Source organism: Hyphomicrobium sp. (genome assembly GCF_041659645.1).
GTDB lineage: Bacteria > Pseudomonadota > Alphaproteobacteria > Rhizobiales > Hyphomicrobiaceae > Hyphomicrobium_B.
In genome coordinates this window covers 228645-285242 of record NZ_JBAZXX010000005.1, presented here as the reverse complement: position 1 = coordinate 285242, position 56598 = coordinate 228645, and the positions used below count along the sequence as shown (strand labels likewise).

Annotated in this window: 59 protein-coding genes (2 of these 59 running past the window's edge); 32 read left to right on the top strand and 27 right to left on the bottom strand. The window is 60.0% G+C overall.

Annotation, left to right across the window (positions count from 1 at the left end):
* Window positions 1-383, top strand: partial view of a hydantoinase/oxoprolinase family protein gene (locus tag WC811_RS19300; RefSeq protein WP_372647063.1) — the end only. The gene continues 628 nt to the left of window position 1, outside the view; 383 of the gene's 1011 nt are visible here — the last part of the coding sequence; the start codon falls outside the window, past its left edge; the stop codon is at window positions 381-383.
* 58 nt (window positions 384-441) lie between these two features.
* Here the strand turns inward: WC811_RS19300 and WC811_RS19295 are convergent, their stop codons facing one another.
* From WC811_RS19295 to WC811_RS19250, 10 genes are all read right to left on the bottom strand, one after another.
* Window positions 442-726 carry a hypothetical protein gene (locus tag WC811_RS19295; RefSeq protein ID WP_372647062.1) on the bottom strand — a complete coding sequence of 95 codons (285 nt, stop codon included), beginning with the start codon at window positions 724-726 and terminating at the stop codon, window positions 442-444.
* A 139-nt stretch (window positions 727-865) separates the two neighbouring features.
* Window positions 866-2104, bottom strand: a complete 1239-nt coding sequence (locus WC811_RS19290; protein WP_372647061.1) for an SAM-dependent methyltransferase — start codon at window positions 2102-2104, stop codon at window positions 866-868.
* Window positions 2044-2625, bottom strand: a complete 582-nt coding sequence (locus WC811_RS19285) for a DUF447 domain-containing protein (protein ID WP_372647060.1) — start codon at window positions 2623-2625, stop codon at window positions 2044-2046. Before WC811_RS19285 ends, WC811_RS19290 begins: the two co-directional genes overlap by 61 nt.
* On the bottom strand, window positions 2625-3239 hold the full coding sequence (locus WC811_RS19280) for a uridylate kinase (protein WP_372647059.1): 615 nt from the start codon (window positions 3237-3239) through the stop codon (window positions 2625-2627). The genes WC811_RS19285 and WC811_RS19280 overlap by 1 nt, the downstream gene beginning before the upstream one ends.
* Window positions 3232-3699: a dihydroneopterin aldolase gene (locus WC811_RS19275; RefSeq protein ID WP_372647058.1), complete on the bottom strand. Its 468-nt coding sequence runs from the start codon at window positions 3697-3699 to the stop codon at window positions 3232-3234. The genes WC811_RS19280 and WC811_RS19275 overlap by 8 nt, the downstream gene beginning before the upstream one ends.
* Window positions 3696-4430: a (5-formylfuran-3-yl)methyl phosphate synthase gene (locus tag WC811_RS19270; protein ID WP_372647057.1), complete on the bottom strand. Its 735-nt coding sequence runs from the start codon at window positions 4428-4430 to the stop codon at window positions 3696-3698. Before WC811_RS19270 ends, WC811_RS19275 begins: the two co-directional genes overlap by 4 nt.
* 33 nt (window positions 4431-4463) lie before the next feature.
* On the bottom strand, window positions 4464-5204 hold the full coding sequence (locus WC811_RS19265; RefSeq protein ID WP_372647138.1) for an ABC transporter ATP-binding protein: 741 nt from the start codon (window positions 5202-5204) through the stop codon (window positions 4464-4466).
* Entirely contained in the window at window positions 5201-6013 is an 813-nt protein-coding gene (locus tag WC811_RS19260) for an ABC transporter permease (protein WP_372647056.1), read from the bottom strand. The genes WC811_RS19265 and WC811_RS19260 overlap by 4 nt, the downstream gene beginning before the upstream one ends.
* Entirely contained in the window at window positions 5976-6956 is a 981-nt protein-coding gene (locus WC811_RS19255; RefSeq protein ID WP_372647055.1) for an ABC transporter substrate-binding protein, read from the bottom strand. Before WC811_RS19255 ends, WC811_RS19260 begins: the two co-directional genes overlap by 38 nt.
* Window positions 6953-7465 (bottom strand): DUF3280 domain-containing protein, encoded by a 513-nt coding sequence (locus WC811_RS19250; protein WP_372647054.1) that lies wholly within the window; start codon window positions 7463-7465, stop codon window positions 6953-6955. Before WC811_RS19250 ends, WC811_RS19255 begins: the two co-directional genes overlap by 4 nt.
* A gap of 326 nt (window positions 7466-7791) precedes the next feature.
* Here WC811_RS19250 and WC811_RS19245 point away from each other — a divergent pair, with 326 nt between their 5' ends.
* From WC811_RS19245 to WC811_RS19220, 6 genes are all read left to right on the top strand, one after another.
* Complete coding sequence (locus WC811_RS19245) at window positions 7792-9033, top strand: ABC transporter substrate-binding protein (protein WP_372647137.1); 1242 nt, start codon at window positions 7792-7794, stop codon at window positions 9031-9033.
* Between the two features lie 56 nt (window positions 9034-9089).
* A complete protein-coding gene (locus tag WC811_RS19240) occupies window positions 9090-10073 on the top strand; it encodes a YVTN family beta-propeller repeat protein (RefSeq protein WP_372647053.1) in 984 nt (327 codons plus the stop codon).
* Window positions 10074-10114: 41 nt separating this feature from the next.
* Window positions 10115-10894 carry an ABC transporter ATP-binding protein gene (locus WC811_RS19235; RefSeq protein WP_372647052.1) on the top strand — a complete coding sequence of 260 codons (780 nt, stop codon included), beginning with the start codon at window positions 10115-10117 and terminating at the stop codon, window positions 10892-10894.
* Window positions 10894-11913, top strand: a complete 1020-nt coding sequence (locus WC811_RS19230) for an ABC transporter permease (RefSeq protein WP_372647051.1) — start codon at window positions 10894-10896, stop codon at window positions 11911-11913. Before WC811_RS19235 ends, WC811_RS19230 begins: the two co-directional genes overlap by 1 nt.
* A 9-nt stretch (window positions 11914-11922) precedes the next feature.
* Window positions 11923-12594, top strand: a complete 672-nt coding sequence (locus tag WC811_RS19225; protein ID WP_372647050.1) for a hypothetical protein — start codon at window positions 11923-11925, stop codon at window positions 12592-12594.
* A gap of 215 nt (window positions 12595-12809) precedes the next feature.
* Entirely contained in the window at window positions 12810-13046 is a 237-nt protein-coding gene (locus tag WC811_RS19220; RefSeq protein WP_372647049.1) for a hypothetical protein, read from the top strand.
* Window positions 13047-13333: 287 nt separating this feature from the next.
* On the opposite strand, the gene kdsA is transcribed toward WC811_RS19220, so the two are convergent.
* Both kdsA and pqqA read right to left on the bottom strand, forming a co-directional pair.
* A complete protein-coding gene (gene kdsA, locus WC811_RS19215) occupies window positions 13334-14200 on the bottom strand; it encodes a 3-deoxy-8-phosphooctulonate synthase (protein WP_372647048.1) in 867 nt (288 codons plus the stop codon).
* Between the two features lie 111 nt (window positions 14201-14311).
* Entirely contained in the window at window positions 14312-14401 is a 90-nt protein-coding gene (gene pqqA / locus WC811_RS19210) for a pyrroloquinoline quinone precursor peptide PqqA (RefSeq protein WP_015597947.1), read from the bottom strand.
* 414 nt (window positions 14402-14815) lie between these two features.
* Here pqqA and WC811_RS19205 point away from each other — a divergent pair, with 414 nt between their 5' ends.
* Window positions 14816-15064: a hypothetical protein gene (locus tag WC811_RS19205; protein ID WP_372647046.1), complete on the top strand. Its 249-nt coding sequence runs from the start codon at window positions 14816-14818 to the stop codon at window positions 15062-15064.
* Between the two features lie 87 nt (window positions 15065-15151).
* Here WC811_RS19205 and WC811_RS19200 read toward each other — a convergent pair whose 3' ends face one another.
* Window positions 15152-15643 carry a polymer-forming cytoskeletal protein gene (locus tag WC811_RS19200; protein ID WP_372647045.1) on the bottom strand — a complete coding sequence of 164 codons (492 nt, stop codon included), beginning with the start codon at window positions 15641-15643 and terminating at the stop codon, window positions 15152-15154.
* 126 nt (window positions 15644-15769) lie between these two features.
* On the opposite strand from WC811_RS19200, the gene WC811_RS19195 reads away from it, so the two are divergent.
* Window positions 15770-16939: a hypothetical protein gene (locus WC811_RS19195; RefSeq protein WP_372647044.1), complete on the top strand. Its 1170-nt coding sequence runs from the start codon at window positions 15770-15772 to the stop codon at window positions 16937-16939.
* Window positions 16940-17073: 134 nt separating this feature from the next.
* Here WC811_RS19195 and WC811_RS19190 read toward each other — a convergent pair whose 3' ends face one another.
* From WC811_RS19190 to tpiA, 5 genes are all read right to left on the bottom strand, one after another.
* Window positions 17074-18702, bottom strand: a complete 1629-nt coding sequence (locus WC811_RS19190) for a CTP synthase (protein ID WP_372647042.1) — start codon at window positions 18700-18702, stop codon at window positions 17074-17076.
* Between the two features lie 99 nt (window positions 18703-18801).
* A complete protein-coding gene (locus WC811_RS19185; RefSeq protein WP_372647041.1) occupies window positions 18802-19293 on the bottom strand; it encodes a hypothetical protein in 492 nt (163 codons plus the stop codon).
* 191 nt (window positions 19294-19484) lie between these two features.
* Complete coding sequence (gene secG / locus WC811_RS19180) at window positions 19485-19871, bottom strand: preprotein translocase subunit SecG (protein ID WP_372647039.1); 387 nt, start codon at window positions 19869-19871, stop codon at window positions 19485-19487.
* Window positions 19872-20019: 148 nt separating this feature from the next.
* Window positions 20020-20676 (bottom strand): hypothetical protein, encoded by a 657-nt coding sequence (locus WC811_RS19175; RefSeq protein ID WP_372647038.1) that lies wholly within the window; start codon window positions 20674-20676, stop codon window positions 20020-20022.
* Complete coding sequence (gene tpiA / locus WC811_RS19170; protein ID WP_372647037.1) at window positions 20676-21452, bottom strand: triose-phosphate isomerase; 777 nt, start codon at window positions 21450-21452, stop codon at window positions 20676-20678. The genes WC811_RS19175 and tpiA overlap by 1 nt, the downstream gene beginning before the upstream one ends.
* 219 nt (window positions 21453-21671) lie before the next feature.
* Here tpiA and WC811_RS19165 point away from each other — a divergent pair, with 219 nt between their 5' ends.
* Together WC811_RS19165 and trpE are read left to right on the top strand one after the other, a co-directional pair.
* Complete coding sequence (locus WC811_RS19165; RefSeq protein ID WP_372647036.1) at window positions 21672-23561, top strand: SurA N-terminal domain-containing protein; 1890 nt, start codon at window positions 21672-21674, stop codon at window positions 23559-23561.
* Window positions 23562-23568: 7 nt separating this feature from the next.
* On the top strand, window positions 23569-25131 hold the full coding sequence (gene trpE, locus WC811_RS19160; protein WP_372647034.1) for an anthranilate synthase component I: 1563 nt from the start codon (window positions 23569-23571) through the stop codon (window positions 25129-25131).
* 11 nt (window positions 25132-25142) lie between these two features.
* On the opposite strand, the gene WC811_RS19155 is transcribed toward trpE, so the two are convergent.
* Window positions 25143-25532, bottom strand: coding sequence for a hypothetical protein (locus WC811_RS19155; protein WP_372647033.1), 390 nt, complete (start codon window positions 25530-25532; stop codon window positions 25143-25145).
* Window positions 25533-25656: 124 nt separating this feature from the next.
* Here WC811_RS19155 and WC811_RS19150 point away from each other — a divergent pair, with 124 nt between their 5' ends.
* The 7 genes from WC811_RS19150 to WC811_RS19120 all read left to right on the top strand — a co-directional run bounded on the left by WC811_RS19150 (window position 25657) and on the right by WC811_RS19120 (window position 31510).
* Window positions 25657-26169, top strand: coding sequence for a histidine phosphatase family protein (locus tag WC811_RS19150; protein WP_372647032.1), 513 nt, complete (start codon window positions 25657-25659; stop codon window positions 26167-26169).
* A gap of 129 nt (window positions 26170-26298) precedes the next feature.
* Window positions 26299-26895 carry an aminodeoxychorismate/anthranilate synthase component II gene (locus WC811_RS19145; RefSeq protein WP_372647031.1) on the top strand — a complete coding sequence of 199 codons (597 nt, stop codon included), beginning with the start codon at window positions 26299-26301 and terminating at the stop codon, window positions 26893-26895.
* A 54-nt stretch (window positions 26896-26949) separates the two neighbouring features.
* On the top strand, window positions 26950-27948 hold the full coding sequence (gene trpD / locus WC811_RS19140) for an anthranilate phosphoribosyltransferase (protein WP_372647136.1): 999 nt from the start codon (window positions 26950-26952) through the stop codon (window positions 27946-27948).
* 3 nt (window positions 27949-27951) lie between these two features.
* The gene (gene trpC / locus WC811_RS19135; RefSeq protein ID WP_372647030.1) at window positions 27952-28755 is read left to right on the top strand and encodes an indole-3-glycerol phosphate synthase TrpC; all 804 of its coding nucleotides are present in this window, start codon (window positions 27952-27954) and stop codon (window positions 28753-28755) included.
* A complete protein-coding gene (moaC, locus tag WC811_RS19130; protein ID WP_372647029.1) occupies window positions 28752-29246 on the top strand; it encodes a cyclic pyranopterin monophosphate synthase MoaC in 495 nt (164 codons plus the stop codon). Before trpC ends, moaC begins: the two co-directional genes overlap by 4 nt.
* Before the next feature lie 3 nt (window positions 29247-29249).
* The gene (gene glp, locus WC811_RS19125) at window positions 29250-30461 is read left to right on the top strand and encodes a gephyrin-like molybdotransferase Glp (RefSeq protein ID WP_372647028.1); all 1212 of its coding nucleotides are present in this window, start codon (window positions 29250-29252) and stop codon (window positions 30459-30461) included.
* A 209-nt stretch (window positions 30462-30670) separates the two neighbouring features.
* Window positions 30671-31510: a transglutaminase family protein gene (locus WC811_RS19120; RefSeq protein ID WP_372647027.1), complete on the top strand. Its 840-nt coding sequence runs from the start codon at window positions 30671-30673 to the stop codon at window positions 31508-31510.
* Between the two features lie 34 nt (window positions 31511-31544).
* Here WC811_RS19120 and efp read toward each other — a convergent pair whose 3' ends face one another.
* The gene (gene efp, locus WC811_RS19115) at window positions 31545-32114 is read right to left on the bottom strand and encodes an elongation factor P (protein WP_372647026.1); all 570 of its coding nucleotides are present in this window, start codon (window positions 32112-32114) and stop codon (window positions 31545-31547) included.
* 149 nt (window positions 32115-32263) lie between these two features.
* Between efp and epmA the strand changes: the two genes are divergently transcribed.
* From epmA to WC811_RS19100, 3 genes are read left to right on the top strand one after another with little or no spacing between them, the layout of a single operon-like run.
* Window positions 32264-33313 carry an EF-P lysine aminoacylase EpmA gene (gene epmA, locus WC811_RS19110; RefSeq protein ID WP_372647025.1) on the top strand — a complete coding sequence of 350 codons (1050 nt, stop codon included), beginning with the start codon at window positions 32264-32266 and terminating at the stop codon, window positions 33311-33313.
* 6 nt (window positions 33314-33319) lie between these two features.
* Complete coding sequence (locus tag WC811_RS19105; protein ID WP_372647024.1) at window positions 33320-33793, top strand: GFA family protein; 474 nt, start codon at window positions 33320-33322, stop codon at window positions 33791-33793.
* Window positions 33790-34860 carry a lysine-2,3-aminomutase-like protein gene (locus WC811_RS19100; protein ID WP_372647023.1) on the top strand — a complete coding sequence of 357 codons (1071 nt, stop codon included), beginning with the start codon at window positions 33790-33792 and terminating at the stop codon, window positions 34858-34860. The genes WC811_RS19105 and WC811_RS19100 overlap by 4 nt, the downstream gene beginning before the upstream one ends.
* Here the strand turns inward: WC811_RS19100 and WC811_RS19095 are convergent, their stop codons facing one another.
* Window positions 34861-35235, bottom strand: a complete 375-nt coding sequence (locus WC811_RS19095; protein WP_372647022.1) for a hypothetical protein — start codon at window positions 35233-35235, stop codon at window positions 34861-34863.
* Between the two features lie 273 nt (window positions 35236-35508).
* Between WC811_RS19095 and WC811_RS19090 the strand changes: the two genes are divergently transcribed.
* The 4 genes from WC811_RS19090 (at window position 35509) to WC811_RS19075 (ending at window position 39573) form a co-directional block, all read left to right on the top strand.
* Window positions 35509-37641: a molybdopterin-dependent oxidoreductase gene (locus WC811_RS19090; protein WP_372647021.1), complete on the top strand. Its 2133-nt coding sequence runs from the start codon at window positions 35509-35511 to the stop codon at window positions 37639-37641.
* A gap of 189 nt (window positions 37642-37830) precedes the next feature.
* Window positions 37831-38217 (top strand): DUF3307 domain-containing protein, encoded by a 387-nt coding sequence (locus WC811_RS19085; RefSeq protein WP_372647019.1) that lies wholly within the window; start codon window positions 37831-37833, stop codon window positions 38215-38217.
* Between the two features lie 160 nt (window positions 38218-38377).
* Window positions 38378-38935, top strand: coding sequence for a sigma-70 family RNA polymerase sigma factor (locus WC811_RS19080; RefSeq protein WP_372647018.1), 558 nt, complete (start codon window positions 38378-38380; stop codon window positions 38933-38935).
* Window positions 38932-39573 (top strand): NrsF family protein, encoded by a 642-nt coding sequence (locus WC811_RS19075; protein ID WP_372647016.1) that lies wholly within the window; start codon window positions 38932-38934, stop codon window positions 39571-39573. The genes WC811_RS19080 and WC811_RS19075 overlap by 4 nt, the downstream gene beginning before the upstream one ends.
* 11 nt (window positions 39574-39584) lie before the next feature.
* Here the strand turns inward: WC811_RS19075 and WC811_RS19070 are convergent, their stop codons facing one another.
* The 5 genes from WC811_RS19070 to WC811_RS19050 form a co-directional block, all read right to left on the bottom strand.
* Entirely contained in the window at window positions 39585-40862 is a 1278-nt protein-coding gene (locus tag WC811_RS19070; protein WP_372647014.1) for an NAD(P)/FAD-dependent oxidoreductase, read from the bottom strand.
* Between the two features lie 55 nt (window positions 40863-40917).
* Entirely contained in the window at window positions 40918-41742 is an 825-nt protein-coding gene (locus WC811_RS19065; protein ID WP_372647012.1) for an ABC transporter permease, read from the bottom strand.
* Window positions 41739-42641, bottom strand: a complete 903-nt coding sequence (locus tag WC811_RS19060) for an ABC transporter permease (RefSeq protein ID WP_372647010.1) — start codon at window positions 42639-42641, stop codon at window positions 41739-41741. The genes WC811_RS19065 and WC811_RS19060 overlap by 4 nt, the downstream gene beginning before the upstream one ends.
* Window positions 42642-42648: 7 nt before the next feature.
* Window positions 42649-43836 (bottom strand): ABC transporter ATP-binding protein, encoded by a 1188-nt coding sequence (locus tag WC811_RS19055; RefSeq protein WP_372647009.1) that lies wholly within the window; start codon window positions 43834-43836, stop codon window positions 42649-42651.
* A gap of 99 nt (window positions 43837-43935) precedes the next feature.
* Window positions 43936-45057 (bottom strand): polyamine ABC transporter substrate-binding protein, encoded by a 1122-nt coding sequence (locus WC811_RS19050; RefSeq protein WP_372647008.1) that lies wholly within the window; start codon window positions 45055-45057, stop codon window positions 43936-43938.
* A gap of 484 nt (window positions 45058-45541) precedes the next feature.
* On the opposite strand from WC811_RS19050, the gene WC811_RS19045 reads away from it, so the two are divergent.
* The 7 genes from WC811_RS19045 to WC811_RS19015 all read left to right on the top strand — a co-directional run bounded on the left by WC811_RS19045 (window position 45542) and on the right by WC811_RS19015 (window position 56424).
* Complete coding sequence (locus tag WC811_RS19045; protein WP_372647007.1) at window positions 45542-46942, top strand: glutamine synthetase family protein; 1401 nt, start codon at window positions 45542-45544, stop codon at window positions 46940-46942.
* Window positions 46943-47365: 423 nt separating this feature from the next.
* The gene (locus WC811_RS19040) at window positions 47366-48502 is read left to right on the top strand and encodes a response regulator (protein ID WP_372647006.1); all 1137 of its coding nucleotides are present in this window, start codon (window positions 47366-47368) and stop codon (window positions 48500-48502) included.
* 131 nt (window positions 48503-48633) lie between these two features.
* Window positions 48634-50031 carry a class I SAM-dependent methyltransferase gene (locus WC811_RS19035; RefSeq protein ID WP_372647005.1) on the top strand — a complete coding sequence of 466 codons (1398 nt, stop codon included), beginning with the start codon at window positions 48634-48636 and terminating at the stop codon, window positions 50029-50031.
* 4 nt (window positions 50032-50035) lie between these two features.
* On the top strand, window positions 50036-52678 hold the full coding sequence (locus WC811_RS19030) for an ATP-binding protein (protein WP_372647004.1): 2643 nt from the start codon (window positions 50036-50038) through the stop codon (window positions 52676-52678).
* Window positions 52659-53912, top strand: a complete 1254-nt coding sequence (locus tag WC811_RS19025) for a response regulator (protein WP_372647003.1) — start codon at window positions 52659-52661, stop codon at window positions 53910-53912. The genes WC811_RS19030 and WC811_RS19025 overlap by 20 nt, the downstream gene beginning before the upstream one ends.
* A gap of 559 nt (window positions 53913-54471) precedes the next feature.
* Window positions 54472-55890 (top strand): coniferyl aldehyde dehydrogenase, encoded by a 1419-nt coding sequence (locus tag WC811_RS19020; protein ID WP_372647001.1) that lies wholly within the window; start codon window positions 54472-54474, stop codon window positions 55888-55890.
* Between the two features lie 123 nt (window positions 55891-56013).
* Window positions 56014-56424: a diacylglycerol kinase gene (locus tag WC811_RS19015; RefSeq protein WP_372646999.1), complete on the top strand. Its 411-nt coding sequence runs from the start codon at window positions 56014-56016 to the stop codon at window positions 56422-56424.
* Between the two features lie 60 nt (window positions 56425-56484).
* On the opposite strand, the gene WC811_RS19010 is transcribed toward WC811_RS19015, so the two are convergent.
* Window positions 56485-56598, bottom strand: the 3' portion of a protein-coding gene (locus WC811_RS19010; RefSeq protein WP_372646998.1) for a general stress protein. 120 nt of this gene lie beyond the right edge of the window; the window shows 114 of its 234 coding nt (coding positions 121-234); its start codon lies off the right edge, out of view; its stop codon occupies window positions 56485-56487.

Here is a 56598-nt window from a genome sequence, read left to right as displayed (position 1 = left end):
TCCCCGATGACGTCGACCAGCACGCGACGACCGACGGACGCGGCAAGACGCAAAGGGAAAGTCTCGAAAGATTCGCGCGAGGCTTCGGCCGCGATGCCGACATTCGCCATCTATCGACATGGCAAGTCTCCGCCGCGCACGTCGAGGAGCGTCAGCTGCGATCCGTTCACGACGGCGCGCTACAGGTGTTGTCTCGTCCAGGCGCCAAGATCGAAAATGTTGTCTCCGCTGGAATCGGCGCATCTGCCGCCGCAAGAATAGCGGCGCGTCTCGGATTGCCAGCCGTCACGTTCGGCGAACTGATCGAAGCCGATGAAGACCAAAAATTATGGGCGACGCGCTGCGCCCCGGCCGTCGCAGTCGCTCGTCTACTCGGCAAATAAAATCGGCCGCAACGATTCCGCTGCGGCCGATCGAAGGTCTGTAAAAATCCGATCCGACTCAGCCGCGCTCGCGGTTGAGGCGAACAAGGTCGAACGAGCCTGCTTCAAGCGTCAGGTCGTAAACATGACCATTCTGCCGACGAGCATCGTCGATCTTCCAAAAGCCGTGGCGATCCCAGCTCAGCTTGCGCCACTCGACGAAGCCCATGCGATGCAGCCGCTCAGCGACGACTGCCGGATCGTCTTGAACCTCATCATGGCCGGCGCTCGCAGGCACCGCCGTAGCAAGCGCGATAGCGGTCGCGGCACACGCGAGGCGTACGATACGGGAAACCTTAGTCATCGAATTCTGCCTTCTCTTCGGTATTGTTCATTCTGGGGGGTGTCCGGAAACAAACACGAATTATCCGGATCGGTTCCCTTTACATGCATTCCATGTCAGTGAGCAACAAATGAGGCGGGACAAAAAAGTCCGCGAAATACTATTCGGCATCCTTGAGTTGTGAAGCGAGATGATGCGTCGAAAAACCAATCGCATCCTGCAACGCCCGGTATTGCTGACGCGCAGCAAAACGATCGACGCCCGCCGATTTAACCGCCGAAATCAGAATGTTTTTCGACGTATGTTCGGTCGAAACAAATTCAATCAACCTGACCTTGTAGCCCGAAGCTTCGAGGAGAAGAGCACGCGCCGCGTCAGTCACGAGATCGGCTTGTCGCTGTTTCAAAAGCGGATACTTGATTAGCCCCTTCAGCCCCTCATTCGCATCTCTGATCTGCGGCGCAATTTCATGTTGGCAGCACGGTGCCGAAAGAATGAGCCGGGCTCCGGTATTTATTCCAAAAGCCATGGCATCGTCGGTCGCGGTATCGCACGCATGAAGCGCAATCACGACGTCGGCCGGCACCGATGACGCTTGCGACGCCGCCTCCGCGACAAACGTAAGCCCATCGAATTTGAGGTCTCGCGCCAGCCCGTTGCAAAGCGCGACGAGATCTCCGCGAAGCTCGATGCCCGTCATCTGGCACGTCCGCCGAAGCGTCGTTGTCACGTAATCGTAAAATGCAAACGTCAGATAGCCTTTGCCCGAACCGATATCGACGACGGTCAGCGGCGCATCATCCCGAAACGCGCTCTCCGATATCAAATCCGCAGCAATCTCGATGAAGCGGCAGATCTGACGGTATTTGCCCTGCATCGACGGTTTGATGCGCCCCTCGCGATCGGCGACATCCAACGCCTTGAGATACGGCCGGTCGGGTGGAACGAGGTAGGCCTTCTGCCGGTCGTGCGAAACGGGCGCCGATGAGTCCAACGTCGGCTTGCCCGTAGCAAGATGCGGCACGCCCTTGCGGCTATAATCGAGCCGAACATCACGCACGCTCGTGAACAACGTCGCGCTCATGTACTGTTTACCGATCAGCACCTTGATGAAGTTGATGCCATCCTCGACGGCAAACATTTTCGTTTCGTCTTTGCGCGGAAAACTGGTGACGAGCTTCAGCTGCTGCTTGTCCTTGATCGCAACGAGCGTCGCGACGGCCTTTCGGGTTTCGCCGTCGCCGCGAAATTTTCCAAGCGCCAGCTTGGCGAATGAACGCTCATCGAGCGCGGCAGCGAACGCCGCAACGAATTCAGCCCTCGCATCTGTTGGCGGTTTCATGATGTCGTCTGATCGAACCGCGTTTGCCGCCATGCCGAGATTTTTTCCATCAGCCATTCCCACGCTTCTTCTTCACGCGGACCTGCGGTTTTCGAAATCGCGATCTCGAGATACTTCAACTCGCTTTCGACTTTGTCCGGAGAGAGCATGTGGAGGCGCGTCGTCAGCACCGCAAGTTCGAGCACCGCCGCCTGCGCGCGATTGAAGCCCTCCCAGGGCTTGTGCATCTCTTCATCGACGATCGCGCACAGGAAACGCGGTCTCTGCCCGTCCTCGATGATCTTCTCGACCTTGAGCTCCCAATGCGACACGCAATCCGCCAGCCGCTCGCCCTTGATCGTTCGCGTCGGTAGCAGCGGCCAAATCTTGCGACCCGTCACGGCGCCCGCAAAAACGCGAACGTCGTCCGTATGGCTCGCTGCCGCGACGGAATTGGTGCGCAGATTTTCAAGCGTCGTTGATGGTCGGAACGGCGCAATGACCCAATGTTCCCCGTCATCGATAAGACCGAGCGGAGCGATATGCGCCTCTCCCTTGGCGTTGAAGGTCGTCACGATCGTTTCGACGATTCGGGGCATCAGGCCGTTCCTTCACCAATGAGAAGCGCCGATAGCAGGGCGTCGTCTTCCGGCCCGAAGATAACCCACGACAGATCGGCCCGCGCGGCAATCTCCGGAAAAAACCGATCGACGATGCCGTCTCGCGCCAGTTCCTCCGCCGACGACGCTTCTTTTACGCCGACCGACTTCAAGAGCACGAGGCGCGTCTCAAGCCGTTCCGCCAGCCGCGCCGCCAGGCTATCGGACGTCACGTCCCAACTCTCGGCAATCGACGGATCATCGCCGATCATCTCCAAAGGCGCCCAAACGGGAATTTGCCCGTCCATGACCGCATCCGAAATATCGTCGAGCGTCCGCGCCACCTTCATTCCCGATTGCTGGCTGACGATCCATTCCGCCATCTGCTCCATCGCGAGCATGGCCAGTCGATGCGCGACGGCGTCGTCGAATTGCAATTCCGTCTGCAAATTTCGCACGGTGTCGGCAAACGGTCCGCCGCCGGGCACGATCACCACGGGAATGCGTGCGCTCCCGATCAGGGTAAGCACTGACGTGAGACGACCCGTTTCCGCGAGACTGCCGCCAACCTTGACGACGAGCGGCCGTGCGCCCCTCGTATCGCGCTCAGCCACGGCCGAACTCGAGCGCAGCACCGCGCGTCGCCGGCCGAATGATCTCGACGCCGCGCTGTGGTCCGCGCTCAAGCTTTTCAAGTACAATCCGGACCGCAGTGATGCGCTTGTCCGCGAGCACTTGCGCCGCGATCCGTTCCGCGAACGTCTCAACGAGCTTGATGTGCCCGCCGCGCGCCAGCGCTACGATGATGTCAATGATGTCGGCATAGGATGGCACTTCCGCCATCTCGTCCTCGACGCTGAAAACGTCTTTCGCCAGGCGCGCCTCGACCGTGAAGCGAACCTTCTGAGTCACGCCCTGCTCTTCCGCATAAACGCCGACATTGCAATCGACGACGAAATCACGGACGAAAATGCCGTCGCCGATCTCTCTCGTTTTCGCAGCGGCTTTCTTGCGAGTGAGGGAATTCTCGCCGTTGTCGGCCTTGGCCTTAACCGGCTTCTTCTTGTCTTTCATGCGACCGACGTCTCCCGCACCTTAGCGAGCCTTGCTGCGTCGAGCCCGTGCCTGACCGCAACCACACGATTGAATTCGATAGCGCTCACACGTCCCGACGAACACAGCGCGCCGCGAAAACCAAGCATATCCGGTTCAAGAAGTGTCAACACCGCGATGTCGCTCTCTTTCAGGGATCCGGCAAGCCCTGCAAAGAGACCATGCTCGCGCGCCAAATGTAGGAATTCCGTTAACCGAGCAACGGGTAGAACGGTCGTCAATCCGCCCGCCGCTTTATCCGCCGTGTCGAGCATGACTCCAGCGAACCCCGCCGCGGCAAGTTCGGGCACGAGGGCGAAATCCGGATCTTGGTCGGCCATCAAAACCGCGACCAGCCGCGTTGACGCCGCGTGAGCCGCGCCGAGCGCCCAAATCGCGAGTCGCGGATCGTCGCCTCCGAAAAAGCCGATCTTGACGACATCGACGCCCGTCCGGGCCATATCGGCCGTGGCGGTCACGAGCACGTCGGGATCGGACGGCAGATCACCGATGGTCGCGCTGACCGGCAAGCGTCCGCCGACACGCGCGACGATCTCCCGGACCGTATCGATGTCGAGCGCGCCGAGCGCGCCGGATGCCGGGTCCTTGCAGTCGATAATGTCAGCCCCGCCCGTAAGCGCGATTTCCGCCTCGCCCGCGCTGGTCACGCTGGCGAGAAAGGCGGGCTTGCCTCGTCTCAATCCGTCAATCATTCCATCGTTCCGAGATTTGTACGCCGACAGCCTTCAGGCCGCGAAGATACGATTTTGCTCTGCGAGTACGGCCGCGCGGTCGTGGCGCTGCGCCTCGGTCAGGTTGATGGTCACATCCTGCGCCACACTCGCCTTTCCCGGCGCCAAGCGCAAGATGCGCGTTCCGAGCTGAATTGCCTCGGCCCTGTCGTGGGTTACGAAAATCACCGTGGTCGGATGGCTGTGCCAAAGTTCAGTTAAAAGCAGCCTGAGGCTCGTGGCCGTCGGGTCGTCGAGCGAGACGAACGGCTCGTCCATGAGCAGTATTTCAGGCTCCAGGATGAAACCGCGTGCGAGCGCTGCGCGGCGTTGCATTCCGAGCGACAAACGCTCGGGATAGGCTGTTGTGGCTTCGCCGAGGCCAACGCGCTCAAGCATCGCCGGAATCTTCGCGTGGCGCGCATCCCCGTCCGGCAAAACGAGCGCGATGTTCTCGTAGACCGTCCGCCAGGGCAGAAGGCGCGGAGTCTGAAAGATGAAGGTCAGCCGTTCTCTGGCGGCTCCGAGGTCGACGCTGCCTTCATAATCGGTATCGAGACCGGCGATGATATTCAGGAGCGTCGACTTTCCGCATCCCGAAGGCCCGGTGACGACCACGAACGAACGCGGTGCGACCTCGAATGAGACATCCTTAAGCACAAGCTGCGCTTCGCGATCTCCGACCGCCGGAAAGATCTTGCGGCGAACCGAAACGCGGATGGGTGCGGTTCCGTTTATCCCATTCACTCCGTTCATCGCCGCCATGCGTTCACCCGTAACTGCAGCGGCTGAAGTACCGTGAATTCGATGATCTGCACCACCAGGATGAACGCCAGCGCGTAGGCCAAAATCGTACCGACGTCGAATTCCTGGAAAGCAATGCTCAAGCGATAGCCGACGCCGCTCGACCGCCCGAACGCTTCGACGACAAGAACAATCTTCCACACCAGCGCTAGGCCTGACCGCGCGGCCGCTGCAAAAAACGGCGCGAGCTGCGGCAACGTCACGTGCCGTAACGTCTTCCACCACCCGAACTTGTAGATCCGCGCCATCTCGTCGAGATCTTTCGAGAGGCTGCGCGCCCCTTCGCGCATATTGACGGCGACGTTCGGAATCTTATTCAGCGCGACGGCCGTGATCGCCGCCGCGTCCGTCAACCCGAACCAGATGTAGCAAAGCGTGATCGTCACCAACGCTGGCAGATTGAGAAACAGGATCAGCCACGCGTCGAAGAATTTGTCGGCAGTCTTGTGGCGGCCGAGCACGAGGCCGATCACCGTGCCGATGAACATCGAGACGACAAAGGCCACCGCGACCCGCGCCAGCGTCGCCGATGTATCTTTCCACAGATTGCCGTTGGCGCCCTCGCGCCAAAGCACATCGAACACTGCGAGCGGCGTCGGCAGGTATCGGCTCTGTGCATAGAGAGCGATGATTTGCCAAAGCACGGCAAGCGTCAGCAGCGAACCCGTCAGCCACGCGAGCCGCTCAAGCGACGCCGCGAAACTGGAGGGCGAAGCAATCAGCTTAGGTGTGGAAGAGATTCTGGTCGAAATGAGTGCCATCACCAACGAGTTCCGTGTCACCGAGTTCAATGAGAAGATTCGTGAGCTTCTCCGCCGCCGCGGTGTCCGCTGCCCCCCATGAGCCCGTGATGCCCGATCTGTAATAGTCTCTGATCGCAACAAGCTCGCCATCAGATGCGGGCTTGATTAACGGCCGCAAACGCAGCCACGCCGCATCAGACGATGCCAGTACCACATTGGCGTCAGCGACAGCAGCCAGAAGCGTGTCGACGGGCACCGCCTGGTCACGGACCGACTTCTCCGACCAGATGAATCCGACCAGTGCCGGGGTCGGCGAGACGTTCATCCCCTTGATGACATCGGCCATCGTCAACAGTTCGCGCGCGCCCTCCGCTTTGAGACGCGCCGCATAGGTCCAAAAATTCAAAACCGCATCGAGGCGGCCATTCCTGAATTCCTCGGTGACGAGCGGCGCGGCACCAAAGACCGGTTCGGCGAAGCTCGCGATATCCTTGCCGAGCGTCTTGCGCGAATACGCCCGCAACAGGATCCAGCTTTTGTCGATACCCGTCCCCGCGACGCCGATTTTCTTGCCTTCAAGTCCGCCGAGCGACGTGATTGAGCTACCCTTGGGAACCATGACGCTGCCGAGCGCTGAAGAATACGGCGCGAATTTCAAGTCGAGGCCCCGCGCACGCTGCCGAAGCGCCCACGTCCAATCGCTGACGATCACGTCGGCGGCGCCGGAAAGAAGCGCAACCGGGGCCGCCGGATTGTTCGCGACCTCGACGACCTGGAGATCGAGGCCAACCTTCTTGTCGATGCCTTCCGCCCGCATGGTCTCGATGAGCCAGCTCACCGAACCGAATTTCACCGAGGTCAGTCGTACCGGTGTCGCAGCCGCAGCAAGGCGCGGCATCAGACTAGCGACGGTCAAGGCGGATCCGGCCGCCAAAACGCTACGGCGCGTGAGCATCGTCATTTCGGGGGCGCCTCGACGTTGAATCGATTTCGCCAGAGATAACGAACGCCATGCAGCCAAAGCTCGTCGGTGTTGCCGTTGATCGACGCCGACATCGTCTTAGTGAGTTCGCCGGTCTTGGTATCGCGCGCGACGATCGCTAGGTTGATCAACGCGCCCGAGACCTTATCGACGTATCCCGTGACGGCGATATCGGCGCCCGCCTCCTTGGCGATCGCAACTTCGCAGCCATTGCACTGGTTGAATGGCGACGCGGCTTCAACCTCTTTTTCTCGGGAAGAAAGATCGACGACGGCGTATTTGCCGTCTTTCTCCATCAGGCTCCGGAGTTCATCGGCGATGAGCTTCAACCGCCGCAGGTCGTCCGAGTTGTATTGCGGAACGATTTCACCGTCCTGCTGGGCATCGTGAAAATCGAACGGAAAAACGGCGGCCTTCGTGGCCGCTTCGGCTGGCAGCGCAAACATGCACGCCAAAAGCGCGGAAGAAACAGGCTTAAGCAGGGGCATTGGCATTCGTTTCCAAGTTACTGAGCAAGCTCAGACATCAAGGTGAGCGGGTGCGCCCGGCCGAAGCGCTTCAAACTGTAGGTGCCCGCTAACCCCCAAGCATTGCAAGTGGTTCACCCGCGGTTTGCATAGATTGACCGGTCACAAACGCGCGAGGCGGAAGCGTCCGGCTTGACAAGGCACGGGCTGGCCCCCTTTTAGCAACACAGTAACATTATGAGCCGCGAGCCCCACGCGCGGCCGCAAGACCAATTGGAGCCGGATCATTGCCAATCGCAAGCCTCGGACCCCTCGTCCGCTCCACAGTCACAAAAGGTCGGAAAGCCATCTGGGCAGCACTTTTCTCAGGACTCGTGGTTGCCGGAGCGGCCTACGCCAACAATGCTGCAGCGCAAACAGCACCCCAACCGATACCGATCCCGACGCCTTCCGCGCAAGCGCAAGACGTGTCGATCCAGATCCTCTACGTGAAAGAGGACCGGGAAAAGGAACTGCCGCTATCGCTCCTTGATCAGCCCAACGCCGACGACGGTATCGCAGGCGCCAAGCTTGGAATCGCCGACAACAACACGACGGGGCGCTTCCTAAACCAGTCCTTCAAATTGGACGTGCTCGAAGGCAACGTCGACGACCTCATCAAGGGCGCCACCGAGAAAGTCGCAGCCGGCGACGCCTTCATCATCGCCGATATGGGGCCGGATTCTCTTCTGAAATTCGCGGACGCCTTGAAGGACAAACCCACCCAGATCTTCAACGTCGGCAATCCCGACGATCGCCTGCGCGAAGAAGATTGCCGCGCCAATGTCATGCACACCGCGCCGACGAGGTCGATGCTGGCCGATGCCCTCACGCAGTATCTCGTCTGGAAGCGCTGGCCGAACTGGCTCATGGTCGTCGGGCCGAGCCCAAAGGATCAGCTTCTCGCTGACGCCTATCGCCGTGCCGCCAAGAAATTCGGCGCGAAAATCGTCGAGGAACGGCAGTTCAAGGTCGACACCGGCAATCGCCGCGCCGACGGCGGCTTCGAACAAATTCAGCAGCAAATTCCGCAATTCATGCAGGGCGCCAAGGATCACGACGTCGTTCTCGTGATCGACGAAGATCAGGTCTACGCAGACTACTTCCCCTACCGGACCTGGATCCCGCGCCCCATCGTCGGCTCAGCGGGCCTCGTGCCGGGGAGCTGGCACCCCTCGCTCGAACTCTGGGGCGGCACCCAGTTCCAGAACCGCTTCAAGCGCCTGTCGGGTCGCATCATGCGTCCGCTGGATTACGATGCCTGGGTTGCGACCCGTGCTATTGGCGAAACGGCCTCTCGCACTCACTCGGGCGACTTCAAAACTTTGAGAGACTATATGCACTCTCCGAAATTCGATGTCGCAGCATTCAAAGGCGTAGCGCTGAGCTTCCGGTCTTGGAACGGCCAGATCCGTGAGCCGCTCATCGTCAGCAGCCCCAAAATGTTCGTCAGCGTTTCTCCGCAGCAGGGCTTTCTGCACCAGTTCAGCGTGCTCGATACGCTTGGCATCGATAAGCCGGAAACCAAGTGCAAAGCCTACACCCAATGATCAGCCGCCAACCGCGATCTGGCTTTTGGCCGAAATGCTTCCAACTGGAGTTTAGAATGTCGCGACTTTCACAGCTTTTGCCGACGCTGGTCTCCGCCGCGATCGCATCCTTCGCCGTAACACCCGCCAGTGCCTATACGGCCTACGTCACCAATGAGAAAGACAACAGCCTCTCGGTCATCGATACCGACAAGCTCGAAGTCATCAAGACCGTGAAGATCGGCCAGCGCCCGCGCGGCATCGTCATGTCGAATGACGGAAAGTGGCTCATCATCTGCACGAGCGACGACAATGACGTAAAAATCTACGACGCCAAGACGCTCGAATACGTCAAGTCTCTGCCATCGGGACCCGATCCCGAATTGCTGACGCTGCACCCGGACGGCAAGAGACTTTACATCGCCAACGAGGACGACAATCTCGTCACCGTCGTCGATATCGAAACATCGAAGGTGCTCAGCGAAATCCCGGTCGGCGTCGAGCCCGAGGGCATGGGCATGAGCCCGGACGGAAAGGTGCTCGTCAACACGTCGGAAACGACGAACATGGCGCACTTCATCGATACGACGACGCACAAAACGTTCGATAATGTTCTCGTCGATAGCCGCCCGCGCGTCGCAATGTTCAACGCAGCGCAAACCCAATTATGGGTTTCATCCGAGGTCGGAGGCACCGTCGCGGTCATCAACCCGGCAGACCGCAAAATCATCACCAAGATCAACTTCGCGATTCCCGGCGTCGAGCAGGAATCCATCCAGCCCGTCGGCATCCGCATCACGAAGGACGACAAGATCGCATTCGTGGCGCTCGGCCCGGCCAACCGCGTCGCCGTCATCGACACCACGACGTTCAAGGTGCTGAAATACATTCTTGTTGGCCAGCGCGTCTGGCAGATGTACTTCACGCCGGACGGCAAGCTCCTCTTCACGACCAACGGTGCCTCGAACGACGTAACCGCGATCGACGTCGCCAGCCAAAAGGCCATCAAATCGATCAAGGTGGGGCGTTATCCCTGGGGCGTAGTGGTTTCGCCGAAATAATAGCTCGCCGCCAGGTCCGGATATAAAGGCAGAATATAATAATGGCATCGACAGGCCCGATGGAAACCGAGCGAACACCAGCCCTCGTGGTCAGCGGTGTGAGCCACAGCTTCGGCGACCGGAAAGTTCTCGACCGCGTCTCCCTCACCGTCGAGCAAGGCGCGTTCGTCGTGCTGCTGGGATTGAATGGCGCTGGAAAATCGACGCTGTTCTCGCTCATCACCCGCCTCTACGACAACGTCACCGGTGCGATCGCCATCCGCGGCTTTGATGTCCGCAGGCGCCCCTCGCAAGCCCTGCAGCGCCTGGGCGTCGTCTTCCAGAGCCGCACGCTCGACATCGATCTAACGTTGCTGCAGAACCTTAAATATCACGCGGCCCTTCACGGTTTCGCGGGCCGCGCTGCGACCGGACGCGCGCAGCAGGCCCTCGAACTCGTCGGACTTGCCGACCGTGGCAATGAGAAAGTCCGTGCGCTCTCCGGCGGCCAGGTCCGCCGCGTCGAGATTGCGCGCTCGATGATGCACCATCCCGACCTTCTGTTGCTCGACGAAGCGACCGTTGGTCTCGACCTCGGCTCGCGTGAAAGCGTCATAAAAATCGTCCGCGATCTCGTCGCGAGAGAGCGTCTCGGCGTTTTGTGGGCGACGCATCTGATGGACGAAGTGATACCGACCGATCAGGTGGTTATTCTTCACAAGGGCGTCGCTCTTTATAGCGGGCCGGTCCCGCAGCTTCTGACGCTCACCGGAACGTCAAGCGTGCGTGAAGCGTTTCGCTCCGTGACCGGCGCGAAAACCGCAATCGAGGAGGCCGCCTGATGTCATCACAAGCGGTCGGAACATCTCCGGGCGATATCCCGGTGACGTACCATGAAAGCAACGACGACGCCCGCCGCCGCCTCGGCATCGCCGGATACTTCGCCTGCTTCAAGGGCATCGTCTGGCGCGAAATCCTGCGTTATCTCCATCAGCGCGAGCGGTTTTTGTCGGCGCTCGTGCGCCCGCTGATTTGGCTTTTCATTTTCGCGGCGGGCTTCCGCCAGACACTCGGCATTTCGATCATCCCGCCCTACGAAACCTACGTTCTTTACGAGGAGTTCATCGCGCCGGGATTGATCGCGATGATTCTGCTCTTCAACGCCATGCAGTCGTCGCTTTCCATGGTTTACGACCGCGAAACCGGCACGATGCGGACGTTGCTCGTCAGCCCGTTCCCTAGGTCGTTCCTGCTCCTCTCGAAGCTGCTTGGCGGTGTCTCGGTCGCACTGCTTCAGGCTTACGCTTTCATGCTTGTCGCGTGGTTCTGGGGCATCGCGCCGCCGCCGATCACCGAAGTGAAGCTCTTTACCTTCTACGACGTGCCAAGCTGGTCCGGCGGCGTCATTCCGGCGATGTCCGATCCGATCGTTACATCGCTTTTCCCCGTGCCAAGCTTCATCCAACCCTTTGCGGGCTATATCACCGTCATCCCCGCGATCGTTCTTGCGGGATTGATGCTCGGCTCGCTCGCGCTCCTGATGTCGTCGGTCATTAAGCAACTCGAAAACTTCGCGGGCGTTATGAATTTCGTCATCTTCCCGATGTTCTTTGCCTCGTCCGCCCTCTATCCGCTGTGGCGAATCCGCGAGGGCAGTCCGGCGCTTTTTGAGATCTGCCGTCTCAATCCGTTCACTTATGCGGTGGAACTCATCCGCTTTGGCCTTTATGGACAGATCGATACGGTTTCACTCGCGGTGGTCGTCGGCTGCACGGTCACGTTCCTCGCCGCGGCGGTTTTTGCTTACAATCCATCGAAGGGGTTGATCGCTCGGCGCGGCGGCCCCGGAGGAGCAGCCTGAGGTTTAAAAATGGACATGATGAAAAACGTCTTCCGTCGCGCCACCCTGCAAGCAGCGATTATCGTTCTGGCGCCGCTCAGCTGGGCCGCGTCGCCGTCGTTCGCCGATGAGCCCGACAAAGCCGAATGGCCTTGCGTCTACCGGAAAGTTCCCGTCCTAACCGCAGCTACGATCTGGGACGGCCCGGCGATAACCGATACGAGCAGCTGGCATAGCGATGAGGCAATCAGAAAGCTCTCGCAATATCTGATCTCGCGCCGCGTCAAGGAAGAAGATGCCGAAGCCGCGATCAAGAAATATGCAGCCAGTCTTCCCGCCGACACGCACGATGCGAAACTGACCGAACTATTTTCCGCCGTCCTGTCGCGCACCAATGATGATCGCAAAATCGTCATGTCGGGCATCGAACGCTTCCACAAGCGCCAGATGGAGCGCTCGCAGGAAATCGAAAAGGAAGGAATCGAGCTTCCGCCCGAGAACGAGATGGGCCTGACCGACGAATCCAGCGGTCCCGCCGGTGAAATTTCGAAACTCTCGAGCAAGGAAGAAAAATACAAGTGGGAGGTCCGCACCTTCCAGGAGAAGCAGGCGAACATCCCGATCGCCTGCGAAATCCCGCAGCTCATAGACGAGCGTGCCGGCGCCATCGCTCGCGCCATTCGCGCTGAGATGAAGAGCTAAGCGCTATCAAACCGAATTGATCGTCTCTCCGCGGGCGGCGCAAATCCAATGCGCCGCTCGATTTATTTATTCACGCTTCGTTAGCCTTAACGCATCCTTAACCAAGGTTGACGCATTCTCAATCTATCGGCTCTCGTCTCTGGGCTCGCCCGGTCCGAAGCCAACATTGCAAGTGGAAGTGTCGTCATCCCTAGTCTCGCGTTGTGAGGTTGACTATGCGCTATGAACTTGTTTCGCGTGCCCTTGCCTACGTTTCCTGCATCTCGACAATGAGCCTGTTCATGACGTCGATGGCGATTGCCGCCATCAATGTCGGAAGAGGGTCGTCCCCCTGCACCCCGAATGCCTGCGTCGCCGGCATTATGGTCAGCAAGTCCGGACAATTCGGAGCCCTCGCAAGCACCGCTCACGTCGATGCACTGGCAGCGCAGCTCTGGTCCGCCAAAGTCTAAAAAGAATACTCTCGCCGAAACGAACGTGAGACCGGTCGCGACGGTCCTTGCGAAAACGCCGGCGAGAGGGAAATGCCCTTCACGACCACGACATTTTACGACCCGCGAAGTGTCACGACCAAGAAAAGTACTGAAGACGGTCTCGACTGAATAAAAAGCATGCCGCCCGGGCGCACGGACGGAACGCATTCGATACACACAAATTGACACGCAATACGTCGGACTTGCCCTGAATCGGCTAGGGCGAGCGTTGACAGCGTCTGCGCACATACAAAAGGGCGCGAGCTTCAGATCTGGCTCGCGGCCTTTTGCTTTTTGACGATCGTGTCGATCGCTTGCAGCTCAGAGATGAGCGCGCCGAAATCCTTGAGTGCGACCATGTTCGGACCGTCCGATGGCGCCCGGTCGGGATCCTGATGCGTCTCGATGAAGAGACCCGCGACACCGACCGCGACGGCGGCCCGCGCCAGCACCGGCACAAACCTGCGATCGCCGCCGGACGATGTTCCCTGTCCGCCCGGCTGCTGTACGGCGTGCGTCGCGTCGAAAATCACCGGGGCGCCGGTCTCTGCCATCTGCGGCAGCGCCCGCATGTCGACGATAAGCGTATTGTAGCCGAAGCTCGATCCGCGCTCCGTGACGAGCACGTTCGGATTGCCCGAGCCCGTCACCTTGGCGACGACATTCTTCATGTCCCAGGGCGCTAGAAACTGGCCCTTCTTGATTTTCACGACCCGGCCCGTCATCGCGGCGGCGACGAGAAGATCCGTCTGCCGGCAAAGGAACGCCGGAATCTGCAGCACGTCCACCACGTCCGCGAGAGGCGCGCATTGCGCAGCCTCATGAACGTCCGTGACGACGGGCAGCCCGAACGTCTCGCGAATTTCGGCAAAGATGGGCAGCGCCGCCTCGAACCCAATCCCGCGACGCCCCGTCAGCGAGGTTCGGTTGGCCTTGTCGAAGGACGATTTGTAGACGAGGCCGAACCCGAGCTTTTTGGAAATCTCGCTCAGCGCCGCTGCCATCTCCAGCGCGTGTGCCCGGCTTTCCATCTGGCAGGGACCGGCGAGAACGGCGATAGGCGCATCGTTCGCGAATAGAACGTCGCGAACACGGACCTGCGCGGCAGGCTTCAAGGTTTCATGCTGAGTCATAGGCAAAGCTTATAGCGGCGGCGAACGCCCGTCGCGACTCCCCTCGCCGGCTTCCCCAAACAAAAACGGCGGCCAAAGGCCGCCATTTCGGAACACAAAGGTTCGAATTCGTTAGATCAGGTCGATCTCGGCCGGGAGATAGCTCGTGACCTCAAGACCAACTTCCTGCTCGCGAACTGCGGGCTTTGTCCAGACTTTCATGGTGTGTCCTCCTAGAATTCCGACAGGTTTTCCCTGTTCCACATTGACTTAGTTAGATAACTGCCAAAATTCCAATCTCTTTTCGCTAACGTGTTTCAAACTTTTCGTGATCACGAAATGGTGAAGCGTTATATCGTTTCATTTCTCACGATAGCTGAATCTCATATCTATTTCAGTCTCTGACCGCCCGGCAGTATTTTGCAGCCCAGCGCAGGGCACGTGTCGCCTCCATCGTCTGCCCGCGAACGGGCCAAAAAGCCCCCGGAAATCTGTGTGCCCTCCCGGCGTCAGTTCCGCTCCTCATGATCCAAGGAAAGGCCGTCGCCACGTCCATCGTCCGATGGACGTGCTAAGGCAAATTCGTAAGCCGCGACTCGGGAGGCGGCATAAACAAAAGAACTGAGGACCACAAATATGTTCGACAAATATCCTTGGCTTGAACCCGTTCTGCTCGGGGCCGTGATCGTATTCATCCTCGATCTGGTCGGCAACCTGATCTCGTTCTCGAACCGCGTCATGAACGCGCTCGCGACCGCGATCGTATTCGCCATCGTGTTCGGCGGCCTGCTCTATACGGGAATTCTCACGCTCGACGTGAAGACCGTCACAACCGAGACACCGGCCGTCACCGCGCCGGCCACTCCGGCGACAACCACGCCCTGACGGCTCCCCGCCAAGCGGGATCAAACGACAGTCGATCCCGGCGCCTGTGCGCCGGGATTTTTGTATCTCAACCGTCGACGAGAAAAATCAGCTCAAATCCGGCGTGACTTCACTCACGTCCTTCGCCTTTTTGACGCTGCCTTCGAATTTTGCGCCGTCAGCGATGGTCAGTCTTTCCTGCACGATGTTAGCTTCGACGACGGAGTTCTCATGCAGAATGACGTTCGAGCCCTTAAGCTCGCCCTTGACGCCGCCCTGGATTGCAATCGTCCGCGCGGTGATGACGCCTTTGACGTGCGCGCCATCGTCCACAGTCACGGTCTCGCCGTGAACGTCTCCCTCGATGTGGCCCTGGATCAGCAGCGAACCTTTGGTTTTCAGGATAAGCTGCTCGCCGTAGATCGAAATATCAGGTCCGAGGATCGACGTTGGCCTGTCAGAAGAAACAGACGAATAGCCGGTCGTCGCACCATTCGACACTATTCCCATCGGCCCGGAAAATCTCGGTGGTGCCGCCACGGTTGCCGTTTGCCGCGGAGTTTCGGCACGCGTCTCTGCTCGTGAATCGCGACTGAACATGTGAACCCCCTGGGGATTGATCCGCTCTGAACATAAGAAAAGCTCGTCTCCCGCTGGACAAAGAAGGCCACGCGATTGCAGCGGCAAGAGGGCACGCCCCAACGAAATGCAAACAAGGACCGGTCGATGAGCAGTTCTCTGATTATCGTTCGTGATCTACGCGCGGCCGTATGCACATTGGCGTTGCTGTTCCCGGCGTTGATCGTCACGGCCCACGCCGACGACGATCTCGATCGACAAATCTCGGAATATCGCCAGAAGCTTGCCGTCTACACAGAGGCACGGGCTGCCTATGACGAACTCGCCAATCCTTACTGGGAGTTGATCGCCGCGAAGCGAAAGCAGCGCATCGCCAATCAGCGCAATAACGAACAGCCGACGGCAGGCGATTATGTTCTCGAACAACCGCCCCTCTATTCCGGGCCGCCGAAACCCGTCGATCCGGAAAAGCCGCGCGCGACCGGCGAATATATCCCGGTCGTCTCCGACTTCCTGGAGCAGGCGCGAGAACATTTCGGCTTCGTCCCCGACCAGCCAGCAACCGACGACGACTACCGCCGCGCCTATGCCAAAGCCGCACTCGCGGCGGGCCTCACGCCCGAGCAGTGCGTGAAAATCTATGCCTTTGAATCCGGCGGCTCGGGCGGTTACGCCGTGCAGGCGGGCCTTGAGTATGATCGGCCGGACGCGCACGCCATCTCGACGGCGCTTGGTTACAATCAGCTTCTCACGACGAACAGCATCGAACTGCTCGCGGAAGTCGGCGACAAAATCCTCGCGGCCTTGCGTGCGAAGGCCCGTGACGCCGATGGCGCTCGCCTCGAACGTCTCGACGAAAAAATCGCGATCCTCAAGAGGATGATCGCCTTCAGCCAAAGCGTGCCGGATCGATGGGCCGCGCACAGCCGCCTAGCCGCCACAGACAAGGGCATTGGAATCCATGCCCTCATCCTCGATCTCGACGTCGGACCGTTGCTGCAGGTTCACAAACTGCTGACATCGACCACGTATGCGAAACGCAAGGGCTATACGGCGCCGCTCACCGCCGCCGAACTCGAAATGATGAACCTCACGGGTGACGGCACCGGCTTCGATATGGTCACGATGTCCGACACGCTGCGCAAGAAAGTGCCGACCTCAAATTTCTTCCAGCGCGGCGGCTACGAGCGCAACCCCGTCGCCATCAGAAACAATACGGTCGAGAAACTACTGGCCGCGACGGACGCCAAGATGGAGTCGGAAGCGCAACTGCCGGGCGCCCAGGCGCTAGCGGCGGCTTTTGCCGAAGCACAGTGATCTCGCCAGAACGTCATCCTCAGCCCAGCGAAGGCTGGGGATCCAACATAAAATGCGCCGAAGGCTCAATATCGCAATAGAACTTTCCCGCTGGATTCCCGGCGTTCGCATCTGCTCCGCCGAGAATGACGAATTCAAACCAACCGGCTCTGCACCACCGCCGCGCTGATGAAGCTCGCAAACAAGGGGTGGGGTTCGAAGGGCCGCGATTTCAACTCGGGGTGATACTGCACGCCGATGAACCACGGATGATCCGGATATTCGATCGTCTCCGGCAGCAATCCGTCCGGCGACACCCCGGCAACACGCAACCCCGCCCGCTCCAGATCGGACCGGTACCGCATGTTGACCTCGTAGCGATGGCGGTGGCGTTCCGAAATCTCGGTCGAATTATAAATGCGCGCGATGTGGCTGCCTTCGGCAAGCGACGCAGCGAAGGCGCCGAGCCGCATGGTGCCGCCAAGTTCCCCGCCCTGACGGCGTTGCTCAAGCTCGTTGCCGCGCATCCACTCCGTCATCATCGCGACGACCGGCTCTTTCGTTTCGCCGAATTCCGTCGAACTCGCGTCCTTGATGCCGGCAAGATTGCGCGCCGCCTCGATGCACGCCATCTGCATGCCAAAGCAAATACCGAAATACGGCACCTGCCGCTCACGGGCGAACTTTGCCGCCAGGATCTTGCCTTCCGACCCGCGCTCCCCGAAACCGCCCGGCACGAGAATGCCATTGACGCCTTCGAGATATGGCGCTGGATCTTCCCGCTCGAAGATTTCGCTCTCGATCCATTCGAGCTTGACCTTCACGCGGTTGGCGATGCCGCCATGAACAAGCGCTTCGTTCAGCGATTTATAGGCATCCTTGAGACCGGTATATTTTCCGACGATCGCAATCGTGACCTGGCCTTCCGGCTGCGCGACGCCGCGCGAAATCGTCTCCCAGCGCACGAGGTCGGGCTTCGGCGCTCCAGTAATTCCAAAGGCCTGCAGCACTTCGCGGTCGAGCCCTTCGCGGTGATACGCGAGCGGCACGTCGTAGATCGACGCGACGTCGAGGGCCTGGATGACCGCTTCGGGCCGGACGTTGCAGAACAGCGCGATCTTCTTACGCTCGCCGACCGGAATATCGCGGTCCGAACGGCAAAGCAGGATATCGGGCTGAATGCCGATCGAGCGCAGTTCCTTGACCGAGTGCTGCGTCGGCTTGGTCTTCAATTCGCCTGCCGACGGAATGTACGGCATCAGCGTCAGATGGATGAAGACGGACGCCCCGCGCGGCAGCTCGTTGCCGAGCTGGCGGATGGCTTCGAAGAACGGCAGGCCCTCGATGTCGCCGACCGTGCCGCCGATTTCGACGAGGACGAAGTCGACGTCCTCGTTCCCCGACAGGACGAAATTCTTGATCGCGTCGGTAACGTGCGGAATGACCTGCACGGTTCCACCGAGGTAATCGCCGCGACGCTCTTTCGCGAGGATGTCCTGATAGATGCGCCCGGTCGTGACGTTGTCCGACCGCTTCGCCGGCACGCCGGTGAAACGCTCATAATGGCCAAGGTCGAGGTCCGTCTCGGCACCGTCATCGGTGACGAAAACCTCGCCGTGCTGATAGGGGCTCATGGTCCCGGGATCGACATTCAGGTAGGGGTCAAGTTTCTTGAGCCGAACCGAATAGCCGCGTGCCTGAAGAAGCGCGCCAAGGGCGGCTGACGCGAGGCCTTTGCCGAGAGAGGAGACCACGCCGCCGGTGATGAAGATATACCGCTGCATGGGCCTTGGTTCTGGCACAGCCACCCCCGGATTCGGAAGCGGTTTTTTTGCACCTTCCCAATAGAAAACGTCGCAACGCTCAGAAGTGAAACAAACGAGCTACGTTCGGCCGCACTGTTGGGCGACTTCCTGGGTTGCAGCAGCCTGCACATCCGGCGGAACCTTGTCGGATGTGAGTTCGGACTTCAATTGCTCTGCCGTCTCGCGCGAGTTGCGTGCCGCCGGCGCTATGCCATCCCGCCCGTAGGTCACGTCGATCGAAACGACCCTCAGATCGATCGGCTTGATGGCGAACTCCTTGCCTTTATCGACAGCCTTCGTTTTTCCGCATTTGAACGACGTCTGCGGCGGCGTTGCGGTAAACGTCTTTTGATGCTGTTCGTTGCCGTAGTCGGCAGCGGCGGCCATCGCGATCTTGGTCAGCCGGTCTGTCGGCGTGCCCGGAGAGCCGGCCGCCGTCACATGGATGCTGCCGTCCCCGTTGGCGGAAATGTTGTATCCCGCCGGAGCGAACAGATTTGCTTGCTGATAGTTCGTGACCGACGCAGTCGTCAAATCGCCGAGGCTGGCGCCGCAGCCCGCGAGGGACAAGACAACCCCCGATGCGGCGACTCGCGCTGAAACCCGTCCAATTCGCCGTTGAGCCCTGTGATTACCCAAGCCGGTATTTGCCATGATATTGGTCCCCCAGACGCCCACACATTTGCAGGGAACGTGCCGGGGGTCCAGGGCCTCGAAGACCACAGTTTCAGGCCGCGCACATAAAATGTGCGCGAGCTGGACTACTGGTTCTGCGGAACGAGCGGGGCGTGCGGCGTCTCAAGCTTGTCGAGGATGCCGCCGCGACCGGGTTCAGACTTCGGCGCCGTGCCGGAAGCCGGTGCCGATCCATTCGCCGGAGCCGCCGCACCCGGAAAGCTGTCAAACGCCGAGCCACGCTGCGCCGAGTGATTGGCGAGCACTGTCAATAAGATACTCGTCGTGAAGAAGGCCGCCGCCAGGCCCGCCGTCGTCCGCGTCAGGAGGTTCGCCGTACCGCGTCCCGTCAGAAACCCACCGCCACCGCCGCCGCCAATTCCGAGGGCGCCGCCCTCTGATTTCTGCAGCAAAACGACACCAACCAGGCTGGCGGCGATCATCAGATGAATGACGAGAAGTACGGTAGCCATGAAATTCCGGTTCCAAAAAGCCTGGGTCTAAAGTCCCCAGCAAGCGACGCGCTATACACCACCCTCACGCACCGAACCAGCCCTCAAAACCAAGCTGTTCTCGTGACCAAGCTGTCGCATGAACAGGATGGGAGGAATTCGCGCCGATTCAAGGCCCTGCGTGCGGCAAAACCGTCGTCTCTCCGAACCCCAGCCCGAATGCCGGCAGCGACGGCGCCGCCGACTCTTCGGAATGTCCTGCAGCCACGGCCGAACTCTGTTCGTCCTGCGACTGCATGACAACCGGAGGCTGCGGAGCAGGCTCGGCGCTCGACTCATCGGCTTTCGACACCTTGGCGGATTTCTTGTTGTGGGCCTTGGGATCGGACGGCTTGGTCTTCTTTTTCGCTGCTTTCTCCGGCACGGCCTTTTTGCCGTCGGGCGCTTTGGCAGCCGCTCCTGGCTTAGGGGGATCGTTCGCGATCGGCGCGGTCGGATCGGCGTCGGAATTCAACTCGATGCGCGCGGCCGCCTCGCTGGCCCGCTTCGCCTCCGCCGAGAGCTTCGCATCCCGGCAACCGAACTGCACCTGCTCGTCGAGCTGGAGGTAATGTTCGATCTCTCGCAGTCGGTCGGCCGAGAGATTGGCCTTCGCCCAGACGGCTCCCTTGCTCATATCGTCGAGGATGCCCGATTGGCGGAACTTGATCTGCTCAAGCCTCAGTGTCGTGCAGGTATCAGCGTCGATCTTCGCGTCCGTCGCCCAGGCGTTAAACGGCGCGAGGCAAACCACGGCGATCAGAATGGCTCGGCGAGGCAATGACATCACTCACCCACATAGGTTCGAACTATGGCGAGAAAATCACTCGCCTTCAGGCTCGCGCCGCCGACAAGCGCACCATCGACGTTTTCCACGGCCATTAAGACCGCCGCATTGTCCGGCTTCACCGACCCGCCGTAGAGGATGCGCATTTTATCACCCTCCATACCGAACAGATCGACGAGTACGTCGCGAATCGCGGCGTGAACATCTTTCACGTCCTCGGCCGTCGGCGTGAGGCCGGTACCGATTGCCCATACCGGCTCATAGGCGAGGACGGTATTCGCCGCCGTCGATATCTCCGGCATGGACTCTTTAAGTTGTCTGCGCACGACGTCGAGCGTCAAACCGGCGATCCGCTCGTCTTTGGTCTCGCCAATGCAAACAATCGCCCCGATGCCCGCACGATGGGCCGCCTCGGCCTTCGCCCTGACCTCGGCATTCGTCTCGCCGTGATCGGCGCGGCGCTCGGAATGCCCGACGATGACGGCCGAAGCACCAGATTCCTTCAGCATTTCGGCGGCTATATCGCCGGTATGCGCCCCGCACGGCCTGGGGTGACAGTCCTGGCCCGCGAGCAACACCGGCCCGCCGCCGAGAGCTGCCGCAAAGCCCGCCAGTAGGGTCACCGGCGGCGCAATCATGACGTCAGCAGCAAGCGACGCGAATGGCCCTAAAAGCGCGTCACGTACGGCCTCCGCCTCAGCGAGGCTGGCCTTATCGCCGTTCATCTTCCAGTTTCCCGCCACCAGGGGCCGAATCTTGCGTCCTGCTATCCCCATGCCGTCCCTCGTTTTGCGGACACGAACATGCCTTCCCCAGAAGCTCACCGCGGTGAACACTCCGTAACCTCATCCTAGGCACCCTTGCAATCCGAAACGGCCTGGGCTTCATATCACGCGAACTAACCCGCCCCACGCGGGCATTGCCATCCGAAGCTCGTCGACCCTAGGCCTCCAGCACGCCAGCGTCACGCTTCCATCAACGGGACGTCATTATCCATGCTTGAAGCTCTCAGACGCGGCGCCCAAACCCGGGTCGCCAAGCTGCTGTTCGGACTGCTCGTTCTGAGCTTCGGCATCTGGGGCGTCCATGACGTGTTCACGGGCTGGGGCCGCGGCGCGGTCGCCAAGGTCGGCGGAACCCCGATCACGGATGAAGAATTCCGCCGCGCCTATCAACAGGAACTGGACCGGTTCTCGCAGCAGGCGAAGCAGCGCATCACCGCCGAGCAGGGCCACGCCTTCGGCCTCGATCGCCGCGTTCTCGCGCAGCTCATTGCTGGCGCCGCCGTCGAATCGCACGCCAATCAGCTTGGCCTCGCGGTGTCCGACAAGACGCTCGTCGAAGGTGTGCAGGCCGATCCCGACTTCCAGATCGACGGCAAATTCTCGAAACCGAATTTCGACGGTCTGTTGAACCAGATCGGCATCAGCGAGAAGGGGTTCCTCGACCTTCGCCGCAAGGACGAACTGCGCGCGGCGATCATCCGCTCATTTATTTCGGGCCAGACGATTCCCAAGCCGCTCTTCGATCTGATGCACGCCTATAACGAGGAAAAGCGCGTCATCGAGTGGGTCAAGGTCGATCCCGACGCCGTCACCGTGGCCGACCCGACGGACGCCAAACTCAAGGAACTCTACGACAAGGACAAGGCCAAATACATGACGCCTGAGTATCGCAAGATACAGGTGCTCACGCTCGGCATCGACGATCTCAAGAAGCAGACGAACATCACCGACGACGAAATCGCGAAGGCCTATGAGGCAGCGAAAGCGAGCTACGACACCCCCGAAGAACGGCGCATTCAGCAGATCGCGTTCAAAGACAAGGCGACGGCGGAAGCTTCGCTGAAAGCGCTCCGCGACGGCTCGAAAACATTCGGCGATATCGCGAAGGACGTTGGCGCTAAGGATAGCGACGTCGATCTCGGCCTGGTCACGAAGACGGCACTGATCGACCCGAAAGTCGCCGACGTCGCCTTTTCGCTTGAGAAAGACAAATATTCCGACGTCATCGACGGCCGCTTTGCGACGGTCATCCTGCGCGTCACCCAAATCGAACCGGGCGTGATCCGTACTCTCGCCGACGTCAAAGATCAGGTCCGCGATAAGCTCGCGACCGAAAAGGCGAAGTCCGCGCTTTCAAACAAGCATGATGAAATCGAAGACAACCGCATCGCCGGCAAATCGTTGAAGGAAATCGCCGACAGCATGAAGCTGTCGTTCAACGAGGTCCCGGCGACGGATTCGACGGGCCTCGGACCGGACGGCAAGCCCGTGATGGAGACGCCGGATCTGCGCAAGATTGTCTCGCGCGCGTTCGCTCCCGACAGCAGCAGCGACGACGCGGGCATCGAGCTTGGCGACAATGGTTTCGCCTGGGTGAACGTGCTCTCGACCGACGCGCCGAAGCAGAAGGCCTTCGACCTGGTGAAGGATCAGGTGAAGGACGACTACATCACCGCTGAGCGCCATCGCCTGATCGACGAGCTTGCGAAAAAACTTGCCGCCCGCGTCAACGCTGGCGAACCGATGACCGCCATTGAAGCGGAAGCGAAAAACAAGGTCGAGAAGACCGAACCGATTACCCGCAAAACCATTCCGCAAAGCATTTCGCAAAGCGTCGTCACGCAGGCGTTCGCTTTGCCGAAGGACAAGGCGGGTTATGGGCCGTCACCCGACAATACGACTGAAATCGTCTTCAAGGTTGCCGACGTCATTCCGGCCCCGGCGCCGTCCTTGACCGAGACGGATGAGCTGAACACTCAGCTTCAGCAAGAACTCGCGAACCAGACACTGACGGAGTATACCGATGCCTTGAAAAAGCGCCTCGGCACCTCCGTCAACGATGCTGAGCTGAAATCCGCGATTGGCGTTAGCGACGAGTGAGATTGACGTGAGCGCCCCGACGGACCTGCCCGCAACGGAAATCTGCCCGCCCGCCGACGAATTCGCGCGGGTTTACGACGAGGGCAAATCTCAGGTCGTCTGGACTCGGCTTATTGCCGATCTCGAAACGCCGGTCTCCGCCTTCCTGAAACTCGCCGACCGACGCCCGATGAGCTTCCTGCTCGAATCCATCGAAGGCGGTTCCGCGCGAGGTCGCTATTCGGTCATCGGCTTCGCCCCGGATCTGATCTGGAAAGCGAGCGGCGATACGGCGGAGATCAACAGCTCACCCGAGGCCAATCCGGACGCCTATCAACGCGACGACCGGCCAACCCTGCAATCGTTGCGCAATCTACTTGAAGAAAGCGCGATCGCTCTGCCGGAAACCTTGCCGCCGATGGCCGCCGGGATTTTCGGCTACATGGGCTACGACACCGTCCGGCTCATCGAAAATCTGCCCGAGATGACGCCCGACGCGCTCGGCGTCCCCGATGCGATCCTCATCCGCCCGACGTTGATGCTGATCTTCGACAACGTCAAAGACGAGATGATCGTCGTGACGCCGGTGCGCCCGCATCCGGATATCCCAGCCGAAGACGCCTACGCCGCCGCGTTGTCGCGCATCGCCTCGACAATCGCTCGGCTCGATGCACCCCTGCCGCACGCTCCGTCGGCGCTATCCGCGCCCCGGGCGATGCGAGAGCCGCAATCGAACACGCGGCCCGCCGACTACATGACGATGGTCGCCAAGGCCAAGGAATACATCAAGGCCGGCGACATCTTCCAGGTCGTGCTGTCCCAGCGCTTCTCCGCGCCGTTCGAATTGCCGTCGTTCGCGCTGTATCGCGCGCTCCGCCGTCTCAACCCGTCGCCATTTCTGTTCCATCTCGATTTCGGTGATTTTCAACTCGTCGGATCGTCGCCTGAAATTCTCGTTCGCGCGCGCGACGGGGTCGTCACCATTCGCCCCATCGCCGGCACGACCGGACGCGGCGCGACGGAAGCCGAAGACAAGGCGCTCGCGGCGGCATTGCTTGCGGACCCGAAAGAGCGCTCCGAGCATCTCATGCTGCTCGACCTCGGCCGCAACGACGTCGGCCGCGTCTCGGAGCCCGGCACCGTAACCGTCACCGACAAGTTCATCGTCGAGCGCTACAGCCACGTTATGCACATCGTCTCGAACGTGATCGGCAAGCTCGACGAGAAAAATTACGATGCCATCGATGCGCTGATGGCGGGCTTCCCCGCTGGAACGGTTTCGGGCGCTCCGAAAGTCCGCGCCATGGAGGTCATCGCCGAACTCGAAAAAGCCAAGCGTGGACCCTACGCGGGCTGCGTCGGTTACTTCTCGGCGAACGGCGAAATGGATACCTGCATCGTCCTGCGAACGGCCATTCTGAAGGATGGCATGATCCACGTTCAAGCAGGCGCCGGCATCGTTCACGACAGCATCCCCGAGAACGAACAGCAGGAATGCATCAATAAAGCGAAGGCCGTCGTCCGCGCCGCCGAGGAAGCCATGCGCTTCGCCTCGCGCTCATCATCGAACGCTCCCCGTTCTGGCAACTGACGTCCGGCAGATCAGCCGGTTTTTTTCGGCGTCACTTCTGCCCGCCAGCGCTTTGCCCACGCCCGCTGCCACGGAGACCATTTCGGACGCCAAAGCAGGCTGACGAAACTGTGCCAAAGCGCGAAGATCGGAAACCAGAACAGCACCCGGATTGGCAGAACGCCGAGCGCGAACAGCCAGCGCTGCATCCGCTTCGACGCCGCCGATCCGTATTTTTGCGTCCGCGCCGTAACCCAGGCTCTCACCCTCCCTTGCCCGAGGACCTTCTCAGACACGCGCAAGACGACGAAAGCGAAGATGGCCAGCGGCAGCAGTAGCCACAGCACGATCCATAAAATTTGCACGATCACCCACCAGACAATGCTGGCGATCAGACCGAGAACCCAAAAAAGCGGTGCCAATAGATAATCCATGGATGATATGGACCTTGTCATCAGGGCCGAGCGAATCTATGGCCTACCGCTTAACGGCACGATTGACCTGCTATAAGGTGCGTGCGTCGCGTAATGCCAGCCCAAGGCCGAAATGCTTTCTCTCGCCCTCCTCCGTCACGCCAAATCGAGCTGGGACGCGACCGACATCGAGGATTTCGATCGGCCGCTGAACGAGCGCGGACGAGCCGCCGCCCCCTTGATGGGCGCGACGCTCAAAGAGCTTAATTTCGCGCCGGAACTCATTCTCTGCTCATCCGCCAAGCGGACGCGCGAGACGCTGGCGCTCATTACGCCCTTCGTTAAGGGTGCCGAGGTGGTGTTCGACGAGCAGTTGTATCTCACCAGTCAGGAAACGCTTTTGGGCCGCCTCAAGGCGATCCCCGTCGGCACCAAAAGGGTGCTGATGATCGGCCACAACCCTGGCATGCACGGGCTTGCGCTGTTTCTCACCGGCACGGGCGACCTGAAATCGATCTCTAAACTTGAAGACCGCTTTCCGACCGCCGCCCTGGCGGTGTTCTCGTTTCCCCAAGTCACCTGGCGCGATCTCGCCCCCGCTTCTGGCCACCTCGAAGCCTTCGTCACACCCCGCGACCGCGCCTGAACGCGGCCGAATTGGCCTGTCGTTGAAGTGCAGCCACCCAATCGCCATATTTTTCCATGTCGCGCGGCCGCCATGGTCTGCTAGAAGGGCAGCGCGCAGACATCGGACGTCGGCAGACCAAGGGCCAATATGCTGATCCTGATCGATAACTACGACAGCTTTACCTATAATCTCGTCCACTATCTGGGCGAGCTGGGGACCGAAAGCGTCGTCATTCGCAACGACAAGGTGTCGGCCGAAGAGGTGCTCGCCAAGAAGCCGAAGGCCATCGTGCTTTCGCCCGGCCCCTGCACGCCGAACGAGGCTGGCGTTTGCCTCGACCTCATCAAGAAAGCTGGCCCGACCATTCCGCTACTGGGCGTCTGCCTCGGCCATCAGGCCATTGGGCAAGCCTACGGTGGGGACGTCATCCGCGCTCCTGCGCCGATGCACGGCAAGCTCTCAACCATCAGCAATACCGGCAAGGGCATTTTCAAGGGCCTGCCGAAGCGCTTCGAGATCACGCGCTATCACTCTCTCATCGTCGATCGCGCTACCCTCCCCGATTGCCTCGAGATCACGGCCGAGACCGACGACGGCTTGATCATGGGGCTGCAGCACAAGTCGCATCCCGTACATGGCGTCCAGTTCCACCCGGAAAGCATCGCCTCCGAACAGGGACACGCGCTTCTCGCGAACTTCCTTGAACTCGCAGGCCTCGCCCCCAAAAGCCGCAAGGCAGCCTGACCCGTGACACCGACAGCCACCGTCGCCAATCCAGCGCGCGAACTGAAGCGCCTCATGAATCGCATTGCCGAGGGCGAAACGCTCGGAGATGACGGTATGCAACAGGCGCTCGATCTGCTCATGTCGGGAATCGCGCCGCCCGTTGCGATGGGCGCCTTTCTGATGGGCGTCCGCGTTCGCGGCGAAACGACGGAAGAAATCACGGGCGCCGCCAAGTTCATGCGGAGCCGCATGACGACCGTCGACGCGCCGCCCGGCGCCATCGATATCGTCGGCACGGGCGGCGACAGTCGCGGCACCTATAATATTTCGACCGCGGCCACGTTCGTTGCGGCCGGTGCAGGCGCCATCGTCGCGAAGCACGGCAATCGCGCCGTGACGTCTCTTTCCGGAGCGTCGGATGTTCTCTCCGCGCTTGGCGTCAAACTCGACGTGCCGCCCGTCATCGTCTCGCGCGCCATCGCCGACGCGGGCGTCGGCTTTCTCTGGGCGCCCCTCTATCATCCGGCCTTCAAAGCCTGGGCGCCGGTCCGCGCCGATCTCGGCCTACGGACGATCCTCAACCTCCTCGGCCCCCTCTGCAATCCCGCCCAGGCGACGCGTCAGGTCCTCGGCGTCTACGACCGCAAACTCGTTGAGCCGATCGCCGAAGTTCTGCGTAAGCTCGGCTCCGTTCACGCCTGGGTCGTCCACGGCGCCGACGGCATGGATGAGCTCACGACCACAGGAGTCACCCACGTCGCGGAATTGAAAGACGGCGACATCTTCGCGTTCGACCTGACGCCCGAAGACACCGGCCTCAAGCGCAGCAGCATCGAAGAGCTGAAAGGCGGCGATGCCGCAACAAATGCGGCGGCCATTCACGATTTGCTTCACGGAGAACCGGGCCCCTACCGGGACATCGTGCTTTTGAATTCGGCAGCCGCTCTCATTGTTGCTGGTAAAGCTGACGGCTTGGCGGACGGCATCGAGAAAGCCGAAGCTTCGATCGACAGCGGGCGCGCCGCACGCGCCCTCGACCGCCTCGTGGCGGTGACGAACGAACGGGTGTGATCGATGGCTGACATCCTCGACAAAATCACGGCTTACAAACGCGAGGAAATCGCCCTCGCGAAGAAGTTGAAGCCGCTGCGTGTCATCGCAGAATATGCCCGTTCCGCGCCGAAGGTCCGCTCGTTTGCCGGTGCTATCGACACCCGGCACGCGCAGAAGAAACCGGCTCTCATCGCGGAAATCAAAAAGGCTTCGCCGTCGAGGGGCCTGATCCGCGCCGACTTCGACCCGCCTGCACTCGCCATGGCATATGAAGCGGGCGGTGCCGCATGCCTGTCTGTGCTCACCGATCGCCCGTCGTTCCAGGGCGCTCCCGAATTTCTAACGGCCGCCCGCGAAGCGGTCTCCCTTCCCGTCCTACGCAAGGACTTCATGATCGACACCTATCAGGTCGCCGAAGCCCGCGCCTGGGGCGCTGATTGCATCCTCATCATTCTTGCCGAAGTCGATGACGCGACGGCCCGCGACCTCGCCAACGCCGCGAAAGATTGGGAGATGGACGCCATCGCCGAGGTTCACAACGCTGCCGAACTTGAGCGCGCCCTGAAACTCAACTGCCGCCTTGTCGGCATCAACAATCGCAATCTCAAGACCTTCGAGGTCAAGCTCGACACGACGGAGGAACTTGCGTCGCAGATCCCGTCCGACCGCATCGTCATCGGTGAGAGCGGCATCTTCACGCCCGCCGACATCGCGCGCCTTTCAAGAGCTGGCGTCGATACGTTCCTGGTCGGTGAAAGCCTGATGCGTCAGCCCGACGTTACCGCCGCGACGAAAGCCTTGCTCCAACCGTTGCGCGCGTCATGAGCAAGCTCTCGCACATCAATGAAAACGGCGAAGCCCGAATGGTCGACGTGTCGGAGAAGGGCTTTACCGCTCGCCGCGCTGTCGCCGAGGGCTTCGTATCGATGCGCCCCGCCACGCTCGCACTTGTCGAAACTGGCGAAGCCAAAAAGGGCGATGTGATCGGCGCCGCACGCATCGCCGGCATCATGGCAGCCAAGCGCACCCATGAACTGATCCCACTTTGCCATTCCCTCGCAATCACCAAAGCGACGGTCGACTTCACGCTCTCGCACTCCCCGCCCGGCATTCGCGTCACGGCGGAGGTAAAAGTTTCAAGCCAGACCGGCGTCGAGATGGAAGCGCTGACCGCTGTTTCGATCGCCTGCCTGACCCTCTACGACATGCTCAAGGCCGCCGACAAAGCGATGACGATCGAAGGCGTGAGGTTGGTGGAGAAAGACGGCGGAAAATCCGGCGTCTATCGTGCAGGCGAGCGGCCCGAAGGCAAGTAATACATGGCGCTTCTACCTGTTTCCGAAGCGTTGAATCGAATTCTGGCAAGCGCCGCAACGCTTCCATCGCAATCCGTCGGCCTGCTCCATGCCCGCGGCCGCACCCTGGCCAGCCCCGTAACGTCGAACGTCGACAACCCGCCCTTCGACGCATCCGCCATGGACGGCTATGCCGTGCTTGCGGACGACGTCGCGACAGTCCCCGCCACTTTGACGGTGATCGGCGAATCCGGCGCGGGGCGTCCCTTCACCGGCACGCTCGGCAAAGGCGAGGCCGTTCGCATCTTCACCGGCGGACGGGTGCCGGACGACGCCGACACGATCGTCATCCAGGAAAACGTCACCGCATCCGGCGCCGCCGTCACCGTCTTGGAAGCGGCCGCACGTGGCGCCAATATCCGATGGAGGGGCCAGGACTTTGCCAAGGGCGAGCGTCTCATCGAGCCGGGTCGCCGACTGACGGCACGTGATGTCCTGATTTCCGCGTCATGCGGCTATGGCGAACTGCCTGTCATCCGTAAGCCTGTCGTCGCCATCCTTTCGACCGGCGATGAACTCGTTACCCCCGGAACGCCCTTAGGTCCCGGACAAATTTCGGGCTCGAACGCTTATGGGCTTTCGGCCGTCGTCGAAGCCGCTGGCGGAGAAGCCCGCTTCCTCGGCATCGCGCGCGATACCATGACCTCGCTCGATGAATTCATCGCAGCGGGCGAAGGCGCCGACATTCTCGTCACGAGCGGCGGCGCATCGGTCGGCGATCACGACCTCGTCCGCCCAGCGCTGGAGAAAGCCGGAGCCAAGCTCGATTTTTATAAGATCGCGATGCGTCCGGGAAAGCCGCTCTTCTTCGGATCGCGCCACCCGAACGGAAAATTGCAGTATTGCCTCGGCCTGCCGGGCAACCCGGTTTCGGCGATGATCTGCGCGCGCGTCTTTCTAGTGCCGCTCATCGGGCGTCTTCTCGGACGCGAGACGCCGTTTGAATCGGTCGACGCCGTTCTCGCCGAAGCTATTCCCGCCAACGGTCCGCGCGAACATTACATGCGCGGCCTCCTCGACCTGACGACCGGAACAGGACGGGTAACGCCATTCAAGAGCCAGGACAGCGGACTGGTCAAATCTCTTCAGCGCGCGAACTGTCTTGTCGTCATCCCCGCGGACGCACCCGCCCTTGCCGCCGGAACGCCTGTCAAAGTGTTGCGTCTGGATATCTGACCGCGTGCAGAGAATATCTCCCAGCGGCGGATCAATACGGCCTGTAATTCGCGACTAAAGTTGAACTCGCGCCACTGGTTTATCCGATAAACTTGGACGCGACGGCTTTTCTGCGCAATAATCATTCAAATTCAAAAGTTTTATTCTGGGAACATTCAATGGCGGCGTGACGTTTTCTGTGAAATGTTTTTGTCGCGAGGTCGTGGAATATGCTCATTCATGTCGGATACGATATCGGCCTTCAACTCTCCGCGCCGACCCCGCTTCTGCTTCTTCTCGATGTCCAGGCAAACCGCCGTCGCGACATCCTTTACGAGGATGCGGTAAACGTTCCTGATATCGCCATCGAACGTGGACTCGATCTCTACGGCAACCGCACGCAACGGCTTATCGCGCCAGCCGGCCGGCTTAAGCTCAGCTATCGCGCCGTCGTGCGCGATTCCGGAGAGCTTGAAGAAGCCCCGGTCAACGCCCGCGAAATCCCGGTCGCGGATCTGCCCAACTACGCGATGCACTTCCTCGGCGGCAGCCGCTACTGCGAAACCGATGAACTCACGCAAATCGCGTGGCAGCTCTTCGGTAACGTGCCGCCCGGCTACGCCCGCGTGAAGGCCATCTGCAATTTCGTGCACGATCAGATCAAATTCGACTATCAGGCAGCGCGCTCCACACGCACGGCGTTCGAAGCCTACAAAGAGCGCACCGGCGTCTGCCGCGACTTCGCGCATCTCGCGATCGCGTTCTGCCGCTGCCTCAATATTCCGGCAGCCTACGTCAACGGCTATCTGGGCGATATCGGCGTACCGCTCGATCCGGCGCCGATGGACTTCAGCGCCTGGTTCGAAGCATATATCGACAATCGCTGGGTCACCTTCGATGCCCGCCACAACAAGCCGCGCACGGGCCGCATCGTCATCGCACGCGGTCGCGATGCCGCCGACGTTGCGATGGTCACGTCATTCGGACAGCACTATCTCGCGGAGTTCAAGGTCATCTGCGAGGAAGTCGAACCGCAACGCGCAGCGCAGCTTACTACGCGCGCCGCATAGAACACCCCTCTCCCGAAAGGAGAGGGGGCACCACTCAGTCCTTCGCGCGTTCGACGTAGGATCCGTCTTCAGTCATGACGACGACGCGGGTTCCGGCGCCGATGTGCGGCGGGACCATCACGCGGGCACCGTTCGAAAGTTTTGCGGGCTTGTAAGACGACGACGCCGTCTGGCCTTTGACGACCGGATCGGCTTCGACGATCTCGAACGTCACGCGCTGCGGCAGTTCGACAGAAATGGGATTTTCTTCGAACAGCGCCACGAGGCACGTCATGCCTTCCTGCAACCACTGCCCCTGATCGCCGAGAACGTCCTTCGGAATGGTGATCTGATCGAAGGTCTCGGGCTGCATGAAGTTGTAGCCCATGTCGTCTTCGTAGAGGAAGTTGAAGTCTTTCTCGTCGAGATAGGCGCGCTCGACCTGATCCGTGGTCCGGTAGCGCTCGGTAACCTTCACGCCATCCGCGATGCGCCGCATTTCAAGATGCGTGACAGGCGTGCCCTTACCCGGATGAATGTTTTCCGCGTGCATCACAACGGCAAGCTTGCCGTCCAGGTCGAGCACATTGCCTTTGCGGACCGAGCTTGCAATAACCTTCACCACGGTAGTCTCCGATCTTAATCCAAGCGCTGCGGCCGCCTCATGGGCGGCCAAACGGCGGAAGCCTTCAGGGAATCTGTCGCGTCTCCATACCCGCTTAGCCCCTTGCCGCCAAGTGCGGCAACCCTGTCCCGAACGCCCAAATTACAAGCATGCCTAAGCTTTCTCCCTGGTGGAGCCCAGAACGCCACGCCGACCGCCGCCCATTTCTCGTTGGCCGCGGCCGCATCAAGGCGGCGATAAGGACTTGGTTTCTTTCGCAAGGCTTCACTGAGGTCGAGCCGGGCCTGCTGCAGATTTCGCCCGGAAACGAGACGCATTTGCACGCCTTTCGCACAGAAAGGATCGGCACCGACCTTTGCCGGCATGAACTTTATCTGCACACATCGCCCGAGCTTGCGATGAAAAAGATCTTGGCGGCGGGCGAAACGAAAATATTTGCGTTCAGCCCGGCCTTTCGCAACCGCGAACACGGCGCCTTGCACAGCCCCGAATTCACCATGCTCGAATGGTACAGGGCCAATGAGCCGTACGAGGCGCTCTGGGACGACTGCGCCGCCATTCTGAAGATCGCTTGCGAGACATCTGGCCGCGCCGAGTGGAGTTTGCGTGGCAAGACCTGCGATCCCCTCGCGCCCCCCCAGACCCTCACATTGGAAAACGCGTTTACAAATCTTGCGAACATGCCGTTGCGGGATAGAGGTACACGGAAAATCCTCGATCATGCGGGCCTCGCTTCTGAAGCCAAAGCCGCCGGCATCAACATTGCCGCCGACGATACCTGGTCCGATATCTTCAGCCGCGTTCTTGTCGAGAAGATCGACGACGCCTTGGGCTCGCCATCGCCGACAATCCTCTACGAATATCCCGTCGCTGAAGCCGCCCTCGCCCGTCCCGTTCCGAACAACCCCGACGTCGCGGAACGCTTCGAGCTGTTCGCCTGCGGCGTCGAACTCGCGAACGGCTTCGGCGAATTGACCGATGCCGCCGAACAGCGCCGCCGGTTCGAAACGTCGATGGCGGAGAAAGAACGCATTTACGGCGAACGCTATCCAATCGACGAGGATTTCCTTTCGGCCCTCAGCCATATGCCACCGGCGTCAGGCTGCGCGCTAGGCTTCGACCGCCTCGTCATGCTTGCGACCGGCGCCGAGCGGATCGATCAAGTGCTATGGACGCCTTTTCCCGAAAGAAGCGAGTAGAAAGTGATGAGCCAAGAAATCCACACCGGCGGATGCCAATGCGGCGCGATCCGCTTCCGCGTCGAGGGAGCGCTTGGCGACGCTTCAGTCTGCCATTGCCGCATGTGCCAGAAAGCATTCGGCAGCTTTTATGCGCCGCTCGTCAGTCTGCGCGACGCGAAGTTGGTTTGGACGCGCGGCGAACCGAAGAAATTTCAATCGTCGAATGCTGCCGCGCGTGGCTTCTGCGCCGACTGCGGCACACCGTTGACATATGAAGCGCCCGACGGCGTCGCCATCGCCATCGGCGCTTTCGACGTTCCAGCCAACATCGTTCCGAAAATTCAGTGGGGCGTCGAAGCCGAGCTTCCCTATGCGCGCGACATTCCCCATCTGCCGCGGCACGGAACGCTCGAAGACCCGAACGCCGTACCATTCCTGCAATCGCTCGTCTCCTATCAGCATCCCGATCACGACACGGATGTTTGGCCGCCCAAATGACGCTGATCGAACGCAAGCTGACATCGGTCGCCGATCTGATCGACGCGGGATTCGCCAGCGCGGAAGATCGCGAGGCGTTGAGCAACGTCGCGGCGCGGTACGCCATCGCCGTGACGCCCGCCGTCGCCAACGCTATCGATCGTTCGGCTCCCGACGATCCCCTCGCACGCCAATTCATCCCGAGCGCGCGTGAACTCGACTTGCATCCGAACGAGCACGGCGATCCAATTGGAGACCGCCTCAAAAGCCCTGCGCCTGGCGTCGTCCACCGCTACGCCGACCGCGTGCTGCTGAAGATCGCGAGTGTCTGCCCGGTCTACTGCCGCTTTTGCTTCCGCCGCGAGATGGTCGGTCCCCAAAACGGCGAAACGCTCTCTGCCGACGATCTCGCGTCGGCGCTTCGATACATCTCTGAGACACCCGCGATCTGGGAAGTCATTCTCACTGGCGGCGACCCATTCGTTCTGTCGGCGCGGCGCATCCGCGACATCACCGAAGCCCTTTCGGATATTCCGCACGTCAAGGTTTTGCGCTGGCACACACGCGTGCCGATCGTCGATCCGGATCGCGTGACAAGCGATCTTATTGAGGCACTCAAAGCGACCCGCAAAACTGTCTTCGTTGGATTGCACACCAACCACGCCCAGGAATTGACGGACGCGGCGCGCGCCGCAATTTCGCGCCTAGTTGATGCGGGCATTCCGCTCATCAGCCAGACGGTGCTGCTCAAAGGCGTCAACGACAATGCCGATGCGCTCGAAGCCCTGATGCGCCGCCTCGTCGAACTGCGCGTCAAACCATACTATCTCCATCACGGCGACCTCGCGCCCGGCACGGCTCACTTCCGCACGACAATTGCACAAGGCCGCCAATTGATGACCGAACTCCGCCGCCGCCTGTCCGGTATTGCGCTCCCGACATATGTGCTCGATCTTCCGGGCGCCCACGGCAAGGTGCCGGTCGAACGACATTCCGAGACCGCATTCGACGGAGCCGATCTCTTCACGGATCGTGACGGCAATACCCATCGCTATGAGGATGCCTGCGCGGCGCCCGACACGCCCTGATCACGCGCGGCGCCAAGCGCTCGTCAAAAATCGTCCTGGCGGCGGCGCGCCGTCCGCAAGTTCCAGCGCATCGACTTCGTCGAACCATTTTTCCCGCGCGCTCTGCGGCAGGCGCATTCCGCACCACGGACATCTGTCGATCAAAAGATACGACGCCGAACCATCGTGAATGATAAGGCCGTACTCGTTCATGACCTCGTTGTAGACGAGCAGCGCGTCCGGACAATCGAATGGGTCTGCGTGCGTCTTGCAATCGAAGCGAAGCGCATCGACCATGGACGCGCAGCAATGCCGAACGCTTCGCGATGAGGGAGACCAATCAACTTCCAACGGCATCCAGAGCACCCGCCGACCCGGAAATAGCGCTGTAGACACGTCTTAGCTCCCCAACAAATCGAAAATATCGCCCAACATCTCCAACCTAAACAATAAGTAATACTTCAATTGAGGGGCTGAAGGTGCGCCTTATGGGACTTTCGGGCATTTTGCCTAGCCCAATCGTCTTAAGCGCGACGGCGCGCGCGCTCATCACCAAACTCGCGGGAAAGTGCCGCTTTCGGTTGGACGCCCCCCGCCTTCAGTGCCAAACTGACGCACATCAGAACACGCCCGGAAAACAGGCGGCCACGGCAATTTGGGAGAGAACAAATGAACGAACAACCGGCGCGCGAGAAATTCTTCGGCGCCTGCCCTCATGACTGCCCTGACACCTGCGCGATGATCTATGAGGTCCAGAACGGACGTCTGGCCGAGGTGCGCGGCAACAAAGAGCACCCGATGACCCGCGGCGGCCTGTGCGTGAAGCTCAAGGACTTCGCCGATCATCACCACAATCCGGACCGTCTGCTCTATCCGCTGAAGCGATCAGGCCCCAAAGGCTCGAAAGAGTTCAAACGGATCTCATGGGACGAAGCCATTTCCGAGATCGGCGCACGCTGGCGCGAGATCATAGCGGAGCATGGGTCTCAGGCCATCATGCCCTATAGCTACCTGGGCAACATGGGACTCGTGCAGGGCATCAATTCCGGCGATCCATTTTTCAACCGTCTCGGGACGACCGTGAACGAAAAGACGTTCTGCGCCTCGGGCTCGTCAACGGCGTGGCTCCTGACTGTCGGCCCGACCGGAGCCGTCGACCCGGAAAGTTTCGTCCACGCGAAGTACATCGTCATCTGGGCATCCAACTCGATCTCGACCAATCTCCATCATTGGCCGTTCGTGCTCGAAGCCCAGAAGCGCGGCGCCAAGATCATCGTCATTGACGCCTATCGGTCGCGAACAGCGAAAGCCGCCGACTGGCACATCTGCCCAAAGCCTGGTACCGACGGCGCCCTGGCGATGGGGTTCATCAATTCGATCATCGCTCAAGGCTTGGTCGATCAGGATTACGTCGACAATTACACCCATGGCTTCCCTGAACTCAAAGACCGGGCGGCCGAATTCACGCCCGACTATGTGGAACGCACGACCGGCGTCCCCGCAGCGGACATTGCCAAGTTCGCGCGCGAGTTCGCAACCGCCCAGCCATCCGTCATCCGCTTGGGTGTCGCCCTTGAACGCAGTGCCGGGGGCGGACAGGCGATCCGCGCCGTTTGCAGCCTTCCCGCCCTTGTCGGCTCCTGGCGTCATGTCGGCGGCGGCCTTCTGCAGATGCCGCTCTGGGATTTCCCGATCGATTGGGTGAAGGCGGCGCATCCCGAATGGATCAAGCCGGGAACCCGCGTCGTCAACAATTTGCGGCTCGGCGCCGCGCTGACTGGCGAAATGAAACTCGATCCGCCGATCAAAAGCCTTTTCGTTTTCTGCACCAATCCGGTGAGTCAAGCTCCCGAGACGAACAAGATCATCGAAGGCCTGAAGCGCGAAGATCTTTTCACCGTCGTCGCCGAACATTTCCTCACCGACACCGCGAAATACGCTGACATCGTGCTGCCATCGGCCATGGCCGGCGAAGCCGAAGACATGATGTGGTCGTGGGGGCACTTCTATCTGACCTACAATCAGAAAGCCGTCGATCCGCCCGGCGACTGCAAGCCGACGAGCGATATGTGGCGGCTGCTCGCCGCGGAAATGGGCTTCGACGATCCGGTCTTCAAAATGACCGATAGCGAACTCTGCGCCGAATACATCAATTGGACCGATCCCAAGATGGGCGGCATCGACATGGAGTATTTCAAGAAACACGGCTATTTCAAAATCGCCGTCGGCTCGGCCGACACACGCACGCCCCACGCCCACGGCAAATTTCCGACGCCCTCCGGCAAGGTCGAATTCCTGCTGCACGACGCCAAGAACTTCGTCGCCGGGCCGTTCCGCGCCATGTACGAGGGCGAGCAATCGGGCGAAGCCGTCGACCCGCTGCCGGGCTACGTGCCGCCACGCGAGACACCAGAAACAAACCCCATCCGCGCCAAGCTCTACTCTCTCAACATCATCTCGCCCAAGAGCCACGCGTTCCTGAACTCGTGCTACGCCAACGAACCGCACAAGATCAAAGCCCAAGGCGATCAGTTCGTCATGATCTCGCCCGGCGACGCGCAGCGACGCGCGGTTCGCGACGGCGATCCCGTCCGGGTCTACAACGATCGCGGTGATTTCGAAGGCGTCGCCCGTGTCACCGACGACGTGCCTGACGGCGTCGTCGTCGCGACGCTCGGTTACTGGCGATCGCTCAATCGCTCGGACGGCTCGGTCAATTGTATTTCATCCGACGCATGGAGCGGCCTCGGCCGCGCCCCGACCTTTTCCGACAATCTCGTCGAGGTCCAGCGCGTCAACTGAGCAAGGCATGATCGTGATACAACTCGGCTCTGCACGGCACCGGCTGTGCAGAGCCCCTGTTCCCCAGGTGACACCTCGTCGGGAGCCGATACGCTAAAACCCTCACGGGGAAGTCGATGGATGGTTTTGATATTCGGCGCCCGATTCGTCCGAGCGCAAAAATCGTCCACCAGGTAGCGATGGAGCCTCATGTCACCCGGTCACGCGGCGCTGGCTGCGATCACATATCTGCTCGTGAAACATGCGATAGCCGACTTCATTCTCCAGACGGATCGAATTTTCCGCGAGAAGGGACACTATGGCGCGGCCGGCGGGCTATTACACGCGCTGATCCATATCCTTTTGACAGCGCCGGTTTTTCTGCTTTTTCCAGGCGGCAGCATGGAACTCGCGGTGGGCCTTCTCGCTGCCGAGTTCGTGATTCACTATCATATCGATTGGCTTAAGGAGCAGCTCGTCAGCCACGAAGGCTGGTCCCCGAAGGACACCCCATTCTGGTGGGCGCTCGGCATCGATCAGCTTCTCCACGGTCTGACCTACGTCGCGATCCTCTGGATCTGGCTCCCCGCCAGCTGAATACCAAGTACGTTTTTGCCTTCTGTCATCTTGCGCAATCCAAGGCATCTCTGCCATATGCGCCGGGACTTGCGGCTGCCCGTTTGGCGTGGCCGCGGTAATATTACCGCAGATGTAACATTCGCCCACAGCGCAGCGAACACAATTCAGAAGGCGTATTTTGGACCGGAAGGCTAGAGACGCTCAATGGTCGGAGCTGATGCGTGCCGCAATTGCGGGCGACGAGAGCTCTTACCGTAAGCTTCTTTCTGAACTGTCGCAGGTTCTGAGGGGCATGGTGCGTCGCGGGTTCGCTGGTATTGGCGTGCCACGCGACGACGTGGAGGACGTGGTGCAAGATGTTTTGCTTGCGATTCACTTGAAGCGGCATACCTGGGATCAGTCGATGCCGCTGGGACCGTGGGTGTCGGCAATCTCGCGCAACAAGATGATCGACGACCTGCGCCGCCGTGGCCGCCGTCCGGAAGTCTCGGTCGACCTTACGGAATTCGAAATCGAAGGTGAAGACCAGCAGGCTTCTATCGATGCTCGCGACGTCGATCGCATCCTCGATGGCCTTTCGGAAAAGAACCGGGACATCGTCCGCTCGATCAGCATCGACGGACACTCCGCCCGCGACGTGGCGGAACGGCTGGGTATGACAGAAGTTGCCGTTCGCGTCGCATTGCATCGGAGCCTGAAAGCTCTCGCCGAGACGTATCAAGAGAAGAAGACATGAGGACCGAAGATCTTATCAATGCCATGTCAGCCGATGCCAAAAGCGTCGCGCCGCCGATCGCGCGCACGGTTGCGATGGCAGTCGGCGTGGGCACGCTGATCTCGGCGCTATTGTTCTTATGGGTGCTTGGAATTCGCGACAATTTCCTTGAATCGCTCACGACGTCGATGCGCTTCGTATTCAAGTTCGTGCTGACGCTAAGCGTCGCGATTCCGGCGTTCGTCTTGGTTCGCGGCTTGGCACGGCCCGACTTCACCCCCGGAAAAAGTTTATGGTGGCTGGCGCTCGCCCCGGTCGTACTTCTCGCCGGAGTGGCCTTCGAGCTTCTGTCACTTCCCGCCGACGCTTGGCGAGCCAACATGGTCGGCCATAACTCGATGTACTGCCTGATCGTCATTCCGCTGTTGTCGCTGGCGCCGCTGGCGGCTGTGCTTTATGCGCTGCGCAACGGTGCAACGACCCATCCCGCGATCGCCGGCGCGGTCGGCGGACTGCTGTCGGCCGGCATCGCGGCGACGCTGTATGCCGCCCATTGCCCGGATGACAGTCCGCTGTTTCTGGCCGCCTGGTACACGATCGGCGTCATCCTAATGACCGGAATCGGCGCCTTGCTCGGCCCGCGCGTTCTGCGCTGGTAAGGGGCATTCGCTTACATCAAGTCGCGGATGCGATAGTAGAGCATGCCGAGTGCCAGCATATAGTTGCCGAACTGATCGCTGAGCGGCAGCCGCACATGCTTGATGCGCGCAAAGAGATCGAACGTCTCAGACGTACCACAAATCGCGTCCGAGACGATCTCCGACGCGATGTGCGTGGCGTTCACACCGTGCCCCGAGTAGCCCTGCAAATAGTAGAGGTTGGGCGACAGACGACCGATCGCAGGCACGCGATTGACAACGATTGCAATCGTGCCGCCCCACTTGAATTCCACCCGCGCGTTTTTGAGCTGCGGAAACACCTCTACCATGCGCGGGTGCATCACGGCGGCGATGTCGGCCGGATCGCGGTTAGTATAGTTGCATCGGCCACCGAATAGCATCCGGCGATCGGCCGACATGCGGAAATAGTCGAGCACGACGTTGCTATCCGCCACCGCCAAATTCTGCGGATCGACGGTCGCCGCTTCAGGCCCCGTCAGCGGCTCGGTCGCGATGATGTAGCTCCCGGCCGGCAGCATCAGCCCCTTGAGGCCAGGCTGCCCAAAACCATTGAAAAGCTCGCCGCCGATGACGACCGTTTCGGCTTCCACCCGGCCGCGCTCGGTCCTCACCCAGGGCTTCGCTCCGCCCGACAGATTGACGGCGCGCGTATCCTCGAAAATCTTGACGCCCAACGACGCTGCGGCCTGCGCCTCGCCCCGACACAGATTAAGCGGATGCAGATGTCCGCTGCGCCTGTCGATGTAGCCGCCATAATAAGACTGCGTGCCGAGGACCTGCGGCATCTGATGGGACTCGACAACCTCAATCTGGTCGCCGTCGCCATCCTTGATCCGGCCTTCGACGTAGGCCCGCACGTGATCCATGTGGCGCGGCCGTGCGGCGACTTCCATCCATCCGGACTGCAGATCGCACGCGATCCCGTATTTCGCGACGCGTTCCTCGATGATCTCGTGCCCGCGATAGCGGATGTCGCGCACGAGCTTGGCCCCGGCCGCCCCAAGCTGACGCTTGATCGTCTCCTCGCCGCTGATGCCGCCGATCATCTGACCGCCGTTGCGGCCCGACGCGCCCCAGCCGATCCGGTTGGCTTCGAGCAGAACAACGGAACGGCCGCGTTCGGCCAGCGTCAGCGCCGTCGCGACGCCGGAAAATCCGCCGCCAATAACGCACACGTCGGCCTTGACGGTGCCCTCCAGCGCCGGATAGCGCGTCTGGTCGTTGGCCGTCGCCGCGTAATAGGAGCGTGTGTAATCTTGTGCTGTCACGATAGCCCGCTGCTTAGCGCGGGCAGGCGCGAAAGACAAATGCCTCTTCGCATCCTCAGCCCGCCGCGCCGAATGCCCTTCGGCGCTCGAGCTCTGCTTTGTTGGTCTGGCGTCTCGTAATGTAAGCCGCCGTCAGAACGCCGACTGTCACAATACCGACCAGGATCGTCGAGATGGCATTGATTTCAGGCGTAACCCCAAGCCGAACCTGACTGTAGATCTTCATCGGCAAGGTCGTCGCTCCGGGTCCGGTCGTGAAACTCGCGATCACGAGGTCATCGAGGGACAAAGTAAACGCCAGCAGCCAAGCGGAGATCACCGATGGCGCGATGATCGGCAGCGTCACCTGGAAGAACGTACCGACGGGCGACGCCCCAAGATCCATCGCCGCTTCCTCGACGGACTTATCGAAGTCCTGCAACCGTGCCTGCACGACAACCGCCGCATAGCACATCGTGAAAGTGATATGCGCGAGAGTGATCGTCCAGAAGCCGCGATCCATGCCGAGCGCCACGAACACCAGCAGCAGCGACAAACCGGTGATCACGTCCGGCATGACCAGTGGCGCGAAGATCATCCCCGAAAACAGCGTCCGTCCCCGGAAACCGCCCATGCGGACGAGCGTGATCGCCGCAAGCGTTCCAAGAACCGTTGCGACCGTCGCCGAGACGACCGCAACGCGAATGGTCACCCAGGCCGCATCCTTGAGGCCCTGGTTCTCCAACAGCGAGCTGTACCATTTCGTCGACCATCCGGCCCACACCGTCACGAGCTTCGACTCGTTGAAACTGAAGATCACCAACAACAGGATCGGGATGTAGAGAAACGCGAACCCGAAGGCGATGGACGTCGCGTTGAACCAGGAAAAACGTCCCTTCATCGTCCGGCCTCCCGCTCGAGTTCCTGCTGCCGCTGGAACAACACGATTGGAACGATCAGCACGAGCAGCAGCAGCACCGCCACCGCCGATGCGAGCGGCCAATCGCGGTTATTGAAGAATTCGGTCCACAGCGTTTTGCCGATCATGAGCGTATCGGAACCGCCAAGCAGATCCGGGATCACGAACTCGCCGACTGCCGGAATGAAGACGAGAAGGCAACCGGCGAAGACGCCCGGCAATGATAGCGGGAACGTCACTTGCCAAAACGACCGCCACGGCTGCGAGCCAAGATCCTGCGCCGCTTCCAGCAGCGACGGGTTTATCTTTTCAAGGCTCGCGTAAAGCGGCAGCAGCATGAACGGCAGGTAGGAATAGACGATGCCGATATAGACCGCCGTCGTGGTATTCATGATTTGCAAAGGCTCGCTGATGATGCCGAGCTTGATCAGGAAAATCGACAGGAAACCTTCCGGCTTTAGGATCGCGATCCACGCATAGATGCGGATCAGGAATGATGTCCAGAACGGGAGGATGACGAGCATCATCAGTGTCGGTTGCCACGCCTTCGGCGCCCGCGCCATGCCATAGGCCATCGGGTAAGCGACGAGCAACGTCAGGATCGTTGAGAAGAACGCGATCTTGAGGCTCGACAGGTAGGAGTTGATGTAAAGTGAATCGCTGAAAATGAACGAGTAGTTCTCGAAGTCGAGCTGCGAAAAGAACGAAACGATCCCCGTCGAAAAGCTGAACGTCGGCGTATATGGCGGGATCGCGGTCGCGACGTCAGAGAGCGACAGCTTGAAGACGATGAAAAACGGGATGAGGAAGAAGACGAGCAGCCAGAGGAACGGCGCCCCAATCACGTACCAGCGTCGGAGATCTCTAGGTCTAGCAATCATGTGAACCTCAACCCGTCAGAACCACGCCGGCATCAATCGGCCAATCAAGCCAAACATCGTCTTCCCAGGTGATCGGCTGCTCTACGGTGTGAGCCGCGTTGGCGCGAAGCGCTGTAATGCGCTGCCCCGCCGCCGTGCGGACGTGATAGTGCGAAATCGAGCCGAGATAGCCAATATCCTCGACCTTTCCCGGTATGAGATTGCATTCGGTCGTCGGCTTCTCGCGCCCGATGCGGATCTTCTCGGGCCTGAGGGCAAGCCCGACCTGCTGCCCCGCTGAAACGGCTTCGGTGCTCTTCGTTCTGAATTTGTAGCCGTCCTTGGCATCGACCTCGATGCAGCCGTCCGATACCTTCGCGACCGTGCCCTCAAAAACATTCACGTCGCCGATAAAGCCCGCGATGTAACGCGTCTTGGGATTTTCATAGATATCGCCGGGCGTCGCCACCTGAACCAGAACGCCCTTCTCCATCACGGCGATACGGCTCGCGACCGTCATCGCCTCTTCCTGGTCGTGCGTGACGATGATAAAGGTCGTGCCCGTCGTCTCTTGAATGCGCATCAATTCGAACTGGGCTTGCTGACGAAGCTTTTTGTCGAGCGCGCCCAAGGGCTCATCGAGCAGCACGATCCGTGGCTTCTTCGCGATGGCGCGAGCGAGCGCCACGCGCTGCTGCTGTCCGCCAGAAAGCTGATTGGGTTTGCGCTTCGCGAACTGCCGGAGTTCGAGCATCGCCATCGCTTCGTCGACTCGTTCCTCGATTCGGTCCTTCGGCATGCCTTCCTGGCGGAGACCAAAACCGATGTTGCGTTCAACGGTCATGTGCGGGAAGAGCGCATAAGACTGGAACATCATGTTGACGGGGCGCTCGTAGGGCGGCAGCTCGGTAATATCCTGCCCCGCGACGATCAACTTGCCCTCGGTCGGCCGCTCGAACCCCGCAAGCATTCTGAGCAGCGTACTCTTTCCGCAGCCCGACGGCCCAAGCAGCGCAAAGAACTCTTTCTCATAAATATCAAGCGTCACGTTGTTGACGGCGACGAAATCGTCGAACCGCTTCGAGACGCCCTCGAAGCGAACGATCGGCGGAAGCTCCGGGTTCTTCCACGGCGCAAAACCGGTTTGCGGGGCCGCCGTCCGAGGTCCTGCACGTTGCGAAGAGCTAGCCGGAGATTGTGCAGTCGCAACAGCCATGATCAAAATTCCTTTGTACCGTTCTGGAGGGTTCGCCGGAACACCGGCGATGGCAAAAGAAAAAACCGCGCCAGAATGGCTCCTGGCGCGGTTCGGAAATTATTGGCCCGTCGTAATCTTCGTCCACATTCGTGTGACGGTCCGTTGAGTCTTGTTGTCCCATGTGAGATGGACAAACAGCTTTTTAAGCGTCGTTTCGTCGGGATAGACGGCCGGGTTCTTCAGAACCGACTCGTCGATCAACTTCTGCGACGCAAGGTTGCCGTTGGCATACTGGACGAAGTTGGAGGCCTTCGCCATCACCTCCGGCCGGTTGAGATAATTCAAGAAGATGTGGGCTTCGTCGACATCCTTGGCGTCCGCCGGGATCGCCATCATGTCGAACCACATCTGGGTTCCTTCCTTCGGAATATTGTACTTAATGATCTGTCCGTTCTTCGCATCGGTTGCACGCGAAGCGGCCTGCAGGATGTCGCCCGACCAGCCGAGCGCCATGCAGGCGTCGCCATTGGCCAACGCGTTGATGTACTCGGAGGAATGGAATTTCTTGATGTACGGGCGGATCTTCGACAAGACCTCTTCGGCCTTGGCGAAGTCCTCAGGCTTGGTCGTATTCGGATCGAGACCGAGATAGTTGAGCACGACGGGGAAGATGTCCTCCGGAGAGTCGAGCATATAGATGCCGCAATCCTTGAACTTCGCGGCGATCTCCGGCTTGAAGATCATATCGAGCGACCCGACGGGAGCGTCCGGCATCCGTTCCTTGATCTTGCCTTCGTTATATCCGACGCCCGTCGTTCCCCACATCCAGTTCATCGCGTACTGGTTGCCCGGATCGTAAGCTTTCGAAATGCGCTCGTAGACTTCGGGCCATGCATACTTGAAGTTTGGAATCTTCGACTTGTCGAGTTTCTGGAAGACGCCGGCCTTGATCTGACGCGAAAGAAATGATGCCGTCGGCACGACCACATCGTAGCCGCTGCCGCCCGCGAGCAATTTCGTCTCTAGAACTTCGTTGCTATCAAATACGTCGTAGACGACTTTGATGCCCGTTTCCTTGGTGAAATCAGTGAGAATCGAAGGGTCGATATAATCCGACCAATTGTAGACCTTCACGACTTTGTCTTCAGCTTGCGCGCTCTGTCCAACAAGTGCGACTGCAGCCGTAGCCGCCAGAATAGAATATGCGACGCGACGCGACGCCTTCCCGAGCCACAACATCGAAATCCTCCACGGATCAGTCCCTAGCCGGCCGCTTGAATACGGCCGACACCCAAGCGCCACGCCGTTTGCACAACGTTTTGCTAAACACCGACCATACTGCGCATTTAAATCGCGAAGCACAACGGGGCTCTTGGGAGAAATAGTGTTTGCAGTGCGAGGATCGACGAAAAACATCCGCCTTCCCGTCAAGTGCCCGATCCGAAGTCAAAGCGCTGCCCTAATGGGCGGCGACATCGAAATTTCATTGTGGGATATGATATTGTAGCGGCTATTGAGGTCGGTCCGGCGAACGGGTTAAGTCTGTTGACTGCCGACCGCACATCGACCCGCTGCGTTTGATGACAGTCCGAACCCGAGCGAAGAACAGCAACTCGAAAACCCGATTAATCCCCATACCCTCGATGCTCTGATACAGTCATCCGCTCCGCCTCAGAACGCGACGCGTCGAACAACACAAGCAAACAAGATACCCAGGTGCCCCATGAATGCCGCTCCCCTACGTCCCATTAACGAGGAAGGCGATTTCGGCGTCGGCTCCACTCCCGAACGGCTTCGGGATTGGCTGCGCGAACACCGCATCGAAGAAGTAGATTGCGCAGTCCCCGATATTGCGGGCGTTGCGCGCGGCAAGACGATGCCAGCGGAAAAATTCGTCAAGCTCGATGCCGTACATCTTCCGATATCGATCTTCCATCAAACGATCACCGGCGACTACGTCGGCTTCGAAGAAGGCGGCGAGGAGCTTTACGCCGAAAGCGATCTCATGATGGTCCCGGACCTGGCGACCATCCGGCCGGCGCCCTGGGCCTCAAGTCCGACCGCGCAAGTCATTCATGATGCTCAATGGCAGAGCGGCGATCCAGTCGAGATCGCGCCACGCAATGTTCTGAAGCATGTCGTCGATCTCTATGCCAAGGAAGGCTGGGCGCCGGTTGTCGCGCCGGAACTCGAGTTCTATCTCACGAAGACCAACCCCGACCCGGATTATCCGCTGGAGCCGCCGACCGGCCGATCGGGACGACCAGGCGCCGGCCGCCAAGCCTATAGCCTTGGAGCGGTCGACGAGTACGACAAGATCGTTGACGACATCTACGAGTTCGCGGAACGCCAATATCTGAAGATCGATACCATCATTCAGGAAGGCGGCGCCGCCCAGCTTGAAATCAACCTGCTGCACGGCGACCCCGTCAACCTTGCCGATCAGGTCTTCCTTTTCAAAAGGACGATCCGTGAAGCCGCCTTCGGGCAGAACTGCTACGCGACGTTCATGGCAAAGCCGCTCGCCAACGAACCTGGCAGCGCCATGCATGTGCATCAAAGCGTCGTCGACACGAAGACCGGCAAGAACATCTTCACGCTGCCGAATGGCGAGCCAAGCAAGCTGTTCTTCAATTTTCTCGCCGGACAACAATCGTATCTTCCGGCGGCAATGTGCCTTCTCGCACCATACGTTAATTCCTACCGCCGGCTCGTGCCCAATGGCGCGGCCCCGATCAATGTCGAATGGGGATACGACAATCGCTCGGCGGGTTTGCGCGTTCCGGTCTCGCCAACCGTCGCGCGGCGCGTTGAAAATCGCCTCGCGGGCGCCGATTCAAATCCTTACCTCGCACTCGCCGCGAGCCTCGCATGCGGCTATCTTGGAATGAAGAACGCCCTTGAGCCGCGCCAAGCCATTGTCGGAAACGCCTATCGCAATGACCATCAGTTGCCGCGCGGCCTGCTCGAAGCGCTGACGGATTTCGAAGAGAATAGCGCCCTGCACGACATCCTCGGAAAGCGCTTCTGCCATGTCTATCTCGCGTTGAAGCGCAGCGAATTCGAAGAATTCATGCGCGTCATCAGTCCGTGGGAACGCGAGCACCTTCTGCTCAGCGTCTGAAGCAAGACGTCTAAGGCCGAGGACAGCGAATATCCATTTGTCATGGGACTTCCGTGACGATGGTATGCGCGTCTTCGGTTTCGGGCACATCGGAGCCGCACGTGCCGCGATTGCCCGATGATCGAATAACTAACGGCCATCGCCAATTCGCAACGCCATCTCGAAGCCGCCGAAGAAGTTAACCGCCTGCGGATTTCAATTCGCAGCCGCCTGATAATATCGTCCGGCTTCCAATTTGTTTCGTTATGAAGAATTCCGTCAGAACTCTTTAATATTGACGGCGAACAGTTTCAATTTTCTGCCAATAAAATATTGATTCCAACCATTAATGGTCCGATTGAATTACTCTGAGCACGGCACATATACCGTGCAATCGCACATATAAGTAATCGACGCCGCCCCTTGTCGCGGCCAAGGTCGCCAATGGCATCAAAGACGAAAACGTCGAACGACAAAAAGAGTGGCACCATCCTATTTGTCGACGACGAACCCCTATCGCTAAAGTATTTCCAAGCGTCCGTCGGCAAGTACGCCAAGGTCAAGACGGCGAGCAGCCCCGACGCCGCCATGGAGATCCTCGAATCCGACGGCGACGAAATCTCCGTCGTCGTGAGCGACGAGCGCATGCCGCGGGAGAGTGGCGTGTCATTCCTTAGCGACGTCCGCAAATCATGGCCGTCGACTGTCCGCGTCCTGACGAGCGCCTACGCCAACATCGACAATTTACAGCACGCCATTAACGATGCGGCGATCTATCGGTTCGTACCGAAGCCCTGGAACCTCGATGAGTTGTGCGCCGCGATGCAGGACGCGCTTGAGGTCGAGCGGTCCGCCTCGGCTCTTGTGGAACCGGCCCTTGGGCCAATGGCAGGCGGCGATGCGGAAGACGCCAATCTGGCGCTGCTCGCAATTCTTGCAAGCGGCTTCGATACCCCGCTGAAGTCGCTCGAAACCGAAGCGCTGCAACTCGCGGAATTGGGTAGACAGGGAACGCTTGAGGCTCCTCATCCCACAACGTCCTATATGGCCTCATGGTCGTCGCGGCTGCGGATGTCCAAAATGACCGCGTCCGCCAGCCAAGTGCAAAAAGATGTCGAGCACTGCCGATCGTTGGCAAACTCCATCGGCAAGCTCGCGCGCGGCCTCGCGAACCCCGCCGGGATTCCGACGTCATCGATGTCGGATACACTCCAAGAGGTCATTGAGCAGAACAGGAAGGGATCGTTCAGCGGACCGGTGCTCGATACGTCCTGCGATTTCCTCTATCAGGTGCCTCGCGAAATCATGAAGTTTGTCCTCGCAAGCTTATTGCGCGGCGGCGCTAGAACGAGGCAATCCCAGGCGTCCGGCGCGGCCACGATCGAGCTGTTTTCTGGTGCAGCGCACAACGAAGTCCGCATCAGCCTCGGTCCGGACCACCCCCCCGCTTGCCTTGACGACAATCAATCGTGGCGGACAATTCGCAGCGCGCTCTGGGCGTTCGGCGGCGAACTCCTTGTGTCCGCTGATGAAAATGTAGGCAATTCAACCCTCGTCCTGTGCCTCCCGCAGGCCAAATAGACAGGATGTATCACCAAGGCATTGAAAATAAGAAAACATCTCAACTGTTTCTAAATCACGCGGCGCAAAACTGAACGAGTGTGGTAACCTTACTCTAGCAAGTCCACATTGTTCAGTCATGGAGCGCCCCCTTGCGTATCGAGCGTGATATTGATCGCACGGTCTCATTTAGAAGCAGCCAGGGTACGATTTTTCGCGGCACCCTAAGCAAGCTTTCGCGACGCAACATCGTCTTTGAGATTTACAACCCATTTTCGCCTGTCCAGACCAGCGAGGTCCTGAGCGATCTCAAGGTCCGTCGCGGCAAGAACCTCGTTTACCAGGGTGACGCCGTCGTAACCGGAGTTGTCACCACAAGCATTCTGGTGGTCGTCTCAGCGACTCTGGTCAACCAGTGGTCGGCCATCGACACCATCATTTCCGAACCTACCGGTCTCGGATCGGAAGTCGGGCGCTTTGTCGATGAATGGGAACGGGTCAACAAGCTCGATCCGAACTATCAGCTAAAAGTCGCGGACCTACGATCGTTTCTGAGCGACTTGAGCTTCTGGCTCGACCAAGTCGACTTGGCCATCGAAGGAGAGCCCAGCGCCAACGCCACCCTTCTCGACGCGGAACGCTTCGAGGAAATCAAGGCGCCCATCATCCCGCGCCTGACCCAGCTCTTCCTTGAGCTTGAAAATGCCTGCCGTCAGCTCGAAGCCGATGAAGTGGAAAATCATAAGCAGCTCGCCCAGCGCGATCTGCTGCCTCTGATGATGGCGTCGCCCTTCTTCAATCGCGTTTATTCCAAGCCGCTCGGCTATGCCGGCGACTATGAGATGGTCAACATGATGTTCCGCAAGGAGCGGGGCGGAAAAACCACCTATGGCCAGATCATCAACGATTGGTTGCTGAATGGTGGACCGCCGGAAGCCCACCGGAACCGCATCTATATGCTTGAGAAGATGCTTTCGAAAGCAGCAGAGGAAGCCGCGGCAGCCAACCGCGAGGTCCGCATCCTCAACGTCGGTTGCGGCCCGGTGCAGGAGCTCCAGCTCTTTTTCGCCAACAATAAGGAAGCCTCGCGCTTTTCGTTCGATCTGCTCGATTTCAATGCCGAAACGCTGGCCTACGCCAAGCGGCAGATCGAAGCCGTCACGGACAGCCAAGATGATCCGCCCAAGGTCACCTACATCCTTAAGACGGTGCAGGAGCTTCTCCGCCAAGCCATCGAGCTGCCCGAGAACCCAAAAACGTATGACATTATCTACTGCGCTGGCCTCTTTGATTACCTTTCCGATCGCGTTTGCACCAAATTGGTACGACTTTTCTACCAGTGGTGCGAACCGGGCGGCCGCATGATCGTCACAAATGTGCATTCGTCAAACCCCGTGAAAGGTTTGATGGAGCACGTCATGGAGTGGCATCTGGTTCTGCGCGACGAAGCCGACATGGAAAGACTTGCGTCAGATCTCGGGCCGGTAAAGATTTATACAGACGAGACGGGTATCAACGTCTTCTTGGAGATCGATAAACCACCCGTCTGATTGCATGGATGACAGCAGCGACCTGAGACGCGCCTTCGAGGCTGAAGAGCACGAGCTTCGACTAAGGCAGTCGAAGGTCGCGTGTATCCTCGGCATCGTCCTCATTCCTGCGGGGATCGCGCTCGACCGGATTACCTATGTCGACCAGCTCGGCACTCTGACCGTTATCCGCCTCGTGGCGGCCGGCCTGATCGCGATCCTCTATGCCCTGCATTTCTGGGAAAAAACGGCCGCCTTCGTCCGCTATCTAACGATGGCGGGCCTGCTGATCGCGGTCGCCTCGATCGCGGTCATCATCGGCATCACCGATGGCGCGAACTCGACTTACTACAATGGCCTCTTCCTCATCTTGTTCGCCGTCGGCGTTCTCGCACCAATGCAGCCGTTCGAGGCAGCATTGCTGTGCATTTCGACGCTCGGTATCTATGCCATCGCCTGTTCCCGCGTGCCCAGCGCCGCTGACACGACGAATATGCTTTTCAACAATCTCTATTTTCTCGTCCTGACGTGCATTATTTCCATCACCGCCGTCCACTTCAACTACCGGCGCCGCTTCAACGAATTCCGCCTGAAATACAAATTGGCGTCGCAGCATCAGGAGCTGTCGGCACTCGATCGCTTGAAATCGCAGTTCTTCGCCAATGTCAGTCATGAACTCCGAACGCCGCTGACTCTCATCCTCGCCCCGGTCGAAAGACTGAAGGCCGACTCCGTGCATCTTGGCCCGTCGGGGCAACAACTGCTCGACGTGATCGAAAACAACGCACTTCGCTTGCTGCGTCTCGTGAACGACATCCTGAGTCTCATTCGACTTGAAGAAGGCCGCGCCGCGCTCGCGAAAAAGCCGATCGACATGGGGCAATTCCTGAAGCACACCGCGGCTTCGATGAAGCATCTCGCGGCTTTGAAGGGCATCCACCTCGATCTCCAAGAGCCTGCCGGCGATCTTCTGATCAACGCCGACCAGGACGCCCTCGAAAAGATCGTCAGCAACGTCATCGCCAACGCGATCAAGTTTACGCCTCCCGACGGCCGCATCGACATCTCGGCGGCGCGCGAGGACAAGGCAGTCACCGTAAAAATCTCGGATACCGGCATAGGTATACCAGCCGAGCAGTTGCCGCATATTTTCGATCGTTTTTATCAGGTCGATGGCTCTGCGACGCGGCGCCACCAGGGTCTCGGTCTTGGTCTCGCATTGGTGCGCGAGCTGATGACCCGTCACGGCGGCGACGTTGTCGCCACGAGCGACACGGGCCATGGCACGACATTCGTCTTACGTTTCCCTCATGCCCTAGAGGCCACGCAATTCGACATGATCAACTCCGAAGATAAGCCCGATGGGCTCGCCGACGATCCTCTGCGCACGTTCGACCGCAAGGCCTCCGCGCAGGCCATGATGGTCACGGACACTCCCGAATCCTTTATGCGAGAGCCGGCGGACGAAACGTCGGAGCCGGATTCCCGCGCCGACCTCCCGCTCATTCTCGTCGTCGACGACGAACCGGATATGCGTCGCTACCTCGTATCGATGCTGCGCGAAAGCTATCGCGTCATCGAAGCGCCCGACGGCATCACCGCGCTTGAAAAAGCCAAGCAAGAGAAGCCCGACCTGATGCTTCTCGACGTTATGCTTCCAGGAGTGAGCGGGCTCGAGGTCTGCCGTTCGCTCAAGGAACGCGCCGAAACGCGCGCCATAAAGATCATCGTCTTGACCGCGAGAGTGGACGAAGAAGCGAAAATCATCGCCTTGAAGCACGGCGCCGACGACTTCCTCATCAAGCCATTCAGCGGCCTCGAAGTCCGCTCGCGCATCGCCAACCTTATCCGCGCCTCCCAGTTGGAAAACGATCTCCACCGGACCAACTCCGAATTGAAGTTGAGCCTACAACAGCTTCGCGAGACCGAAGCGGCCCTCGTCCAGAACGCACGGCTGAGCGCGCTCGGCACGATGGCGGCTGGTCTATTGCACGAAATCGGAAATCCACTGAACTTCATGGGTACGGCGCTGCAGCTCGCCGCCCGCGACCCGACGATCCAGGCCGACCCCGATACTGCCGATACCCTGAAAGACATTCACGCGGGCTACGACCGCATCCATCGTGTCGTCACAGACCTTCGCGGCTTCACGGCTCCCCACCGCCCCGAACATCCCCGGCCCTTCCACATGGAATCCGCGATCGATCATGCGCTCCGCTTCACCGCACATATTCAGAAAGGGATAACCATAACGAAGAATATCACCGCTCAAGGAGAGGTCTACGGTTCGCAGTCGACGATCGCCCAGGTGCTCGTCAACCTCATCGTCAACGCGGTTGCCGCCGTTCACACCGTCGAGGAGCAGCGCAAGCCTGAGATTTCAATCTCTTCCGTGGTCGAAGGCGGCGAGATCATCGTCTCGGTACGTGACAACGGCACGGGCATCGACCCGAAAATCCAGACGCAGATTTTCGATCCGTTCTTCTCGACGAAAGACGTCGGCGAAGGCATGGGATTGGGCTTGGCCGTCAGCCATCGCATCATCGCCAACCACGGCGGTTCACTGAGTGTTAAGAGTAGTCTTGGAGAGTGGACTGAGTTTCGTTTCAACTTGCCGATCGCGTCGGGCACAGAAAATCAGGTCTCCCATGGAGTCGTTTCGTATTGACCAGCCCGTCGAGATCCTGATCGTCGACGACGAACCGCAGGCTGTGAAATACTTCAAGAAAGCGTTCGGCACCAAATACGACGTGCTAACAGCGACCAGCGCCGACGAAGCCGAAACCCTCATCCTTTCGGGCAACCACAATATCGGCCTCGTAATCTCGGACCAGCGTATGCCCGGCCGCAGCGGCGTCAGCCTGCTGAATCGCGTCCGCAACGAACGCCCCGATATCATCCGGATGTTAACGACGGCCTACGCCGATCTCGATAGCGCAATTGACGCCGTCAACAAGGGTGAAATCCTCCGCTACATTTCGAAGCCGTGGGACCTGCGCGTCCTCGAAGCCGAGATCGAGCAGGCGATCACGTTCTTTCTCTTGAAGAACGAATACGACATGCTCCTGCGCGATAAGCTCAGCGCACTGCAGCGCACGCTCCTTCGCGACCGGATGAATGGCCTTGCCATGCTTTCCGGCCTACTGCCCTACGACAACGCTCCACTGACGATGTACCACTACCTGAAGGACGCAATCGCCGATACGTCGTGGCGGCCTTCAGCTCAGAAACTCTGGTCCCAGCTCCGTATTCGCGACCATTGGCGCATTCCCGTCGAGGAAACCCAGCGCAGCGTCGACCTTTCCGAAGAGCTGACACGCGAAACGCTTCACGCCGGTGCCGAGAACGGAACGGATGTCGACATCGTTTCCCTGGTCTCCTCGTGCGCTGAATCGATCAATCGCGAGTTCGGCGCGCAACATATCAGCGTCATAGCCAGCCAGCCGCAAATGGTGGTCGCCGCCGATCCGGCAGCGATGCGCGAGATCCTGTCTCTGCTGATGGAACCGATGAGCCTGTGGCCGGCGTCCGGCGGCTCTGTGATGGTCAACATCACGAGCGAATTGCAGGACGGCACCGACCCCGCCGTCGCCATCCACTTCGAAATCCGGAGCTGCGAAGCCCAGAGGGCCATGCAGGATTGCGTGCTTTTCACGCCCCCTCTCCACACGGCACCGAAGCGCGCCAGCGACTATCTCCGCGCCTCTCTCGCGATCGGCCACATTGGCGGCACGATTTCCTCGCCGCCCATGGAAAACGGTCACAAGCAGATCCACGTGACGTTGCCCGTCCGCGCCAAGATCGGCGGTAAAAAGGTCAATACCGTGCCCAAGCAGTGGATCCAGGACCTGAGCGACGAATACGAAAAGTGGGTCCTCGGCACGCTCGACATCGCGGCCTGATCGAAGGCATCGGCAAAAGCCTCACACCACAGACCGCTCGCGCGCAACGCCGCGCTGGCCTGGCCGGAAGTGCCCCGCCCCTCATCCGTGGCCGCGCGTCAAAACGTCCAAAGACAAAGTGAAGAACCGCGTCCGCGCGCTGCGAGAACGCAGCGATGCAGGGTCTTTTTTGTCTCCGCGCGGAACATAACGCGACAGGATGTATTGTTCTACAGGCCGAAAATGCGCGCCAGCTTCGGCCAAACCCAGATTTTCCCGCCCATAGCGACTTCATTTTTCCGCTGATTGCCGCTAGAAGCACACCGCCGAGTTGCAGATGGACCGCACCCTGCCGCCGGAGCGACGCCTTCGCGCAGGATAAATTCAGCCCTGGACGTCGCGGACTATCCCCAGTGCCGTTTCGTTGGCGGCGCGCCTGAGATCGCCATGATGGTATGGTCGACCAGGATGATTGTACCCAGACGTTAACCGGGTAGAAAAAGACACTTGTGTCGACAGTGAAAACATCGTGGCCCGCATCGCGCCCAATGTCTTCGCCGTCCACATTGGAGATCGTTTGATGACTGCTCACGTTCCGGTCAACAATGAGTTTCTGCTGAGCAGCCTTCTCAGCAAGCAGAGAGCCGCTTTCATGCGTGACGGCGCGCCGTCGGCAATCCAACGCCGCGCCGATCTTCTCAAGCTGAAGCGGGCGCTGCTCGACCGGCGGACGCAATTCGAAGCCGCGGTGAGCAAGGATTTTGGTTACCGCTCGGCCTACGAAACGCGGATCATGGAAGTCGTTCCGCTCGTCCAGGCGATCAACTATCTCCGCCGCAACGTCGCCAAATGGATGCGCCCGGAACGACATCGCGTCTCCCTCCATTTTCTACCCGGCCGCACCAGCGTTATTTACCAGCCGCTCGGCGTCGTCGGCATCGTTGCTCCGTGGAACTATCCGCTGTCACTCGCCCTCATGCCCCTGCTCTCGGCGATCGCGGCGGGCAACAGGGCAATCTTGAAGCCGTCGGAGCTGACACCCGCGACGAGCGATCTCCTGAAGTCCATGCTCCGCGACGTCTTCCCCGAGGATCAAGTGGCGGTCATCACCGGCGGCCCCGAAATCGGCGCGGCTTTCTCGCGCCTTCCGTTCGATCATCTCCTCTTCACTGGCAGCGCCAACGTCGGGCGCAAGGTGATGAAGGAAGCGGCCGAAAATCTCGTGCCCGTCACACTCGAACTCGGCGGCAAATCTCCGACCCTCGTCGGCCCCGACGCGGACATCGAGACGGCGGCGGCCAGCGTCGCATACGGCAAGCTCGCGAATGCGGGCCAGACCTGCATCGCGCCCGATTATGCGCTTGTGCATGAGAAAGACGCTGCTGCGTTCGTCGCTTCATACGACGCCGCCGCGGCGAAGTATTACCCCGACGGCGCCGCCGACCGGAACTATACGGCGATCGCCAACGCCCGCCATTACGCCCGGCTTCGCGGCCTCATCGACGACGCCAAAAGCAAAGGCGCTCGCGTCATCGAAACCGGCGGCGATACCCCCGCCGCCGCGCGCAGGCTACCCTCTGCGATCGTTCTCAACGTCACCGACGACATGACGCTGATGCGCGAGGAAATTTTCGGCCCCATCCTGCCCGTCGTAACGTATCGAACCATCGATGATGCCATCGCCTATATCAACCGCAGGCCCCAACCGCTCGCACTCTATTATTTCGGCAGAAGCAGCGTGGATCGGCGCAAGGTTCTGATGCGCACGACGTCCGGCAACGTCACGGTCAACGATACGCTGATGCACTATGTCCAGAACGATCTTCCGTTCGGCGGCGTCGGAATGTCCGGCATGGGCGCTTATCACGGCATGGCGGGGTTCAAGACGTTCAGCCACGCCAAAGGCGTTTTCGAGCAAAGCCGCTGGAACCTCGGCGGCCTGATGCGGCCGCCGTTCAACCGGACCACCGATTGGATCATCCGCTATCTCCTGCGCTGACGCATTCCGGACGGCCCTTTACATCCTCCAGGGAATTTCCCACAGAGAGCGATCTTATGAACGCGCGCCGCGCCTAACGCAGGCGCGCCCATCTCGGCGACAGAAGGATCGAAGGAAATTTCCATGCAGCAAACGGTTGTGAGAGTCATCTGCGCAATCGGCCAGTCAGGCCAGCTCGGCCTTCACGGCCAACTGCCCTGGGAAGGCAATAGCGACCCCGAATACGTTGCCGACGTCGCGCGTTTCTTCGATATCACACGCGGTCATGTGCTGATCGCCGGTCCCAAGACCATCGGCGCCGTGCCCGAATTCGCGCGCCGCGACCGAACCCTCTTCGTCTTACGATCCAACATGGATCCCGAAGAAACGCTGAAGCAGTTTGCCGGTCGCGTTGTTTATATCGGCGGCGGCCCGCCCGTGTGGGACGTCTACGCCAAATACGTCAGCCACTGGGACGTGACGCGCTTGCCCTACGATGGCCCGGCCGACCGCTGGTTCAATCCCAAATGGTTGACGGCATCCAGCGCCGCCTAGACGCCGACTGAGCGCAAAGTCGACGCTCATTCCGCACAGCATCGAAAAGCGAGCGGCCTCCTAATGCTGCCCGCCTTTACGGCCGGCTTCAGCCGCGCGCTTTGGATCGTTCTTGAAATTTCCGCCGCTTTCCCGACCGCCCTTGCGTCCCGCTGCCACCGCAAGATCGCGATC

Excerpts from the sequence above, each read along its gene's own strand:
- WC811_RS19200 (WP_372647045.1), bottom strand. The coding sequence starts at position 15,643 with ATGTTCAGTCGCGATTCACGAGCAGAGACGCGTGCCGAAACTCCGCGG.
- epmA (WP_372647025.1), top strand. The coding sequence starts at position 32,264 with ATGCCTAAGCTTTCTCCCTGGTGGAGCCCAGAACGCCACGCCGACCGC.
- WC811_RS19145 (WP_372647031.1), top strand. The coding sequence starts at position 26,299 with ATGCTGATCCTGATCGATAACTACGACAGCTTTACCTATAATCTCGTC.
- trpD (WP_372647136.1), top strand. The coding sequence starts at position 26,950 with ATGAATCGCATTGCCGAGGGCGAAACGCTCGGAGATGACGGTATGCAA.
- WC811_RS19025 (WP_372647003.1), top strand. The coding sequence starts at position 52,659 with ATGGAGTCGTTTCGTATTGACCAGCCCGTCGAGATCCTGATCGTCGAC.
- WC811_RS19075 (WP_372647016.1), top strand. The coding sequence starts at position 38,932 with ATGAGGACCGAAGATCTTATCAATGCCATGTCAGCCGATGCCAAAAGC.
- WC811_RS19275 (WP_372647058.1), bottom strand. The coding sequence starts at position 3,699 with ATGAAAGACAAGAAGAAGCCGGTTAAGGCCAAGGCCGACAACGGCGAG.
- WC811_RS19250 (WP_372647054.1), bottom strand. The coding sequence starts at position 7,465 with ATGCCCCTGCTTAAGCCTGTTTCTTCCGCGCTTTTGGCGTGCATGTTT.
- tpiA (WP_372647037.1), bottom strand. The coding sequence starts at position 21,452 with ATGGGGATAGCAGGACGCAAGATTCGGCCCCTGGTGGCGGGAAACTGG.
- WC811_RS19175 (WP_372647038.1), bottom strand. The coding sequence starts at position 20,676 with ATGTCATTGCCTCGCCGAGCCATTCTGATCGCCGTGGTTTGCCTCGCG.
- WC811_RS19290 (WP_372647061.1), bottom strand. The coding sequence starts at position 2,104 with ATGGCTGATGGAAAAAATCTCGGCATGGCGGCAAACGCGGTTCGATCA.
- WC811_RS19060 (WP_372647010.1), bottom strand. The coding sequence starts at position 42,641 with ATGATTGCTAGACCTAGAGATCTCCGACGCTGGTACGTGATTGGGGCG.
- WC811_RS19165 (WP_372647036.1), top strand. The coding sequence starts at position 21,672 with ATGCTTGAAGCTCTCAGACGCGGCGCCCAAACCCGGGTCGCCAAGCTG.
- glp (WP_372647028.1), top strand. The coding sequence starts at position 29,250 with ATGGCGCTTCTACCTGTTTCCGAAGCGTTGAATCGAATTCTGGCAAGC.
- WC811_RS19205 (WP_372647046.1), top strand. The coding sequence starts at position 14,816 with ATGTTCGACAAATATCCTTGGCTTGAACCCGTTCTGCTCGGGGCCGTG.
- WC811_RS19225 (WP_372647050.1), top strand. The coding sequence starts at position 11,923 with ATGGACATGATGAAAAACGTCTTCCGTCGCGCCACCCTGCAAGCAGCG.
- WC811_RS19150 (WP_372647032.1), top strand. The coding sequence starts at position 25,657 with ATGCTTTCTCTCGCCCTCCTCCGTCACGCCAAATCGAGCTGGGACGCG.
- WC811_RS19045 (WP_372647007.1), top strand. The coding sequence starts at position 45,542 with ATGAATGCCGCTCCCCTACGTCCCATTAACGAGGAAGGCGATTTCGGC.
- WC811_RS19015 (WP_372646999.1), top strand. The coding sequence starts at position 56,014 with ATGCAGCAAACGGTTGTGAGAGTCATCTGCGCAATCGGCCAGTCAGGC.
- WC811_RS19040 (WP_372647006.1), top strand. The coding sequence starts at position 47,366 with ATGGCATCAAAGACGAAAACGTCGAACGACAAAAAGAGTGGCACCATC.
- WC811_RS19240 (WP_372647053.1), top strand. The coding sequence starts at position 9,090 with ATGTCGCGACTTTCACAGCTTTTGCCGACGCTGGTCTCCGCCGCGATC.
- WC811_RS19295 (WP_372647062.1), bottom strand. The coding sequence starts at position 726 with ATGACTAAGGTTTCCCGTATCGTACGCCTCGCGTGTGCCGCGACCGCT.
- WC811_RS19285 (WP_372647060.1), bottom strand. The coding sequence starts at position 2,625 with ATGCCCCGAATCGTCGAAACGATCGTGACGACCTTCAACGCCAAGGGA.
- WC811_RS19190 (WP_372647042.1), bottom strand. The coding sequence starts at position 18,702 with ATGCAGCGGTATATCTTCATCACCGGCGGCGTGGTCTCCTCTCTCGGC.
- WC811_RS19260 (WP_372647056.1), bottom strand. The coding sequence starts at position 6,013 with ATGGCACTCATTTCGACCAGAATCTCTTCCACACCTAAGCTGATTGCT.
- WC811_RS19065 (WP_372647012.1), bottom strand. The coding sequence starts at position 41,742 with ATGAAGGGACGTTTTTCCTGGTTCAACGCGACGTCCATCGCCTTCGGG.
- secG (WP_372647039.1), bottom strand. The coding sequence starts at position 19,871 with ATGGCTACCGTACTTCTCGTCATTCATCTGATGATCGCCGCCAGCCTG.
- WC811_RS19020 (WP_372647001.1), top strand. The coding sequence starts at position 54,472 with ATGACTGCTCACGTTCCGGTCAACAATGAGTTTCTGCTGAGCAGCCTT.
- WC811_RS19235 (WP_372647052.1), top strand. The coding sequence starts at position 10,115 with ATGGCATCGACAGGCCCGATGGAAACCGAGCGAACACCAGCCCTCGTG.
- WC811_RS19105 (WP_372647024.1), top strand. The coding sequence starts at position 33,320 with ATGAGCCAAGAAATCCACACCGGCGGATGCCAATGCGGCGCGATCCGC.
- WC811_RS19195 (WP_372647044.1), top strand. The coding sequence starts at position 15,770 with ATGAGCAGTTCTCTGATTATCGTTCGTGATCTACGCGCGGCCGTATGC.
- kdsA (WP_372647048.1), bottom strand. The coding sequence starts at position 14,200 with ATGACTCAGCATGAAACCTTGAAGCCTGCCGCGCAGGTCCGTGTTCGC.
- WC811_RS19050 (WP_372647008.1), bottom strand. The coding sequence starts at position 45,057 with ATGTTGTGGCTCGGGAAGGCGTCGCGTCGCGTCGCATATTCTATTCTG.
- trpC (WP_372647030.1), top strand. The coding sequence starts at position 27,952 with ATGGCTGACATCCTCGACAAAATCACGGCTTACAAACGCGAGGAAATC.
- WC811_RS19100 (WP_372647023.1), top strand. The coding sequence starts at position 33,790 with ATGACGCTGATCGAACGCAAGCTGACATCGGTCGCCGATCTGATCGAC.
- WC811_RS19120 (WP_372647027.1), top strand. The coding sequence starts at position 30,671 with ATGCTCATTCATGTCGGATACGATATCGGCCTTCAACTCTCCGCGCCG.
- WC811_RS19055 (WP_372647009.1), bottom strand. The coding sequence starts at position 43,836 with ATGGCTGTTGCGACTGCACAATCTCCGGCTAGCTCTTCGCAACGTGCA.
- WC811_RS19265 (WP_372647138.1), bottom strand. The coding sequence starts at position 5,204 with ATGAACGGAGTGAATGGGATAAACGGAACCGCACCCATCCGCGTTTCG.
- pqqA (WP_015597947.1), bottom strand. The coding sequence starts at position 14,401 with ATGAAAGTCTGGACAAAGCCCGCAGTTCGCGAGCAGGAAGTTGGTCTT.
- WC811_RS19085 (WP_372647019.1), top strand. The coding sequence starts at position 37,831 with ATGTCACCCGGTCACGCGGCGCTGGCTGCGATCACATATCTGCTCGTG.
- WC811_RS19030 (WP_372647004.1), top strand. The coding sequence starts at position 50,036 with ATGGATGACAGCAGCGACCTGAGACGCGCCTTCGAGGCTGAAGAGCAC.
- WC811_RS19230 (WP_372647051.1), top strand. The coding sequence starts at position 10,894 with ATGTCATCACAAGCGGTCGGAACATCTCCGGGCGATATCCCGGTGACG.
- WC811_RS19255 (WP_372647055.1), bottom strand. The coding sequence starts at position 6,956 with ATGACGATGCTCACGCGCCGTAGCGTTTTGGCGGCCGGATCCGCCTTG.
- WC811_RS19090 (WP_372647021.1), top strand. The coding sequence starts at position 35,509 with ATGAACGAACAACCGGCGCGCGAGAAATTCTTCGGCGCCTGCCCTCAT.
- moaC (WP_372647029.1), top strand. The coding sequence starts at position 28,752 with ATGAGCAAGCTCTCGCACATCAATGAAAACGGCGAAGCCCGAATGGTC.
- WC811_RS19220 (WP_372647049.1), top strand. The coding sequence starts at position 12,810 with ATGCGCTATGAACTTGTTTCGCGTGCCCTTGCCTACGTTTCCTGCATC.
- WC811_RS19270 (WP_372647057.1), bottom strand. The coding sequence starts at position 4,430 with ATGATTGACGGATTGAGACGAGGCAAGCCCGCCTTTCTCGCCAGCGTG.